The sequence below is a fragment of the Alkalicoccus chagannorensis DSM 18086 genome (genome assembly GCF_000429725.1).
Taxonomy (GTDB): Bacteria; Bacillota; Bacilli; order Bacillales; family Salisediminibacteriaceae; genus Alkalicoccus; species Alkalicoccus chagannorensis.
Map to the genome: position 1 here is coordinate 57,672 of NZ_AUCK01000013.1, position 45,113 is coordinate 102,784.

Below are 45,113 nucleotides of genomic sequence, written 5' to 3' on the forward strand. Positions count from 1 at the left end.
CTGCTGCACGTAGATAACGCCGACAACGACCGCGAGAATCGCAAGAACGATCAAGGCGACAATAACAATGTTCATAAACAGCTGATCTCCTGCATCAGCGATGTAAATGGTATACAGCTGCACAACGCCATTCGGAATACCGGCAGCGATACCGGCAAAGATCAGGATCGAAATCCCGTTCCCGACCCCTTTGGCGGTGATCTGTTCACCGAGCCAAAGCAGGAAGGCCGTACCACCGGTCAGGACAATGGCAATGATCAAATAAGTGCCGATGGATGGATTCGGCACAAGGCCCGGCATCAGGTTATTAAACCCGATCGACATGCCGAGAGCCTGAACGAAAGCAATCAGAATCGTACCGTACCGGGTGACATTGGCCAGCTTCTTCCGACCTGCATCCCCTTCACGAGCCCATTCTGAGAACTTCGGCACGACGTCCATCCGAAGCAGCTGCACGATGATGGACGCGGTGATATATGGCATAATCCCTGTCGCGAAGACGGAGAAGCGCTCCAGCGAGCCACCGCCGAACGTATTCAGAAAACCGAGCGCGGCAAATCCTTCGAAATCTATCGCATCCGCATTCACTCCCGGAGCCGGAAGATGGGATCCGATCCGGAAAACGACCAGTATAGAAAGCGTGAACAAGATTTTGTTACGCAGATCCCCGGCCTTAAACATTCCTCTTAATGCATCAAACATACTCCTATACACCTCTGTTCATATGAAAAAATCTTGGTGCCGCGCACCTGTGTGCGCGTCATGATGCCGCAGCATCGTGTATTAAAGAAAAAACGGGAAAAACGACTGCTTTACCAGTCTATCATAATCAATGGACAGGTGCGCATGCAATTTCTCATAGAAAACAAATTTTTTCGTGTTTCCGGCGATGTGCACGCCTGCTATCGATCCGATGCGGGCCGTTTCTGCCCCTTTCCGGGCATATAGTGCTTTCAGGCCGGACGGGCTGCCCGCTCCAGAATTTCGTACTTCCTTAAACTACGATGAAAAGCCTGCCCGGCGTTCCGCTGCGGGCAGGCTGTGGTTCTCTTCACTTACTCCGCGTCGGCCGCCGCTTCTTCCACGGCCTCTTCCAACACATGCTCCGGCTGGAGACCGGTAAACCAGCGGTCCCCGATTTGAAACGCGGGCACCGCGCGGATACCATGCGCGGCTGCTTCTTCCAGCGCAGCCTGACGCGCTTCTTGAAACCTTCGATGTTCCAGCGCCTGGCGGAATTCGTCCGCCGGCAGGCCGATACGGACCGCTTCTTCGGTCAGGACATCGACATGCCCGATATCCTTGCCTTCGACGTAAAAGGCTTCGAATATGCGGTGGGCATACTCGTTGTCCAGCCCGTGCTCTTTCGCCGCAAGCAGCCCTTCGTGAGCAAGATGGGTATGAGGCTGTGGATCGGTTTCATTCAAATGCATCGTTACTTGAAGCTGGTCGGCCAGCGGGAGAATCGAACCGTTCCAGGCTTTTTGTATATAGTCACTGAAAGGGCTCAGCGTTTGTGCCGGCCATGGCCGGAGTTCAAACGGCTTCCATTCGATCGTGACATCTTTCCCTTCTACTGCACGAAACAGCGGAACCTCCGCCAAATAGCAGAACGGTCAAACAAAATCGCTGTAGATCCGGATGGTGACAGAAGACATCGAAAAACCTCCTTTTCCGCTCATTATAGCAGAGAGAAGGCGTGCTGCCAGCCGGGAGGCCTCAACAAGTGGAAACAACTTCCGGAATTCGGCTCCCAAGTACAGCAAAGCAGCTGTCACCGAGCTTTCGAGCCTCGTTTTCCGGCAGATGCACGAGGACTCCTTCCCGATGTCCCTGCTGATATACCGGGCTCACGGCCGACGGAAGGCCTCTCAGCCCGGAGCCGGTAATAAACCAGTAGGGAAAGGACGAATCATCGTCTTCTTCCTGTCTTTCTTCCAGAAACGGCGGCTCCTGTTCCGCAGTATGCGTCCAGAGGTTTATCACGTCTTCCAGCACCGCGCCTGCTGTCGGGAATTTCCCGGCGCCGGCCCCCTGGAATAACAGCGGCCCGCTGATGGATCCGTGAACAGCCACCCCGTTGTTCACCCCGCTCACACCGCTCAGCGGATGATCCGGCAGGACCAAAACAGGGGCCGCAGAAGCAGCCGTGCCTTCGAGCCTGCCGACGTGTTTGATCGTGCCTCCCAGTCCGGCGGCGAGCGCCAGGTCCTCTGCTGTCACACCGCGGATGCCTGTCGGCGGTTCCTGCCACACCGGGTTCCGGCCGTGGATCCACCAGCTGAGAATCGTCACTTTGTAGTAGACGTCCCATCCATCAATGTCTTTCTCGGGGGACGCCTCTGCATAGCCAAGATCCTGCGCTTCCTGCAGCGCTGCGTTAAACGCGAGGTCGTCCTCCTTCATTCTTGTGAGAATATAGTTGGATGTTCCATTCAGAATTCCCTCGACGCGGGTCAGTTCATTCGTTTTCAGCGCATGACGAATACTGCTCAGCACCGGAATTCCGCCTCCCACGGCTGCTTCATACAAAAGGGGAGCGCGGTGGACCGCGGAGAGGTAATGAAGCTCCTCTCCGTGAGAAGCGATCAGCTCTTTATTAGCCGTGACGACAGAAATGCCGGCTTCCAGCAGCCGTTTCACTACGGGATAGGCCGTTTCGGCATCCGGTACTGCTTCTACAACCGTGTCGAGATCAGAGGCAAAGAGCGCCTCGACCGACGAGGTGACGAAGGTGGATGATGAAACGTCCCGCTGCCGTGTCTCGTCCTGCACGACGACAACGGGAATCGTATAACTGCCGGCCAGCTGCTCGATCCTCGTTCTATGGGATTCCGCTGCTTCATACACTCCGGTCCCTACGGTTCCGAATCCAAAAATGCCAAGTCTCTTTTCTTTCGTCACGTCCGCTGCTCCTCTCCTGCCTGTTTGTCCACTTCCTGCTGTTTCAGCAGTCTGCGGAGAATTTTCCCGCTGATTTTCGTTTTCGGAAGCTCATCGACTACCTCGATTTCTTTCGGTGCGGCGTGAGCAGACAGCTCTTCTTTCACGAACTGGCGGATCTCTTTCGCAAGTGCCGGGGAGCTCTCCCATCCGCTGCGCAGGGTGACAAATGCTTTGATGATTTCCCCGCGCACCGGATCCGGTTTCCCGATCACGCCGGCTTCTGCCACTGCCGGATGTTCAATCAGCTTGGATTCGACTTCAAAGGGGCCTACCCGTTCGCCGGCAGTCATGATGAGATCATCATCGCGCCCTTGAAAGAAAACATAGCCGTCTTCGTCTTTCCACGCCGTATCTCCAGAGATGTACCAGCCATTCTCCGTAAAATAGGACTGGAACTTCTCTTCATTCTTCCAGATGGTTTTCATCAGGCCGGGCCATGGAGCACGAACGGCCAGTTTTCCCGGCTCTCCGGCCGGCAGCGGTTCATTTTGTTCATCAAGAATCCCGACGTCCACCCCCGGGAAGGCCCGGCCCATCGAACCGGGTTTAATCGGTGCTGACGGAACGTTGACGATGAGGTGCCCGCCGGTTTCTGTCATCCACCATGTGTCATGGATTCGGATCCCGAATGCCTCTTTCGCCCAGTGGATCACTTCCGGGTTCAGCGGCTCCCCGACACTGAGGATGTGGCGCAGCCGGCTCAGGTCATATTGATGATGCAGACCGCCTTCGCTCATCAGCATGCGGAACGCGGTAGGGGCACTGTACCAGATGGTCACTCCGAAATGTTCCAGCAGCTGATACCAGGCTCCTGCATCAAATCTCCCGCCGTGAATCACAACCGTCGCGCGGTTCAGCCATGGCGCAAAGACCCCGTACACACTTCCTGTCACCCAGCCGGGATGGGACGTGCACCAGTAGACATCCCCCTCCTTGATATCGAGCACCCAGCGTCCGGAAATATAATGGTGCGGCAGTACTTTCTGCGCATGCAGCACCCCTTTCGGCTGACCGGTTGAACCAGAGGTGTAATGGATGAGCATGCCATCATCCTCTTCCATCCATACGACCGGCTCCTGCGGAGAAACTTCGGCCGCCTCATCTTCCAGATCCGCCAGCAGCCACGTTTTTTTCAAAGAAGGGATGTCCTGTGCCGGCACACGCTTGTTCAACGTGTCATCCGTAATCAAATACTGAGCTTCACAGTCCTGCATCCGCTCCCGGACAGCATCCTCCATAAACGCTTCGAACAGCGGACCGGCAATGGCGCCGGCTTTAATCGCAGCAAGAATACCGAAGTAGCACTCCGGAGATTTCGGGAGGAAAATGAACACCCGGTCCCCCTTCTGCACACCTTCCCGGAGGAGCACTTCGGCATAGCGGTCGGTAATCTCTTTCACTTCGGCGAACGTGAAGCGCCGCTCCTCAAGGCCATCAGTAAAGAGCAGCGCTTCTTTGCTGCCGTATCCTTCCTCGACATGGCGGTCAATGCATTCGTACGCCGCATTCCATTTATTGTTCGGCACCTGGGAGAGGCCTTGTACAGCATCGTCCCAGGTGAATTGTGCATATGTCTTCTCATAATCGACCAGGTTGGCTTCGGCCGCCGCAGCATCCGGGTACAGCATGTGCTACGCCTCCTTCTCCGCTTTCGTAATATCGAGACTTTCCAGTATATATTCTTTTACACGCGCCAGCTCCGGATCGCTTTTTCTGCGCGGCTTCGGCTGCGTCAGCTTCAGGTTATCGTGCAGCACCCCCGGCTGTCCTTTCAGGATGATGATACGGTCACAGAGGGCGAGTGCCTCATCAATGTCGTGGGTCACCATCACCATCGTCGGCAGATACTGGTTCCAGAGATCGAGCACCATGTCCTGCAGCTGCAGCTTTGTAAAAGCGTCGAGGGCACTGAACGGCTCATCCAGGAGCAGCGTGGACGGCTGCGTGACGAGCGCGCGCGCAATCGCGGTGCGCTGTGCCATCCCGCCGGAAAGCTGCTTCGGATAGTGATCCGCAAAGTCTTTCAGTCCGACGACTTCCAGCAGATCGAGTGCTTTTTTCTTCTGTTCTTCTTTCGGCCCGTCCAATCCGAACGTCACATTATCAAGAACCGTCAGCCATGGCATGAGCCGGGGCTCCTGGAAAATGATCCCGAGTTCCTTGGAGGTCCCCCGCTTCTCTTGTCCGTGCAGCCGGATGGTGCCTTCATAGCCCGTGTCCAGACCAGCCACGGCCCGAAGCAGCGTGCTTTTTCCACAGCCGCTCGTCCCGAGCAGACCGACGATTTCGCCTTCTTCTACATAAAATGACACGTTCTCCACGGCTGTCGTCCCCTCGAACCGACGGCTGACTGCTTCTACTTGAATACTCAATGCCGGGACCTCCTTTACGTTTTCACGTTATCCTGCCAGTGCAGGACGCGTGTCTGGATTTTTTTCAGGACATAATCGGTCGTTTTTCCGAGAAACGCGAACAAGACGATGCTTGCCAGAATCACGGCGGGAGCCGACGTATTCTGACCGAGCACGAGCAGGTAGCCGAGGCCCTCGCTCGCACCGAGCAGTTCCGCTGCAACGACAAACATCCAGCCGAGGCCGAGACCGCTTCGAAGGCCCGTCAGAAAGGATGGCATCGAGGCAGGCAGAATAATGCGGCGGATGATCTGCAGCTGGGAGAGGCCGTACGCTCGTCCGACTTCGACGAGCTTTCTGTCCACCGATTGAATACCGCCGACGACATTCAAATACACGGGGAAGAACACGCCGAGGGCGATGAGCGTCACTTTGGACGGTTCACCGATGCCGAACCAGAGGATAAAGAGCGGTACCCAGGCCAGAGACGGAATCGCCCGGATCGCCTGGACCGTTGGATCGAAAAGCACTTCTGCCTTCTTGGAGACCGCTACCAGCGCGCCGAGTGCAGCTGCTGCAGCTGTGCCCCAGAAAAAGCCCCAGAGAATCCGGTACATCGTGATTCCCATGTGCGTCCAGAGGGAGCCGTCCTGCGCCATTCCCCAGATGGTGCCCACGACGGCAGAGGGTGCCGGCAGCTGGTTGCCTGCTACAAGACCGAACCGTGTCGCTCCTTCCCACAACGCGAGAATCAGGAGCGGAACAATCAGGGCGAGACCAGCCGTCTTCAAAAAGGACGGCATGCCCCGGCGTGCCTCTGACTGATTCTGTTCCCGCTCGGATGAGAATACGGATTTTTTCTCTACATGCTGTCCTTGTGTGACGGCCATGTCTCAACGCCTCCTTTTATTGTTCAATCACATTCTCTGCATAACTTGGATCAATCAGTTCTTCCAGCAGGGCTTCTACATCATCGTCTTCTTCCATGTTGCCGGAAGACTGGAGTACTTCCCCTGCAGCAGCAAGGCTCTCTTCATGCTCTGTGCCTGGAAGGGGCTGATCGAAATTGTTCCGCTCCAGCTGCAGCTCTGCCGTTTCTTCGTCAATACCAGCTTCGGCTACGAGAATATCCACGACGTCATCCGGGTTATCGAGCGTCCACTCTCTTGCCAGCTCATACGCTTCAATCACCTTTTCCACAGCTTCGGGATGTTCTTCTGCAAAATCCTCCCGGACGTTCAGGAAGCCGTACGTATTAAAGTCTTCATTGCGGTAAAACAATTCTGCGTCGTTCTCGAGTTCCTGTCTGGCCATGTGCGGGTCGAGGCCGGCCCAGGCGTCGACTTCTCCGTTCGCCAGCAGGTTGGCGCCGTCATTGTGCTGGACGGGAACAATCTCGACATCGTCTTCAGAAAGGCCTGCTTCGTCGAGGGCACGTACAAGGAAAATGTATGGGTCTGTGCCGAGTGTGGCAGCGACTTGTTTTCCTTCCAGATCCTCAACAGAAGCAACGTCACTCTCCGGTCCGGTCACGAGCGCGGTCCATTCCGGCTGGGAGTAGATGTAGACGTTTTTGATCGGCGAATCATTCCCTTTTGCCATCAAGGCAGCAGCGCCTGCCGTAGAGCCGAAGTCGACGCTGCCTCCGGAGAGGAATTCCAGCGCGTTGTTGCTTCCCTGACTGAGCACGTAATCGAATTCGACATCCTCATCTTCAAATACTTCATCGAGAAATCCCTGTTCCTTCAACACGAGGCTCGTCGGCGAATAGTAGGCATAGTCTACGGTAATCGTTTCTGGCGAAGAAGCGTCCGCGCCGGAGCCGGAATCATTCCCATCTCCGCAGCCTGCGAGTACGGCAGCGCCGGCAGTCAAGGTCAGTAGATAGTTTCTCATGTCATCATCACTCCATGTATGGTTTGGTTATATTTACTCGCCGGCGAAGGTCGAGATGCTTCCTTTCAAGCGCTGGGCTTCTTTATAGGTACAGCGGTTATGAACGACTTCCAGTCCCGCATCCTTGGCCAGGTTGGCTGCCTCATCGGAAATGACGCCTTCCTGCAGCCAGAAGATTTTCGGGTTGATCTGGATGGCTTCTTCTGCGAGTTCTACGGCAACGTCCGGGCTGCGGAAAATCTGGACGATATCAATCTCGATGTCGTCCGGAATCGAAGCGAGATCCGGATACGCTTTCTCGCCGAGAACTTCGGTTTCTTTCGGATTGACTGGAATCAGCTTGTAGCCGAGCCGCTTCATCTTTCGGGCGAGACGGTAGCTCGGTCGCCCTTCTTTGCTGCTGAGTCCGACTACGGCGATAGAAATCGGCCGCGGCGGCTCCACATCCCGGTTGGTCGATCCGGCAAGTGCCCAGCGGATGACACCTTCGTCATTGATGACGGTATTGTTCACTGTTTCTTCGTCGCCCGTTGCTTTACGCAGTGCCTGATCGAGGTCTTTTTTCAAGTCCTCGACGCTTTCCAGACCGACAGAGAGACGGATCATGTCCTCGGTGACGCCCGTTTTCTTCAAGTCATCTCCCTTCAGCTGCTGGTGCGTCGTAGAAGCAGGGTGGATGATCAGGCTTTTCGCATCGCCGACGTTGGCGAGGTGCGACCAGAGGGAGACGGCATTGATCATCGCTGCACCGGTGTCGCGGCCTCCGTTAATGCCGAAGTTGACGACTGCTCCGCCGCCGTAGTCAAGCACTTTCTTCGCATTGTCGTGGGCAGGGTGGCTGGCAAGTCCAGGGTAGGAAACCCAGTCGACCGCGGGATGCTCTTCCAGGTATTCTGCGATGGCCAGGGCGTTGTCGTTATGGCGTATCATGCGCAGGTGCAGGGTTTCCATTCCCTGCAGGAGCTGGAATGCGTTGAATGGACTCAGACAAGAGCCGAAATCCCGCAGCAGCTGCACGCGAAGTTTCATGCTGAACGCCAAGGTTCCGAAATCTTTTGCATAAACAATGCCGTTATAGCTCGGATCCGGTTCGTTGAACTGCGGGAATTTCTCCGATACCCAGTTGAAGCGTCCACCATCGACAACGAGTCCGCCGATAGACGTCCCGTGGCCGCCGATCCATTTCGTTGCCGAGTGAACGACGATATCGGCTCCCTGCTCAATTGGACGGGCGGTATACGGGGTAGCAAACGTACTGTCGATCACGAGAGGAATGCCTGCTTCATGGGCCACTTCCGAGACGGCAGGAATATCCAGCACATGCAGGCTTGGATTACCGATCGTCTCTGCAAATACCGCTCTCGTCTTGTCGTTGATCGCCTGGCGGAAGTGATCAGGATCTTCCGGATCAACAAAGTGCACTTTAATACCGTATCGCGGCAGAGTCACAGCGAATAAATTATACGTACCGCCATATAAGTTCGTTGCCGCTACGATTTCGTCTCCTGCTCCTGCGAGGTTCAGTATCGTCAACGAAATGGCTGCCATGCCGGAAGAAGTAGCGACAGCGGCAACGCCGTCCTCCAGGAGCGCGATGCGCTTTTCCAGTACATCCACCGTTGGATTCCCAAGACGGCTGTAGATGTTGCCGGGTTCATCGAGCGAAAAGAGGCTTTCGGCGTGCTCCGTGTCGTGGAATAGATACGAGGTCGTCTGATAAATCGGCACAGCTCTGGATCCCGTCGTCGGGTCTGGAGACTGGCCGCCGTGGAGAATCACCGTTTCTGGATCGTAGGTATGATATCGGTTGTCTGTCATGAAAAAGCCCTCCTCAAATAGTTGAAAACCAAACGTGCGCGCAGCGGACAAGCCCGCCGTCTTTTTCCGTACAACGAACATGCAGATGAAAACTGATACATGCTTATAACCAAAAAAATCTCTATCAAAAGATGATAGAGAGATGCTGGTGCAGGCAGTCCCTCTCATCTTTCAGAGCTGTCTGCTCTGTGGAATTGGCACCTTCCCAAGCTGTGCTTGATGGTTGCCGGGCTTCATCGGGCCAGTCCCTCCGCCTCTCTGGATAAGAGATATATTTAATTCTTAGTTATTCGCTGTGTTTTGTTAGTTTTATTGATTAATTTGAATAGTAACATCATTCGATCTCCGGGTCAAACATTCACCGGAACTTTCTGAACATTCCCCCAACAAGAGCAGTGCGCGACGCTGTTTCCCTCGATGAGAACTTTACTACCACATAAAAAACCTCTCCCGGTCGATAAGCCGGAAGAGGTCTGCTGCTGATGCTGCATCTCTTATCTCCCGGATCTCGTGTCGATCCGCTGGAAGTAGCACCTTTCAAAGAGGATCGCTCTTTGAGGCTGCCGGGTTTCGTCGGGCCAGTCCCTCCACCACTCTGGATAAGATATTTGGTTGTTTGTTACAGATGACTATAGCACAGATAGAGAAAACGTGCCAAGTTCTTTTTCATGTAACCGTTTTCTTCTATTATATAGTTACTGCCTGCACGATTTTTCCGCCAAAAGCGTTCCGGTCTCCGATCAGGAGGCCGGAACGCTGACGGACGTTCGAAAAAATACCCGCTGCAGCTGCTCCATGCCCCCTGCCGGTCAGCAGGCCGGCTTACTGATCCAGATCTGCGTCTGTCACGGCGCCGCGTGCGGAGGAAGAGACGAGCTTCGCGTACTTGGCGAGAATGCCGGTTTTATAGCGCGGTTCTGGTGCCGTCCACGCCTGACGACGGCGCTCCAGCTCTTCCCCGCCGACTTCCATATTGATTTCCTGTGTTTCGGAATCCAGCGTCACGGTGTCGCCTGTCTGCAGCAGCCCGATCGGTCCGCCTGCAGCTGCTTCCGGCGCAATGTGACCGATCACAAACCCGTGGGAGCCTCCAGAGAAGCGTCCGTCTGTCAGCAGGGCGACCTTCCCGTTCAGTCCACGGCCGACAATCATCGCGGTGATGGACAGCATTTCCGGCATGCCGGGTCCGCCTTTTGGACCGACATTCCGGATGACGAGGACATCTCCCTCCACAATTTCTCCAGCTTCAATGGCCGTCGTCGCATCGGCTTCGTTGTCATATACTTTCGCAACACCTTCGAAGCGGCTGATCTTCTGGCCGGACATTTTGGCTACTGCGCCGTCCGGAGCGAGGTTCCCTTTCATAACGACGAGCGGACCGGTCTTTTTGAACGCATCTTCCATCGAACGGATGACCTGCTGGCCTTCTTTGAGTCCAGGAGCTTCGTTCAGGTTCTCGGCAAGCGTCTTTCCCGTAACGGTCAGGCAGTCGCCGTGCAGCAGACCTGCTTCGAGCAGCTCCTTCATGACGGCCGGCACACCTCCGACTTCATAGAGATCCTGCATGACGTACTTGCCGCTCGGCTTCAGATCGGCAATGTGCGGCACCTTTTCCCGGACACGCTCGAAGTCATCATAGCTCAAGTCGACACCGGCCGAGTGGGCCATTGCTGTCAGGTGAAGGAACGCATTAGTCGATCCACCAAGGGCCATGACGACGGTAATCGCGTTCTCAAATGCTTTCTTCGTCATGATGTCCCGTGGATAGATGTCTTTTCGGAGCAGCTCCACCACAAGCTCGCCAGCCTGCTCACATTCTTTTTCCTTATAGTCGTTAACGGCAGGTGTCGAGGAGGAACCCGGAATGCTCATGCCGAGCGCTTCCACGGCAGAAGCCATCGTATTCGCGGTGTACATGCCGCCGCAGGCTCCCGCTCCCGGACACGCGCTGCATTCCACACGGTGGAGCTGAGCATCGTCAATCTGACCTTCCTGGTACTGTCCAACCGCCTCAAACGAGTTGACGATATCGATGTCTTTTCCGTCCAGTTTCCCCGGCGCAATGGTACCGCCGTACACATACACGGCCGGCAGGTTCAACCTTCCCATCGAGATGATGCAGGCCGGGGTCGTCTTATCACACCCGCCGATAGCAACGACGCCGTCCATACGCTCCGCGCCGACGACCGTTTCGATGGAATCGGCAATCACTTCCCGACTCGGCAGGGAATAGTTCATGCCTTCATGTCCCATGGCAATGCCGTCTGCCACGGTAATCGTATTAAAAATCATCGGCGCACCGCCGCCGGTATCGGCTCCAGCCTTCGCCTTTCGTGCAAGGGCATCAATATGTACGTTGCACGGAGTCACCTCGGACCAGGTGCTGGCTATACCGATCATCGGCTTTTTAAAATCATCGTCCTCGAATCCGACAGCACGGAGCATGGAACGGTTTGGCACCCTGTTGGCCCCTTCGCTGATTACTTTACTGCGGATACGCAGATCTTTTTCTTCACTCATGATTGTCATCCTTTCTGGCGCTGCGTGCGATTGGTTTACAAGCTTTAACCTATATCATAACGAGTTTTCCACGGCCATGCAATGAGTTTTCAGAATTCGCCGCGTTTTCTGAAACAGCAGACTGAGCGTTGCCCTCCCTTGCCGGGGCAGGTAAACTGGAAATGGAAAGCAGACTAAAGGAGTGATTGGATGAAGGCAGTACAGCAGTATCTGGCGGATCATGAAGAGCGCCTGCTGAAGAAACTGGAAACGTTTCTTTCCCTGGAGAGCATCAGCACGGATCCGGAAAAGACACCGGAAATGGAAAAAGCCGTTCGTTTTCTGACCGACTATCTGGAGGAAATCGGATTTACGACGGTAGAACGCCGCGAGACAGGCGGCCATCCGCTCGTTTATGCGGAGTATAAGGCCCCGGAACCGGCTCAGACGGCGCTGTTCTATGGTCATTATGATGTACAGCCGGCAGACCCGTATGAACTGTGGGACAGCGCTCCATTTGACCCCGAGGTCCGCGGCGGCCGGTTGTATGCACGCGGTGCCAGCGACGACAAAGGACAGGTGTTCATGCATCTGGCTGTGTTTGAGGCGATGATGCAGACCGAAGGCAGGCTCCCGTGCAGCGTCAAGCTGCTGATTGAAGGAGAAGAAGAGATCGGCAGCAAACACCTCTATCCTTTCTTGGAGAACAACAAAGAGCTCCTGGAAGCAGACTTCTGCCTGATTTCGGATTCCGGCATGGTCGAAACCGGAACGCCGACCATCATGTACGGCCTTAAAGGCTTTACCGGCCTCGAGGTCACGCTGCACGGCCCGGACCGGGACCTGCATTCCGGCCTTTACGGCGGCGCAGTCAAGAATCCTGCGATGGCGATGGCACAGCTGCTCGCCGGCATGAAGAATGAAGACGAAGTGGTCACCGTAGAAGGGTTTTATGAGGACGTCGAAGCTCTCGAGGACGACGAGCGCAGGCTGATGAATGAAGCACCGGGAGAAGACTACCCGGTATCTACCGGTATCCCGGAAACAGCACCGGAAAAAGGCTACACGGCGCAGGAGCACACCATGGCACGTCCGACCCTTGAAGTGAACGGCCTCTTCAGCGGGTATCAGGGAGAAGGCACGAAAACCATTATCCCGTCGAAAGCAACAGCAAAACTGACGTGCCGGCTTGTCCCCGGCCAGGATCCTGCCGTGATTCAGGACCTTCTCGTTTCGCATATCGAGCAGCATACCCCGGCCGGCGTCCGGGCAGACGTTCGACGCGAAGCGCTGTCCGCAAAGGCGTATAAAGTGAATCCGGATCATCCGCTGATCAAGAAGGCGGCAGCCAGCTACACGGAAGCATTTGAAAAAGAGACTGTCTTCGTCCGGCTCGGCGGGTCCATTCCTGTCGTAGAAACGATTGACCGCCTCTTCGGCATGCCGGTCGTTCTGATGGGCTTTGGTACGCCGGAAGATAACCTCCATTCGCCGAATGAGAGTTTTCCGGTGTCCCATTTCACAAAAGGCATGCACGCCCTCGCGCACTTTTACAAGCAGATGTAAGCTTCATCAGGACGAGAGACGTTCTGTCGGAACAGCGTCAACGTCGCTTCTCTTCCAAGAAGCAAGGAACCGATGAGCCACGCCGGGACAACATCCCGGCGTGGCTTTTGTTTCTGCCTTCTGACAATAAGAAGCAGGGAGACAGCAGGCTCCGTGTATCTCCCATGCTGCATGAACAGCTCTCTGCTTCAAGCACCTCCCCCTTGCAGTATTATACCCCTTATGGTATATTGCGAGAAGCAATGAATTGAGGTGGGACATGATGAACGAAGCTTGGATGATCGGCCCTCTCCTGGTACAGCAGGCGTGGCTGTATGTCATAGCGGCTTTTGCTGCCGGCTTCCTCTATCTCCACTGGGTGTCACCCGTGGACGATAAAACGGTGAGGGAGGAAGTATTTTCTCTCTTCTTGTACGCGCTGCTCGTGCTGTTTTTCGGGAGCATCTTGACGCAGTGGAACGTAACGATGGCCGATCCACTGGCGGCGGCTGTCTATCCTCCCGGTACTGGGGAGATCATGCTTGCTGTTGGGGTCTTCGTTGTTCTCGTCTTCAACTTTCAGGGGAATACCGCCCTTCTCCTGCAGGGAACGTCTTACGTGCTGTTTGTCAGTACGGCGGTCTATGCTTTCCTGGCACCCCCTGCCGGCATTCAGACGGCAGGCTTCACGCACCCTGCTGGTCTCTACATCATGGCTGTCAGTCTCTTCTTTCTCGTCCTGCTTCACACGTATAAGCAGGGAGCGGCATTTCTTGTTCTGTGGGGCCTCAGCATGGCTGCCGCACATCAGGCAACGGTCGTAACAACCTTTTTCCTGACGCCGGCAGCAGACTACGTCTATGTTGTGATTAGCGCCGGAGCTCTCGCAGGCTACTGGCAGCAGAGGAGGAAAGCGACATGAAATTCACGGTAATTGTGATACTGGCTGCGCTGATGATGAGCTGGACCTTTTACAGCTACATCCAAGAGGAGAGTCCTGAAATGCAGACAGAAGAAGGACTCGACCAGGGAGACCTGGCACCTGATTTCGAATTGACCACCCTCGAAGGGGAAACTGTTCAGCTGTCTGACTTCCGCGGCAGTCCGGTCATGCTCAATTTCTGGGCGACGTGGTGTCCCCCCTGCCGGGCCGAGATGCCGGATATGCAGCAGGTGTATGACGACGGAGACCTGGAGGTGCTTGCCGTGAACTTAACGTCTTCTGAGTCATCAGCAGACGATGTGTCCACGTTTGTGACCGACTTCGGCCTGACGTTCCCGATTTTGATGGATGAGGAGGCGGAGATCTCGGACTTGTACGAGATTCAGCCTGTGCCGACCTCCTATTTTATTGACGAAAACGGAAGAATTCAGCAGGCTTCCTATGGACCGGTCAACGAGGAGCAGATGCGGCAGCAGGCGGAGATGCTCGGAGACTGAGGCTTTCCGCTGCATGCGGCCTTCCCGAGCAGCGGACGAAGAGGGCCGTCTTCTTTCACGAAACACTCCTTGCTCAGCTGGAAAGGAAAAAAGGCTTTGCGGCAGGAGCCGTATCGCTTATACTAGAGGAAACAGAGGATGCGGATCGAGCCGTATCCTCTTTTCTTTGGCTGTAAAGGAGCTGGCTCTATGGATGATGTGCTTCAGGATATGACCATCCGTCCGATGCAGGAAAAGGATCTGCCCGTACTGGCCCGATGGCTGCAGCAGCCGGAAGTCTTCCGCTACTACGGCGGAGAGCCGGCAGCACGAGAAGAAGTTGACAGCAAATACCTTCCGAGAATCCGAGGCGAGGAGGAGATCCCCGTCTACATCATCGATTTCCGGTCTTCCCCAGTCGGCTTCATGCAGGTATACACAGCCTCTTCCGACGTGTACAATGCTGGAGGATACCCTCCGGATACGATCCTCTTCGGGATGGACCTGCTGATCGGTGCTTCGCGGATGAATCAGGGACTCGGCACAGCCGCCGTGTCTCTGATGAGTGATCACCTGCTGGCTTCCGGTGCCGATGCGGTCGTGCTCGATCCTGAAACGGATAACTCCCGGGCCCGGCGCAGCTATGAAAAAGCCGGCTTCCGCCTCGTCGGCAGGATGGATGCCGGGCGCCTGCTGCTGATGGCAAAATCAACGCCATCTTCTGCACAGGATGAACGCTGAATAGAACCAACGAGAAAAAGGAGCGGACATACATGGTACAATCGCAGACATTCACTGCAGAGATTACAGACCTCGACCGAAAAGGATCGGGCCGGGCTGCCGTCTGGCGGGAGAATGAAAAAGGATTCATGAGCAAACTGAAACTGACACTTCCGCAGACACTCCCCGGCGAAAAAGTCGAAGCCGTCGTCGAGCGACCGGACAAAAAACGCTGGTGGACCTTTCCGGATCAGATTATCGAACCGAGTGCGGAAAGAACCAAGGCTCCGTGCCCACATTTTGACCGCTGCGGCGGCTGTGTCTGGCAGCACTGGCAGTACAGGTATCAGCTGCAGCATAAAACAGAGGAAGTACGCAGCATGCTGGCACGCCAAGGCTTCGAACCGGCCCTCGTAGAAGAGACGATCGGCATGGAAGACCCGTGGCACTACCGCAACAAAATGGAATTCACGTTCTCTCCTGAAGGCCGGCTCGGCATGCATGAGCAGGGAAACTTCCGGAGCATCGTGGAACTTCACACGTGCCTGATCGCCGGAGAGAGCATGGTCCGGGCTGCCATGACCATCGCTGCCTGGGCCGAGCGGCACGACCTGCCCGGATACGATAAAGACGCCCACGACGGACTGCTGCGCCACGTCCTCCTCCGTCAGTCATTTGATACAGGGGAAGTGATGGCCGGCATTGTTGCCACCGAAGCCCCTGATGGACGGCTTGCACCGCTGGTCGATGCATTGAAGCAGGAAATAGAGGAGCATCACCCTGAAGTGAAAAGCTTCCTCTGGCTGGAGAATACCGATTGGGCCGACCGCGTTCAGGCAGAATCGCTGCATCTCTTAGCAGGCAGGGATTTTATTTATGACACGATGGCCGGCTTTCGTTTCCGCCTCTGGCACGATACCTTTTTCCAGACGAACCCGTTTCAGGCAGAAAAGCTTGTCGAGCTCGCGCTGCATGCGGCTGAGCCGCAGCCGCATGAACGGATGATCGACCTGTTCTGCGGCGTCGGTACATTCTCGCTCCCGTTTGCCTCCAGAGTAAACCAGCTGGCCGGTATTGAGATTGTCCCGGCCTCCATCGCTTCCGCTGAACGAAACGCAGAAGAAAATGGGCTGACCAACACGACCTTTCTCGCAAAAGATGCACGAAATGGAATCGATGAGATGCTGCAGTCGTTCGGCATTCCGGAACTGCTCATGCTCGATCCGCCGCGTTCCGGGGCCGGAGGGAAAGTGATGCGACGTATCGGCCGGTCGGCGCCGCAGCGAATCGTGTATGTTTCCTGCAATCCGGAAACATTCGCCGAAGATATCGCCCAGCTCGTCCCGTATGGCTATGAACTCGACTATGTGCAGCCAGTCGACTTGTTTCCTCATACGGTCCACGTCGAGCTGGTCGCCTTACTGCGTAAGAAGCGCGGATAAATCCCCGAAGCGTTTATGCGTGGAGGTACCTATTACCCAAAAGCCGTATGCCTGACCACAGACGTGGCAGGCATACGGCTTTTTTTAGACATGGGAAGCCTGCGCAAATGCTTCTTCCTGTGGAACCTTCCGCTTTTTTATAAGGAGCGAAAGCGCGAGCCGCCTTTTGGTCGGAACGGCGTATGCCACAATCTTTTCTAAGGGAAGAAAGAGTTTTTCTGTCTTCCCGGGCAGCGCAGAGCCGCCGTCACACTATATGAAAACAGATACATTTTATACTTGCAAAAAAACCGCCCCCTGCAAAGGGAGCGGCCTGATGACTGAGGTGCTCTCAGTCTCTATGTGTCCACCAGATTCTGCGTAAGTATTGGTGGAGACGGCGGGAATCGAACCCGCGTCCAGAGATAACGTGACTTACGCTTCTACGAGCGTAGTTAGTTTATTAAATTTCGCGCATACTTCAGCCAACTAACAGGCTTCCGTATGGCTAACCTGATTGATCTCTTCTGAAACACTCCAGGTGGAAATGTTTCAGCGTATCCCACTATGAGTGAGTCCCAGGTCCTTCACATGGGCGATGAAGGTTGGAACCGCCTAACAGGGTTGTTACGCCGCTGCTAGTGCGAAATCTTCTTCTTGGTTGCCAACTATAGGCAAGGTGAGCGTTTTTACGAGGACACTCAGCTCGACTCGCCACGTAAGTCCGACCTATCCCTGTCGAATCCAGAACGTCCCCATGAATGAGAACGAAAAGGAAAGAAAGTTCCTTAACGGTATTACCATTATATCACATACGTACCTCTTGTCAATCCTCCGGCTTACCGGCCGAGGTTGGCATCTTTGAACGCACGCTGGACTTCCCGGTTTGCATCTTTGCGTTTCAAGTCTTCCCGCTTATCATATTTCTTCTTCCCTTTTCCAAGACCAACGAGCACTTTGGCTACACCATTCTTAATGTAGATTTTGAGTGGCACGACCGTATAGCCCTTCTGCTGTGTTTTGCCGATCAAGTAATTGATCTGTTTCTTGTGCATCAGAAGTTTCCTCGTACGGATCGGATCATGATTGTACCGGTTCCCCTGTTCGTAGGTGCTGATGTGCATATTGTGGATCCACACTTCTCCTCTGGATACTCTCGCAAAGGATTCCTTCAGGTTGACACGGCGGTTCCGAATTGATTTGATTTCCGTGCCGGTCAGCACGATGCCTGCTTCAAACGTTTCTTCAATATGAAAATCATGATTCGCTTTTCGATTTCTCGCTATTTCTTTTCCTTCCGTAGCCATGGCAGTTCCATCCTCCCCTTCATCTGTTCCGGCAGGCGTACCGTATGTACTGCAGCGGGAGCAGCCGCCGGTGCCGGCCGCTGCCCCAGATCAGGCTCTCCATCATTATTTTTTCTTTTTTGCTTTGTTCCGCTGCTTCTTCGGTGCACTGTCATAAAAAGGTTTCTTTTTCCCTTTTTTGTTTTTCTGTTTAAGATCGATGCCTTTTTTTCCCTCGTTTTTCTTGCCTTTTTTTCCTTTATCTTGACTGCTTTTTTGCTTCCCGTTCCGATTGTCCGTTTCGATGACGCGCGGACGATCTTTCTTCCGCTGTTTCCGCGGCTTCATGCCGATGATTTCAAAGTCAATGATACGCTCATCCACATTGACATTGGCGACACGTACCTCGATTTCATCGCCGATACGGAACGTGTTTTTCGTCCGTTCTCCCACCATCATAAACTGGGACTGATCAAAATGATAGTAGTCATCGGTCAGATAACTGACGTGTACGAGCCCTTCGATGGTGTTCGGCAGCTTAATAAACAAGCCGAAGTTCGTGACGGAACTGATAATCCCGGTGTATTCTTCGCCGATTTTATCCTCCATGAACTGTACCTTTTTCAATTCATCCGTTTCACGTTCTGCATCTTCCGCACGACGTTCCATTTCGGAGGCGTGGGTGGTGATTTCAGGGAGCTTCTCCTCCCAGTGAGAAGTTGTTTTCTTGTCTGTTTTCGCATGAATCAGATACGTACGGATCAAACGATGAACAATCAAGTCCGGGTATCGTCGGATCGGAGAGGTGAAGTGCGTATAGTAATCCGCTGCGAGACCGAAGTGCCCGGCATTGGACGGATCGTACTTCGCCTGCTTCAGGGATCGGAGCATCATCGTATTGATGACCGGCTCTTCCGCCTCTCCTTTCACACTCTCCAGCAGTTCCTGCAGAGCCCGTGGATGCACCGTGTTGTTCGTGCCTTTGACGACGTAGCCGAAGTTCGTAATGAACTCGAGGAACTGATTCAGCTTCGCTTCGTCTGGATCTTCGTGAATCCGGTAGACGAAAGGCAGTTTGAGCCAGTGAAAGTGTTCCGCTACGGTTTCGTTCGCCGCCAGCATGAATTCTTCGATCAGCTTTTCTGCAGTGCTGCGCTCACGGAGCACTACATCATACGGGCGCCCTTCCTCATTGACGAGGACCTGCGCTTCTTTAAAGTCAAAATCGATAGCCCCTCGTGCGAAACGTTTCTTCCGCAGCACTGCCGCGAGCTCTTCCATATCCTTAAAGAAAGGAACGAGCGGTTCATACCGCTTCATGACTTCTTCGTCTTCGTCCTCCAGAATCTTTTTCACGTCGGTATAAGTCATACGTTCATTCGTACGGATAACGCTCTCGAAAATCTCGTGGTTCACGACGCTGCCGTCTTTACTGATTTCCATCTCACAAGACAGCGTCAGTCGATCGACCTGCGGGTTCAGTGAACAGATTCCGTTTGAGAGACGGTGCGGAATCATTGGTATCACGCGGTCAACAAGGTAAGAACTCGTGCCGCGGTCATATGCTTCCTTATCGATGGGAGAGTCTTCCTGCACGTAGTGGGATACGTCGGCAATGTGCACCCCGAGCTTGTAATTGCCGTTATCCAGGCGCTTTACCTGCACGGCGTCATCGAGGTCTTTTGCGTCTGCCCCGTCGATGGTGACGATGGTCTCTTCGCGCAGGTCTCTGCGCCCGTCAAGATCGCCTTCTGCGATCGTATCCGGCACTTCCTCTGCCTGGCGGATCGCTTCTTCCGGGAATTCTCCCGGCAGTCCGTGCTTGTGGATGATCGACATGATGTCGACGCCCGGATCGTTTTTGTGACCAATGATTCTAGAGACGTGACCTTCTGCTGTTTTTCGTCCCTCCGGAAATTTCGTGATTTCCACGACCACTTTATGGCCGTCGACAGCGCCGAGCGTCTGATTTTTCGGGATGAAAATATCCGCCGGTATCCGCTTGTCGTCGGAGGCAACGAAGCCATAGCCGCCATCATCTGTATAGGTTCCGACCGTCGATCTCGTCCCGCGTTCGATAATTCGGATAATGGTGCCTTCCGGGCGATCCTCATCCGAATCAGCAGCAAGACGAACGAGCACCGTGTCTTTATTCATGGCATTGTTCTGCTCATTTGGAGCGATAAATACATCATGGTGGTCTTCCCCTGTTTTCACAAAGGCAAATCCTTTCGGGTGCATGATGACTTCTCCGCGGATCAGGTTCATTTTCTCCGGCAGGCCGTAGCGGTTCGTTCTCGTACGCACGAGGCTGCCTTCCTCTTCCAGTTCATTCAGCAGCTTCACGCATATTTTGTAGCGCTCTGCATCCTGAAGTTCTAATCGTTCTTCAAATTCTTTCATTCCGAGCGGCTTGTCCGCTTCTTTAATTTCGTCCATAATGAGATTTTTTGTTAAATCCTGCATTATTGGTCTCCTTTCAAATGGGCGAGACCTGCATGAGTGTAGGCATTATTCATTCCAGTCCAACTTTTCAAGAAATTGATAAACGTCCTCATGTAACTGGTCTCGTTCTTTATCTAATGTGATGACGTGGCCTGATTCTTCATACCACTTGATTTCTTTATGCTCCGCTGCAACACCGTCATAGATCATGTTGGCACTGTTGATGTCGATCATCTGATCCTTGGATCCCTGAGCGACGAACGTCGGTGCATGAACCATGTCGATACTGCCGCGTACTTCTTTGTTCAGTCCGCGCAGCCGCTGGATCACTTCGGTCTGCGTACCGTCGAAGGCGTTCATCTCTTCGACGATCTGCGCTTCTTCTTTTTGCTCCCAGCGCTTGTATTTAGCGGCGTAGTCGTATACTCCACGCTGCATTCTCTCCTCACTGTGGATTTCCAGCGGCGAGCACATGGTGAAGATGCCTTTCAACGGGACAGTATACCCAAGTTTCAGCGAAAAGACGCCGCCGAGGGATAATCCGCCGGCCGCTATCTCTTCGTATCCCTGCCCGCGCAGATCATTGTAGGCAGCCTGAACGTCTTCCCACCACTGCTCGGGTCCGGTTTTCACCAGTTCCTCCGGCGGGACCGCATGGCCGCGCATATGCGGGGCATGGGCGGTGTACCCTTTCTTGTTCAAATACCTTCCCAGCATCCGCACATCGGCTGAATTGCCGGTGAATCCATGCAGCAGCAGCACGGCACGCGGGCCGCCTTCAAAAGTGAATGGTTTCGGTTGAGCGATCTTCATCATGACTGTCTCGGTCCCTTCTGTTCTCTGATTTTTCTGTTGGCGCAGCGGTTAGAAAAGCTTCCAGTTTCTCCAGGAAGTCTTCCTTCTGTTCACCGAACCAGATATAGTGTTTCGCCTGCTCCAGATAGTAGAGCTGCTTTTCTTCTGACCTGATTTTATCAAAAATATACTGCGCGCTGCGAGCTGGTACGAGGCCGTCCTTTTCTCCCTGTACGATGAGCGTCGGGACGTCAATTTCCTCGAATGCATGGCGCAGTCTTTTTACGAGCCTTGCGAATTCCACTGTCGCTTCCACCGGTGTCCGTCGCACCTTTTCCCGGTAAAATCGGTATACGTCGTTGTCTGCAAGTTCTCCGCGGAATCCTTCAAGTGCCCAGCCTGTCACATCTTCTGCTATCTGCTTCGGGTTCAGATAAAAGACAGAAGAGGAGATCAGCACCAGTCTGTCCACCGGGTAGCGGGCCGCCAGGTAGCCGGCGATCACGCCTCCCATGGAGAAGCCGATCACGTAGACACGGCTGCAGCGCTTCAGCAGCTCTTCAAGGGCCACCTGGGCTTTGTAAATCCATTCCCGGTGGTTCGATTCTTTCAGAGCCTGCCTTGTCCCGTTATGGCCGGGAAGTTCCGGTGTATACACGAGCCACGCTTCTTTCTGGAAGTGTGACTGGATATCCTTTACTTCTTCCGGCGTACCGGTAAATCCGTGTACAATTAAGCATCCTATCATGATGATCACCTTCTCCGGAGTTATGATACAGCTATTCCCGGAAAAAGGGTTTTTCTAACCTGGCTGGCCGCCGGCGGCTTCCATCTGGAAGAAGGCTGCCGAAAGATCCTGCCGTGTGTCAGCGCCAGGTGGTGACGGCGATGTCCTTAACGCCCATCGTGCGGGGCTGCGGCAACGTTTCTCCCAAGGAGCAGGGGGTATGAAAAAAAGCCCGCAGGAAAACGATTCCGGCGGGCTTTTATCTGAACTTTATACGCTGCGTAGTTTCTACATGAAATAACCGAGCCATAGCGCAAAGACGAAAAACAGAACACCGAGAACGACAGTCGCTTTACTGAGCACTGCCTCGAGTCCACGGGCCTTCGTCTTGCCGACCATCTGTTCCGCACCGCCGGAGATTGCTCCGGACAACCCGGCACTGCGGCCGGACTGAAGCAGTACAACAGTAATAAGCAGTATAGAAACGATGACTAGCATAATAGATAAAAGTTGTTCCACCAGATACACCCCTTAATAAACGTACGTGATACCTTTTGAAAGAATAACACGTTTACCGGGTCCATGCAAGTCTCCTTCCGTGCAGGAGGGCCGGGACTTACTCTCCCGTGAAGGCAATCGACCTTCCTTCCGATGCAGAGGTATACATGGCATCAATCAGCTGCTGGATGTAGGTTCCCTGCCACGCTTCGGAGATCGGTTTCGCTTTGCCTTCCACTACATCGAGAACATGAGCAATCTGCCGTTCGTATCCGTCCCGGGGCTCCACCTTATCCAGATGCACGGGGTGGATGTCGAGCAGCGATCCATACTTTTCACCGTACATCCGGAACGGAGATGTAGAAGCGCCGCCGCGGTCGCCGAGGAACGTCACATTGAGCGTTTCTTCTTCTTCGATATTGGCCGCATAGGACGCCTCCAGGGACAAGGAGACGCCGTGTTCAAACCGAATCATGCCGGCAGCCATATCCTCGACGGAGAAGGAAGCCGGATCCCAGTCTCCGAGCAGACCCACACCAGGTTTTCTTCCGAGACGCTGGTGGGTGACGGCACTGACTTCCACCGGCCGGAGGAACCCGCCGATATACATGGCGAGGTCCAGCATATGCACGCCGATATCGATCAGCGGTCCTCCTCCCTGCAGTTCTTTATCCGTGAAGGCTCCCCATCCGGGAATGCCCCGGCGCCGCATCGCTTCCACTTTCAGATGATAAATGGACCCCAATTCACCATCATCGACAGCCCGCTTCAATACTTCCGTTTCTTTATGGAACCGATGATGGAACCCATACATCAGATGACGGTTCTGCTGGCGCGCTGCTTCTTCCATGCGGAGCGCCTCCATCGCATTCACTCCCGGCGGCTTCTCGCAGAGGACATGCGCGCCGGCCTGCAGTGCCGCATGCACCGCTCGTTCGTGGTATTTGTTCGGCGTCGCCACGATCACCAGATCAAAATCATGTGCATCGAGCATCTCCTGCTCCGATGTATATACATTAGGGACGTGGAAAGCCTGTGCTGCTTCTACAGCCGTTGCCTCTGTCCGGGAGCAGACGGCGATTATCTCTGCGCGCGGATCTGCCGCCAGTGCCCGCATATGTGCTCCTCTCGCGATCATACCTGGACCGATGATGCCTACTCGGTACGTCATCTCTGTCCACACTCCTTCCTGTCTCCTGTTCAAAGGTATTTTCTCGGAACATGCGTCTCTTCCTTCTATCTTCTTTCCCTGGAAAGCAGGGAGATAACCTTTGAAAACCTGGTTGAATTTCCCATCTCTGTATGCTATGCTAACGCTGAAAATATCCACTAGGGGAGCCGGCCGGCTGAGACGGTGCACTGCACCGGACCCTTTGAACCTGATCTGGTTGAGACCAGCGTAGGAAAGTGGCACAGCTTCTGCTGCAGGGCCCGCAGCAGGCTTGATGTGCAGCTCTTTCCATGCGGAAGAGCTTTTTTTCGTGGTGGATGTTTTCCAAATCATCTCGAGGAGGAAAATCAATGTCATTTTCAGCACAGCTGCGAAAGGAAACCGCCCCTCTGTTTCAGGCCATTCTGGAACATCCTTTTGTTGAAGGAATCGGTCGTGGCGAGGTGCCGCGGGAGGCACTCGTCCATTACGTAAAACAGGATTATGAATATTTGACGACGTTCTGCAGAATCTACGGGCTCGCCGCCTCCAAGGCAGAGACCAGGGAGGACCTTGCCTTTTTCCAGGAACAGATGGGCTTTATCCTGAACGAAGAGATTCATCCGCATCATAATTTCTGCCGTGCAGCAGGCGTCCGCTATGAGGACCTGCAGCAGGCACCGCTCGCACCGACGGCCCATCATTATACACGGCACATGCTCGGAGCAGCCCTGCAGGGAACGCTCGGCGAGACGCTTACTGCACTGGCTCCCTGCCCGTGGACGTACCGGGATATTGGATTACACTTGATGGAGACCGTTCAGCCTCAGGAAGATCACCCTTTTTACGAGTGGATCACCTTTTACGGCGCAGCTGCTTCAAGAAATGTAACGTCGATCTTCCAGGAAAAAATAGATCGCTGTGCGGCAGAAGCTGGTCCGGCTGAACGAGATCGGATGAAGCGCCACTTCATTCGAAGCACGCAGTTAGAGTATGCGTTCTGGAGTATGGCGTGGGAGCAGGAAACGTGGCCGCTGGAAGAAACTCCGGCCGGGCAGAAACTGCATCGATAGTATATCCGCGAAGATATAAGCGGGCAGCTGCACCGCTGGCACCCATGACAGGTACGCCTTCAGGAGGGAAGGGCAGCGCCTCTTGGCAAGCCTCCGCCTGAAACGGGAGAAAAGAGGCTGCGGAAAGGAACCTCTACACCAACATATATTTTAGAGCCTGAAAAAAAAGACATCCGGGGAACAAAAGCGCAAAGCGCCTTTTGGTCGGAACGGCTTGCGGAAGCGCTGCAGGTTTTGAAGGGAAGAATACGTGTTTCGTTCTTCCCGTGCAGCGCATGGAGCCGCCGTCCCCCTGTATGAAAACGTATATTTTCTTATACTTTACCTTCATGGCAGGTTCATGATCGTTATGAACAAACAAAACGCTTTCGACGATCCAAACCGGATCATCGAAAGCGTTTTTAACGTGCTGGAGAACGATGTTGCCCCAGCCTCTTCGCATCTGTGCTGAGAAGAGCCGGCTTTGTCAGCAGGCTTCCTTCCGTGCCGGGCTTTCTTTCACGGAAAGCTCCGGTCGTGGGCACGTTTTATTTGTTGTTCAAGTTGTAGAATGCGTCGCGTCCAGCGTAGCGGCCGACAATCTGCAGCTCATCTTCAATGCGGAGGAGCTGGTTGTATTTTGCTACACGGTCCGTGCGGGATGGCGCACCTGTCTTGATCTGACCGGCGTTTGTTGCTACAGCGATGTCTGCAATCGTCGCGTCCTCTGTTTCACCGGAACGGTGGGAGATGACGTTCGTGTATCCTGCACGCTTCGCCATTTCAATCGCTTCAAATGTCTCGGAAAGCGTACCGATCTGGTTCACTTTAATCAGGATGGAGTTGCCGATGCCTTCCTCAATGCCGCGGGAAAGCTTGTTGGTGTTCGTGACAAAAAGGTCGTCACCGACGAGCTGTACTTTATCTCCGAGACGATCGGTCAGCTTCTTGAAGCCTTCCCAGTCGTTCTCGTCGAGGCCGTCTTCAATGGAGATGATTGGATACTTGTCGCAGAGCTCTGCGTAGAAATCAACCATTTCGTCCGCTGTCTTTACAACGCCTTCGCCCTTCAGGTTGTACTTGCCGTCTTCGTAAATTTCAGAAGCAGCAACGTCCATAGCCAGCTGAATTTCTTCGCCCGGCTTGTAACCCGCTTTTTCCACGGCTTCAATGATCGTAGAGAGCGCTTCTTCGTTAGAGCCGAGATCCGGTGCAAAACCGCCTTCATCGCCGACCGCTGTGTTGTAGCCTTTCGAAGCGAGCACTTTCTTCAGGTTGTGGAAAATTTCCGCACCCATCTGCAGGGCTTCGGTAAAGGAATCTGCGCCGACCGGCATGATCATGAATTCCTGGATGTCGACACTGTTGTCTGCGTGCTCGCCGCCGTTCAGGATGTTCATCATTGGGGTCGGCAGGGTCTTCGCGTTGAATCCGCCGAGGTAGACATACAGCGGCAGGTCCAGTGCGTCGGCTGCTGCATGCGCTGCCGCCATGGAAACACCAAGAATTGCGTTCGCACCGAGCTTCTCTTTGTTCGGTGTACCGTCGAGGTCAATCATCAGCTGGTCAATGCCGAGCTGGTCAAGCACATCGACACCGACGAGTTCTGGTGCGATTTCGTTGTTCACGTTGTCTACTGCTTTAGAGACGCCTTTACCCATGTACGCGTCGCCGCCGTCGCGGAGTTCAACGGCTTCGTATTCACCGGTGGATGCACCGCTTGGTACGATCGCGCGGCCGAATGCGCCGCTCTCGGTGTGGACTTCTACTTCTACTGTTGGATTCCCGCGGGAGTCCAGTACTTGTCTTGCGTATACATCTGCGATCATTGTCATTATTTACACGCTCCTTCGTTTTCTTTATTTTTTCATCAAGGTTCTGCCGGTCATGTCCTCAGGCTGTTCTACGCCGAGCAGTTCCAGCAGGGTTGGTGCCAGATCTCCAAGCACCCCGTCTTCCCGTAGTGTAACATCTTTGTCCGTGACGATAACAGGGACCGGGTTGGTCGTGTGTGCTGTCATTGGAGATCCATCTTCCATCATCAGCACATCTGCGTTTCCGTGATCTGCTGTGATGATGGTTTTTCCACCTTTTTCTTCAATTCGGTCGACGATCTTCCCGAGGCACTCGTCGACGGCTTCTATTGCTTTGATCGTCGGCTCCAGCTTGCCGGAGTGACCGACCATATCCGGATTGGCGAAGTTGAGGATGATCATGTCATGCTTGTCTGCATCAATTTCCTTCAGCAGCGCATCGGTCACCTCATACGCACTCATCTCCGGCTGCAGATCATAGGTAGCCACTTTCGGCGAATCGATGAGCACCCGTTCTTCCCCAGGGTATTCGGCTTCGCGGCCACCGCTGAAGAAGAACGTAACGTGCGGAAATTTTTCGGTCTCGGCTATACGAAGCTGCTTCAAGCCGGCATCTGCGGCTACTTCGCCGAGGACGTTTTTCATGCTTTCCGGCTGAAACGCTACTTTTCCCTGAATCGAGTCGCTGAACTTCGTCAGACAGACGTAGTAGACGTTTGCTGGATGACGCTCGCCCCGCTCGAAATCGAGAAAATCGTCATTAGTGAACACTTCTGAAATCTGGATCGCACGGTCCGGACGGAAGTTGAAGAAGATGACGGCATCATCATCTTTAATCGTACCGACTGGCGTGCTGCCATCTTCCTGCGTGATGACTGTCGGCAGGACGAATTCGTCATGGACTTCTTTGCTGTAGGAAGCATCGATCGCTTCTTTCGTCGATGAATACGTCTCACCTTCACCGTAAACCATCGCACGGTAGCTTTTTTCAACGCGGTCCCACCGCTTATCGCGGTCCATCGCATAGTAGCGTCCTTGAATCGTAGCAAGCTGCCCGGTACCGAGTTCCTTCATTTTGGTTTCCAGCTGATCAAGGTACGTCTGCGCCGTCGTCGGTCCGACGTCACGACCGTCCAGAAAGGCATGCACATAGACGTTCGGAACTTCTTCCTTCTTCGCCATTTCCAGCAGTGCAAACAGGTGGCTGATGTGACTGTGGATGCCGCCGTCCGAGACGAGTCCATAGAGATGCAGGTCTGTCCCTTTCGCTTTGGCGTGCTCCATCGCGCCTTTGAACTCTTTGTTATCAAAGAACGATCCGTCTTCGATCGCGAGGTTGACCCTCGTCAGGCTCTGATACACGACACGGCCGGCCCCGATATTCAAGTGGCCTACCTCCGAGTTGCCCATCTGACCTTCCGGAAGGCCTACAGCCAGCCCGCACGCATCCAGCGTGGCGTGCGGATAGCTGTTCCAGTAGCGGTCAAAATTCGGCGTGTCCGCCTGCGCGACAGCATTGCCCTTCGTTTCTTCATTCAGGGCGAATCCATCGAGAATAATGAGCGCTTTCGGCTGTTTACTCATTGCCTGCCTCCGTGAGCTGCAGGAAGGAGTCAGCTTCCAGGCTTGCACCGCCGACGAGTGCACCGTCGATGTGTCCCTGGCCGAGCAGTTCCTTAATGTTTGCCGGCTTCACGCTGCCGCCGTACTGGATGCGCACGGCTTCCGCTGTTTCTGCGGAAAAGGCTGAAGCGAGCGCCTCGCGGATGACGCCGCACGTTTCATTCGCCTGCTCGGACGTCGCTGTCCGGCCTGTGCCGATTGCCCAGACAGGTTCATAGGCAATAACGAGCTGCTGAACCTGCTCTTCAGAGAGGCCGTCCAGTGCCCCTTTCACCTGTGTTGACACAACATCATTCGTCTTGTTGCCTTCGCGCTCTTCGAGGGTCTCTCCGACACAGACAATCGGTGTGAGACCGTGGTTAAGCGCTGCTTTCGTCTTTTTGTTCACCGATTCGTCCGTTTCGCCGAACATGTCCCGGCGCTCTGAATGACCGAGAACTACATACGTAACGCCGAGGTCTTTGAGCGCAGCCGGGCTCGTTTCCCCTGTAAATGCACCGCTGTCTTCAAAGTGCATGTTCTGCGCTGCAATGTGAACATCCGTGCCGGAAGCTTCCTGCACGAGTGCGTCGAGGAATAGATCCGGAGAGCAGACGACCGCATCAACCTGGGATGCTGCGGGTACCTTCCCTTTCACTTCCTGCAGAAATGATACAGCCTCTGCCTTCGTTTTGTTCATTTTCCAGTTTCCTGCAATGATTGGTTTACGCATGAGTGATCCTCCTTAAGATGGTTTACTTGTCGTTTAGTGCTGTCACGCCCGGCAGTTCTTTGCCTTCGATGAATTCGAGGGAAGCACCGCCGCCGGTGGAAATATGATCCATCTGGTCCGCGTAGCCGAATTTCTCTACAGCTGCCGCAGAGTCGCCGCCGCCGATGACAGAGTATCCCGCTGTCATGCCGAGCGCTTCCGCTACGCCTTTCGTTCCGGAAGCAAACGCCTGAAGTTCAAATACACCCATCGGTCCGTTCCAGATGATCAGCTTGGATTCTTTGATGACATCCGTGTACGTTTTCAACGTTTCCGGTCCGATATCCAGCGCTTCCCAATCTGCAGGGATGTCGCTGATGTTGACGATCTTCGTATTCGCATCTTCACCGAAGTCGTCTGCTACTTTCACATCGACCGGCATGTAGAAGTGGACGCCGTTCTTTTCCGCTTTCTCCATGAACTGCTTCGCGAGATCCATCTTATCTTCTTCCAGCAGGGACTTGCCGATTTCATACCCCTGCGCTTTCAGGAACGTATAGGCGAGCCCTCCGCCAATGATGAGGTTGTCCACCTTATCAAGCAGGTTGTCGATCACGCCGATTTTATCCTTTACTTTCGCACCGCCGATGATCGCGGTAAACGGGCGCTCCGGATTGAGCATCGCCTGACCGAGAACCTCGAGTTCTTTTTCCATAAGCAGCCCGGACACGGCTGGAATATGGTGGGCAATTCCTTCTGTCGACGCGTGCGCACGGTGTGCTGCGCCGAATGCATCGTTTACGTACAAATCCGCAAGTGAAGCGAACTGCTCGGCGAGCACGCCGTCGTTCTTCTCTTCACCGGCTTCGAAGCGGACGTTTTCCAGCAGGACAATGCCGCCTTCCTCGAGGCTGTCCACGGCCTGTTTCGGCTCATCGCCGTAAACCGCGTCCGTCTTTTTCACTTCTGTTTCGAGTAGTTCACTCAGACGCTCTGCTACCGGCCCGAGCCGCAGTTCCTCGCTGACCTCGCCTTTCGGACGTCCGAGGTGGCTTGCGAGAATGACTTTGGCACCACCGTGCATCAAGTGCTTGATCGTCGGCAGAGCCGCACGGATACGCGTATCATCCGTTACTTTCCCGTCCTGCATTGGTACGTTGAAATCCACGCGGCAGAAGACGCGCTTGCCTTTCACATCTACGTCCCGGATTGATTGTTTGTTCATCGGAATTCCTCCTTGGAATGAATCGGTGGGTCAGCCTGTCTTCAGCAGGCTTCCATCGGTCTGGATGCCGGGCTTTACCAGAAGCTGAACCTCACTAGTTAAGGGTATGCCGGGGCAGACAGACAGCGCGGAGCGCCCTATTAGTCGGATCGGCGCTCGGAGCGGCTGTCTGTCTGCTCCAGCATTTTACACTCCCTCATACGATAAAAAGAGGAGGCAGGACACGGGCCCGCCTCCTAAAGGGTGGTTCAGGATGGATCTTCTGCTGGACTTATAGTCCCTGCTTTGCGATATAGTCAACGAGTCGGACAACCTGAGTAGAGTAGCCTGTTTCGTTGTCGTACCAGGAAATCACTTTCACCATGTTGTCGTCCATCACCAGTGTAGACAGCGCATCGACAGAAGATGCGTACTGGTTGCCGTTGTAGTCGCGGCTGACAAGCGGCTCTTCACTGTATCCGAGAACGTCTTTCAGTTCTTTTTCGGATGCTTCCTTCAGAACAGCATTCACGTCTTCCGCCGTCACGTTCTGGTCCAGTTCTGCAACCAGGTCGACCAGGGAAACGTTCGGTGTAGGTACGCGCATCGCGCCGCCGTTCAGCTTGCCTTTGAGTTCAGGCAGAACGAGGGAAACCGCTTTGGCTGCACCAGTAGAAGTCGGGATGATGTTCTCCGCACCTGCGCGGGCACGACGATAATCCTTGTGCGGCAGATCCTGAATGTTCTGGTCCGCTGTGTAGGAGTGAACGGTTGTCATCATACCACGCTTGAGACCAAACTTTTCATGCAGTACCTTCGCAACCGGTGCGAGGCAGTTCGTTGTGCAGGAAGCGTTGGAAATAACGTTGTGCTGGGACGCATCGTACTTGTCTTCGTTGACGCCCATGACTACCGTGATGTCTTCGTCCTGCGCTGGAGCGGAAATAACAACTTTCTTCGCTCCTGCTTCCAGGTGCTTCGCAGCGCCGTCGCGCTTCGTGAAGATTCCTGTGGATTCTACGACGATGTCGACACCTTTTTCGTCCCACTTGAGGGAAGCCGGATCCTTTTCCGCTGTGACCGTGATTTCTTTTCCGTCTACAACGATGTTGTCGCCTTTCACCTCAACGTCTACGCCGAGCTGTCCGTGAACAGAGTCGTACTTCAGCAGGTGTGCGAGCATATCCGCATCCGTCAGGTCGTTGACTGCTACCACTTCGACCTCCGGATTTGTCATTGCCTGTCGGAATACACAACGACCGATACGTCCAAATCCGTTAATACCAACTTTTACTGCCATGAAAAATTCCTCCTTAGTATAGGTGAACTCATATATTTCAAAGGGGGATTCCCCCTTGAACACAATCATGCACACTTCTTATACACGATAGACGCTTCCGCCATCTCTTAAACCTCTTTCTTCAGAATGGCTTTTGCTGCCCCTTCGTCTGTAATCAGAACCCGGCTGGGCGCCTGTTTCATGTAGGCTTCCACCGCTTCTGCTTTCGAAGTGCCGCCGGCTACTGCAATAATGGAGTCCGCATTTTCCAGATCTTCCAGCTGCAGGCCGATCGTAAGTACTTTGTGTACGATACTGCCGTCTTTATCAAAGTAGTAGCCGAACGCTTCAGCCACCGCTTGACGGTCTTTCAACTTATCAATGACTTCATACGGCGTGTTGCGCCGCGCTGCCATGGTCTGCGCATCCCCGATGCCGTGGATCACCATCGTAGAAGCATGAATCAGCTTCAGAATAGACTGGATGGACGGTTCACTGATGAGAGAATCGTACGCCTCTCTGCTCAGCTGATCCGGCACATGCAGCAGCCTGTAGGATCCCATCGCTTTGCGCGCCATTGTCGCACAGATCGTGTTTGCCTGGTTTTCGACCTGTTCTCCCAGACCGCCCCTTGCGGGAACGAAAAGCGATTCTTTCAGGTCGGAGTCCGGCACGAGCATTTCTGCTACAGCAGCGATAGAGGTGCCGCCGGTGACGGCGATGATGTTGTTGTTCGGCAGCAGTCGTCGTTTCATGACGCTGACTGCCGTCCGGCCGAGCTCTTTCTTGACCCATTCAAAGGCGTCACTGTCGCCCGGGACGATGTGGACTTCTTCTACGCCGAGCTTCATCTGGAGCTCTTCTTCCATCGTCTGCGTATCAAACACTTCTTTCATCACTGCTTCGAGCTGAAGCAGGACGTGCTGTCCTTCTTCTGTCAGCACCATCCCCGTCGTGTGGAAATCGACCAGTCCCTGCTCCTTCAGAAAAGTGACTTCAGCGCGGAGAACCCGCTCTGACATATCGAGGTTTCCTGCAAGCGTCCGTCGTCCAATCGGCTCCATCAGCCGGATGTAGCGCATAATCCGATAGCGGAGTCCGAGGACGTCCACCATGTCCGGTACGAGCTTTTTCTGCAGATCCAGGAGCATGTTCATCGAGGGACCGTCTCCTTTCCTGATGCCGGGACCGTTTTTGTCCCCAGCAGACATTTTGTGTCCCACCCGGGGCGAAAAAAAGTTCCCTGCGTGACAGGGTCATTACACCCGTATTATAGCAGGGAACTTTTTAGGGCGCAACTAGGAATCCGCGAGCGCCTGTTTCAAACCGCCGTAGGTGATGATCCCTTCTTCGATGACAAGACCCGCTTCATCAGTCAGCACCGGGATGCGAAGCATATACGCTTCCATCCACTCGTCCTTCGACTCGATGTTGCGGCGCTCCCACGTAAACGGCACTTCTTCTGCCGCCATTTCCAGAGCAAGCTCTGCTTTATCACAGAGCGGGCAGTGCGGCTTTGTGTAGAAATAAAGCATCGACTTCCCTCCTCTACTTCCGCTCTTTTCGTTTGGATGACGACAGCACATGTATTTCTTCCCGGTACTTTGCTGCCGTCCGCCGGGAGATCTGGATGTCATGATCGTACGCCAGTTTCTCGGCTACCTTCTGGTCCGAAAGTGGTGCTGTTTTCTCTTCCTCGTCAAATATCCGCTGCATGAGAAACTTGATCTGCGCTGCAGCGGCATCGCTGTTTCCGGCAGCCACCCCGGATTGAAAGAATGTTTTCAACTCGAAGACACCCCCGGGTGTTTCCACGTATTTATTTCCTGCAGCCCTGGAGACTGTGGATTCATGCATGTCCAGTTCTTCCGCGACCATTTTCAATGTCAGCCTTCTGGCGCTGCCCATGCCGTGCTCCAGCATTTGTTCCTGATGACGGACAACGGCCTCGGCCACCCGCAGGATGGTGTCCTGCCGCTGGGCGATGCTCCGCTGAATCCATGCAAATTGTTCCTGCTTCTTTTTTAAGTACTGCTGTACCTCGCTGTCCTCCTGCTGAAGCAGCCGGGCATAGTTCTCATTCACTCTCAGCTGAGGGATGGCGTCCCTGCACAGATAGACCTTCCAGCTGCCGCCGGCTTTTTCCGCCCGCACGTCCGGCGTGACGTAATGCGGCAGGACCGGGTCGGCTGATTCTCCAGGAGACGGGTCCAGCGTCTGAATCAATTCCAGCGAGGCAAGGATGTCTTCCCGCTCTACTCCTTCTTCCTCAGCAATTTCCTCAAATTGACGGGCCGCAAGCATCTCCGTATACGTGTCAAGAAGCCGCTCAGCCAGCGGATCAACTTCCTCTCTGCGCTGCAGCTGCAGAAGCAGACACTCCGAGATGGAAAATGCTCCGACGCCGGCCGGTTCCATCTGCTGCACGACCGCCGCTGCCTGTTCCAACAGCCGCGGGTCTGTTTCCGTTTCCGAAGCAGCTTCTTCCAGGCTCAAGGAACACCGCCCGCTCTCATCCAGGCAGTGAATGAAGCGGACAGCCGCCTCATAAACGGCGGGGTCTGTATGCATGATGCGCAGCTGAGAAAGGAGGGAGTCATAAAGTGTTTCGCCAGCGGCTGCTGTGAAGTCCAGCGGGCCGACATCACTGCTGCCCCGGCGCATCGAATAGGCAGGCGCCTCCTGCACTTCAAGCAGCGGATTTTCCAGCTGCTGTTCATATAAGTACTCGTGCAGTTCCTGTCCGGAATATTGAAGCATGGTGATTGCCTGACGCAGCTGCTGCGTCATGACCAGCTTCATCGACTGCTCCTGCACGAGCCGGAAATCCATATTCATGAGCTTCCCTCCCTTCTCTCTCCCATCTAGTTTATCATGTGCAGCGGGCGCTCTTCTTCCTATAGGCCATCGTCGTTTTTCTACGGTCTGCCGCCGCAGCAGAAAATGCGGTCGTTCTTCCTCCCGGGTGTTTGAAACAAAGCGAAAACGGTAATGAGAGAAACTAGTGTCTTCAGGCAGGAATTCCCGCCTGTCAGATCGAAATAGGTGCACAGCGCTGCTGGTGATTTTTATTTGACCTTTATTGACCTTTAGGCGTATGATAGAGGCATACGATCAATCATCGTAAACAGATGCTGAAATCAAAGGAGGAAGTAACACATGAATTTAGTACCTACAGTAATTGAACAGACAAACCGCGGGGAACGTGCCTACGATATTTATTCAAGACTGCTGAAAGACCGCATCATCATGCTGGGATCCGGCATTGACGATAACGTAGCAAACTCGATCGTATCACAGCTGCTGTTCTTGACAGCGGATGATCCGGATAAGGACATCTCCCTTTACATTAACAGCCCGGGCGGCTCGATTACAGCCGGCATGGCCATCTATGACACCATGCAGTTCATCAAGCCGAATGTTCAGACAATCTGCATCGGCATGGCTGCTTCCATGGGAGCGTTCCTGCTCGCCGCTGGTGAAGAAGGCAAGCGCTATGCTCTGCCGAACAGTGAAGTCATGATCCATCAGCCGCTCGGCGGCACACAGGGACAGGCTTCTGATATCGAAATCCACGCCAAGCGGATCGTACAGATGCGCGAAAAGCTCAACCAGATTCTTGCTGAGCGTACAGGCCAGGATATCGAAACGATCCGCCGCGACACTGACCGTGACCACTTCCTGAGCGCGATGGAGGCGAAAAACTACGGCCTCATCGACGAAGTAATGGAAAAATCCCAGAACGTATAAACAGAACAATCGCGCACAGTGCCTCCGGAACGGACCGGCAGCTGTACGCCTCTTGAAAAATCCCGTCAGAACCTTTCTGACGGGATTTTTCTATGTGCCGTGACTTCGACAGCATCCGTTTTCTCAAGCGGCGGATCACGCGGGTCGTGCAGGTACCGGAAGGATCCGGATTATTCTTCTTTTGAAACGAAAGCAACGAGCGCTTCCATGGCCTCTTCTTCGTCCTGGCCGTCTGCCTGAAGGACGATATCCTTATCGGCACCGACAGCGATACTCATAATACCCATGATGCTTTTCGCGTTGACGTGCTTCCCTTCCTTTTCAATAAAAATATCGGAGTGGAACTTGTTTGCTTCCTGTACAAATAGTGCAGCCGGCCGCGCCTGCAGTCCGGATCTTCGTTTGACGGTTACTGTTTTTTCGATCATCTCTGTATCTCCTCCTGAGTGCTTAATAGTATAGAAGCGCTTTCACGTCCGAGGCAGAAAAAGGGGGGATTACACCGTTTCCCCCGCCCGCAGTTTTTCAGCGAACTCTTCAATTTTCCGCAGCCGGTGATTGATTCCCGACTTGCTGACTGGGCCGCCCTGCAACATCTCGCCGAGTTCTTTCAACGAAATATCCTGGTGCTCGATCCGCAGTTCTGCCACTTCCTGCAGCTTGTCCGGCAGGATGTCCAGCCCCGCTTCATCACGGATAAAGCGGATATTCTCGACTTGCCGCATCGCGGCTCCTACCGTTTTGTTCAAGTTGGCTGTTTCACAATTAACAAGTCTATTGACGGAGTTACGCATATCTTTCATGATTCGTGTGTCCTCGAACCGCAGCAGCGCCTGGTGCGCTCCGATCACGTTTAGAAAGTCACTGATTTTTTCTCCTTCTTTCAAGTAGAGAATAAATCCTTTCTTTCTTTCAATCATTTTCGCTGTTAGATCGAAACGATTCATAAGCCCGAGCAGCGACTGCCCGTGTTCCTCATAAAGCGAAAATATTTCGAGGTGATAGGAGGCCGTGTCCGGATGGTTGACCGAACCGCCTGCCAGAAACGCCCCGCGGAGATATGCTCTGCTGCAGCAGTCGCTCTCGAGAATGCTGTCTGGAATGGTCCGCTTGAACTGGAACGTTTCATCGACAATATCCAGAGATTCCAGTACCGGCCGGGCTTCTTTCGAGAGCCGCACGACATAGACGTTGTTCTTTTTCAAGCGCATTTTCTTTCGGACGAGCAGTTCCACGTGTACGTCAAAGCTCTGTTTCAGCAGCGTATATATCCGCCGCGCAATCGCCGCATTCTCCGTCTGAACGTCCAGAGAGATACTCCGGTCACGCAGGGAGACAGCGCCGTTCATGCGGGCGAGCGCTGCCAGTTCGGACTTGGCACAGCACCCTTCCGTCTCGAGCTGGGTCAGTTCTTTTTTTGTCATGGATGCGAATGACACGGCTGTCCCTCCTTCCGTCCCATGTTCATAATAAGGATACAAGCCGTTCTGATACTTTGAGCGCGTCATGCCGGAGCAGATTGCCGCGGACGATAAGAAGTTCTTCGGCCACCGGCTCTACTCCCATGCGCTCCAATCGTTCATAATCAATGCAGACCGGTTCTGCACCATCGGTTTCGTATTTGGATGCAAAAGGCTCTGGTATCTCTTGTGTATTTAATAATACCTTATCTACGATGTTTGTGCCAACATGTGCGTGGATCGCTTCGATATGGTCGGCAGCACTGTAGCCGTCGGTTTCCCCGGGCTGTGTCATCACATTGCAGATATAGAGCTTCGGTGCAGTGGATTGAATCAGCGCCTCTTTCATCCCGGGAACAAGCAGGTTCGGAATGATACTCGTATACAGGCTCCCCGGTCCGAGAATGACGAGATCTGCCTGTTCAATAGCATAGACGGCTTCTGCCATCGGGGTCGGCAGGGACGGCTCCAGATAAACCCGGTGGATCTCTCCCTCTGCGTACGGAATTTTTGATTCTCCGCGCACAATCGTCCCGTCTTTCATTTCCGCCAGCAGCGTGATGTGCTCATTAGATGCCGGAATGACTTTCCCTTTCACGTTCAGGACGCGGCTGATCTCCTGCACTCCCTGTGCAAAGTCGCCGGTGATATCACTCATGCCCGCCAGCAGCAGGTTGCCGAGCGAATGCCCTGATAACCCGCCTGCATGATCGAACCGGTGTTGAAAAAGTTCTTCCAGCAGCGGCTCCACTTCCGAAAGGGCGGCGAGTACGTTGCGCACATCCCCCGGAGGCGGTATGTTCAGTTCTTCTCTCAGTCTGCCCGAGCTGCCTCCATCGTCAGCGACGGTGACGACAGCAGAAATATCGACGGGGAAATGTTTCAAGCCCCGCAGCAGCACCGACAAGCCGGTGCCTCCACCGATCACACAAATATTCGCCCGCTTCACTTGTCCCGGCGTCCCTTCTCTACATCACGATGGGTCACACTGGCATGGTAACCCAGTTCCTGAAACCGTTTCGTGAAGTGTTCCGCCAGGGTGACCGAGCGGTGCTTCCCGCCCGTGCAGCCGATGGCAATGATCAGCTGACTCTTCCCCTCGCGTTTGTAATGCGGGAGCATATATTGAAGCAGGTCATCCAGTTTTGCTGTGAACAGCTTCGTTTCCTCCCACTTCATCACATAGTCGAACACTTCCTGGTTCAGGCCGCTCATCGGCCGCAGATGGTCAATGTAATGCGGGTTGGGCAGAAACCGCACGTCAAAGACAAGGTCGGCATCAATCGGAAGGCCGTGTTTAAAGCCGAAAGAAAGAAGGTGAACGTGGAACGTTTCCTCCTGATTTTCAGCGAACTCTTTTAAGATGCGCTCGCGCAGCTGGAGCGGCTTCAATTCACTGGTATCAATAATCACCTGCGCCTGTCCCTTCATTTCATCGAGCATGTCCCGCTCGGCATGGATGCCGCTTAATGGCGCTGATTGATCGGAAAGCGGGTGGGAACGTCGTGTTTCTTTATACCGCGATACGAGCACTTCGTCTTTCGCCTCCAGGAAGAGGATCTTCGGCGTCACTTTCGTTTCCGCTGCGATGAGGTTGACCGCGTCAAAAAGCTGATCAAAAAACTCACGCGCGCGCAGATCTATGACGAGGGCCACTTTCTGCATGCTGCCTCCCGCGTTCTCCACCATTTCGATGAATTTCGGTATGAGCGCCGGGGGAAGGTTGTCGATACAGAAATAGCCCATGTCTTCGAAACTCTGTACGGCGACTGTCTTTCCCGCGCCGGACATCCCTGTAATCACAACGAGTTCTATATGCTGATTTTGTTCTGTCATCATGGTCCTCCTTCAGCTGATGCGGCGGCCGCCGGCTTCGAGTTTTTTGGATAGTAAATTCCGGTGCTGGTCGTATACGAACGTGCCGAACATCAGCCCCTGCTCGTGCAGCAGGGCACGGGTGACCACACGGTCTGCTTCATCCATCGGGATCGTTTCGAGTTCGGCCTCCGGTATCCAGGCAAGTTCCCCCTCTTTTGAGGTGCTCCGCAGCGTCCCGTTAAACGCCTTGGCATGAAAAAGAAACATCGTCCGCTTCTCCAGATAGCTCTCGCCATCCGAGACGAGGTGGGTCACGATCGCTCTCAGCTCCGGCGACTTGATCGTCAGGCCGGTCTCTTCATAAACTTCCCGTTCTGCCGCCTCAGGCACCAGTTCATCGTGCTCCATCTTTCCTCCCGGAGCATACCACCAGCCGCGCCGGGGCTTCTTCATCAGGAGAATTCTCCCTTCAAACTCGATGATACAGTTCGTGATCCGCTGCATACCATCCCGCCTTCCCTGCTGTTTCTTCCAGTATACTACAAAACAGACAGCGGAGAAATCAAGACCGGCAGCGCCTTCCCTTTTCACCGGATGTAAGCATCCAAGAAGACGGACGGAAATAAGACGCTGTGCCTGCAGCTCCGGGCTTTCCGAAGGACTTGTCTTCAAGTCCTTCTTTCCCTCTCCCGGAGAAGAATGGATGTTCAGACGCTGCTCCTGCGATTACTCGTCGCATCGCAGCCCGTTTGCTCCTGCGATTACTCGTCGCATCACAGCCCGTTTGCTCCTGCGATTACTCGTCGCATCACAGCCCGTTTGCTCCTGCGATTACTCGTCGCATCGCAGCCCGTTTGCTCCTGCGATTACTCATCGCAAGAAAACCGCTCGCGGATCCTGTCGGAGTCGTCTCCTTCTGTTCGGGCACACCAAAACGCTGTATACCTACCTCCTTTTTCAAGAGCGGCATACGGGCGGTCAGATACCCACTACGTGTTGGCAGGCGTGGCTCAAACTGCGGAGCGGACCGTCCCAAAACGGGCGCGGGACGGCGTGTTCTCTGCGTTCAGCGGCCCAATATGAAGAAGGTGGCTACTTTTTTCTTCCGGGCGTCCCGCCTGGGTTTGGTGCCCGCCCGCTTCAGGCAGGCGGGCGTCACCTTTTTTCCGTAAAGCGACACGCTTTTCGCCGCTGCCATGCCCTTCAGGCAGCGGAAGCGTCCAAGAATACGCACGGAAACACGACGCTTTCCCTGCCGCGCCGGCCTGCTCTTCTTCGTCTATCCTCTTCCACGGTAAGAAGGGATGTTCAGACGCTGTGCCTGTGCCGCCGGTATCCTTCAAGGGCGTCTTATGATTTCTTATAAACAAAAAAAGAGCACGGGCAGCTTATGCCCGTGCCGGAATTCATAACATAAAAGGGGGTCAATTACAGGTTCATTATAACGGATCTTTGTTGCACCGTGATTACACGTGCATTAAGCATCCGTTAAATCAGACAGACTCCGGCGTCTCAGCCAGCTCTTCCATAAGGCTTTCTACATAGTGCTGGACGGCCTGTGCTGCGATACTGCCGTCACCTGTGGCTGTCACAATCTGACGGAGCATCTTATCGCGGATGTCTCCTGCGGCATAAATGCCGGGAAGATTCGTTTCCATGTCCTCGTTCGTCACGACATACCCTTCATCGTTCATGATACCGAGATTCTGTACCGGGTTGTTCAGCGGAAGCATGCCGATGTAGATGAAGACACCGTCTGTTTTGAATTCACGCTCGCTGCCATCTTCTTTATTGACCAGCGTGACACTGCCGACCTTGCCGTTTTCTTCATTGATTTCTTTCACGACGTGACTCCAGATAAATTCGATCTTGTCGTTGTTGAAGGCACGGTCCTGAATGATTTTCTGGGCACGAAGCTCATCGCGTCGGTGAACAATCGTTACTTTCTTGGCGAAACGGGTCAGATAAATCGCTTCTTCTACTGCGGAGTCACCTCCGCCGACCACGACAAGCTCCTTCTCTTTAAAGAACGCTCCATCACAGACAGCACAGTAGGATACGCCTTTCCCGCCGAGCTCTTCTTCACCGGGTACCCCGATTTTTTTATACTCTGCACCGGTAGTCACGATTACAGAACGGGTTTTTATTTCACCGCTGCCGGTAATAATCGTTTTGTATGCGTGTCCGTCGCGGATTTCTTTCACATCACCATATTTATACTTCGCACCGAACTTGGTGGCATGTTCAAACATTTTGTTGGAGAGATCCGGGCCGAGGATGTGCTCATACCCCGGGTAGTTTTCTACTTCTTCGGTATTGGCCATTTGACCACCAGGCATTCCGCGCTCAAGCATCACTGTATCCAGGTTGGCACGGGAGGTATACACGGCAGCGGTCATGCCTGCCGGTCCTGCTCCAATAATAACTACATCATGAATTGTTTCTTCTGCCATGATCGTTCACGCTCCTTCGTTTTTTATCCATGGCTCTATCGTAAAGGGTCTGTATATAACTGTCCACTTATCTGCTCACTCGTATGCGCGCCAGAGTTCGTATGGCTTTTGTTCCTCATCAGCCAGGCTGGGGATGGCGTTATATTCTTCTTTCGGGAAAAACGGCGAGCTGAAATCCCAGCAGCGGGCCGCTTGTCCATGCCGCCCGCTCAGCCAGGCTGCTGCGCCGAGCTGATGCATGTATATGTTCATTCTTCCCGGGATCGCCTTCTTCAGACGGAAGTAGGCTTCCTCGTACTGTTCTGTGAAGTAGAGGGCTTTCGCTATCGCATAGCGGTCCCACGGACGCATCGGGTACAGAGAGCGAAGGCCTTCTGCCATCGCTGCTGCCCCTTCCTGTCCCTCTTCGTACATCATTGTTGTATAAAGAGCTCTCGCCGCTGGATCGAGTTCATCCTCGTCCAGGATCTCATTTACCAGCGTGCGGGCTTCGTCCCGTTCATCAAGGTACCACTTGGCTTCTGCCAGTCGAAGAACGCCTTCGCGCGGGCGTCGGCCGTGTCTTCTCACACTGCGTTCGATGAATTCTTCCGCGTAGCTGACCGCGGTCTCGAAATTCCCTGCGTGCAGCATGATCGCAGAGCGTGCGGTGAACGGATCGTCTTCTTCTTCTGTCACGGCCTGCTCCTCTTCCAGCATGTGAAGCAGTTCCTCTGCATCTTCTTTGAATTCAGGATTCTCTGATCTGCTCAAATACAGATGGAGGGCTTTCTCCGCACTCTCTGCCTCTCCCATCTGGATGTAGTTGTTGCCCTTGAAAAAATGAACTTCGTGCATATCCGTGTCGATGCATTGAATCAGATGGGAAAGACATCGGTTCGATTCGGTGAATTCACCCATCTCGGACAGAACAATCGCCAGCTGACAGTGAAAAACCCCTTCTTCCGGTTCCATGCTGATGGCTTTCTCGATCAGTTGTTTTGATTTGACCAGGTTCTTTGCCTGGTAAGCTTCGATCCCTTTTTGATAAAAATAACTTCCATCCCGCTGAAACGGGATGATCTGCGCCTGACTTTCTCTCATGTAACAGCGCCCTCCGTTCGTCCATTGTCTTTATGAAGTATAACACGCGGTGACAGCCGTTACAACGGCGTTTTTTGCTTCTTCATTTCCCCGTTTCGGACAATGTCGATTATGCGGGAAGGGCATGCAGATCGGCTTTCTTTTATACCCCAACGGGTATATTTTTATTCTACAGGATCCGCCTCTAACTTGCAACCCCACTTCCATCAACCAAAGGCCTGAATTGCGTTTCTCATGGTTAAGTTTTGTATAAGGAGGGAATAGACTATAGGATTACATAATGATGAAGAAACGGGATGGATGCGTATGCAGATGCATGACTGGATTTTTATCTTTCTTTCTGCAGCCTGGATTGGAGAGTTCCTTCTCTTCCGGAGTAGAAAAGGAGACAAGAGCGAAGAAGACACGGGCAGCTTCCCATGGATTATGGCCGCTGTTCTGGCCGTCGTGATCGTGTCCGTCCTCTCCAGAGAGATGGCGCTTTTCACCATGCCTCTGGCAGGTATTCTTTACAGTGGCCTGGCTGTCTATGCAGCAGGGATTGCCCTTCGGTACGCAGGCAGCGCCGCACTCGGCCGGCAGTTCACGAGAGACGTGAACGTCAGCAGCAGCGATACGATTGTCAGCAGCGGTCCGTTCCGGCTGCTCCGGCATCCGCTCTATACGGGCCTCCTGTTGATCACATTCGGCTTTGCTCTTTATATGACGAGTCTGCTCGGACTGGCGGCCGCCGTCTTCGGCGTACTACCGGCACTTCTCCGGCGGATCGAATTGGAAGAGCGCATGCTGACGCAGGCATTTGGCGAGGATTATCAGACCTGGATGAAAAAGCGTTACAGACTCATTCCTTTTCTTTACTGAAAAGGGTTCACTAATCTTGGAGGTGGCTGAATATGGCAGTAAAAGAAAAGGCAGTAGTTATCGGTGGCGGACTTGGGGGTCTTTCCGCAGCAATGAGACTTGCTGGAGATGGATTCGACGTCACGGTGCTTGAGAAAAATGAGCGCATCGGCGGAAAGCTGAACCAGCGCGGCGGAAAAGGGTTCACGTTTGATACCGGCCCTTCCATTCTCACGATGCCGTGGGTGCTCGAACAGCTGTTTGACAGCGTACACCGTAACATTGACGACTATATGGACATTGTCCGGATCGAACCGCAGTGGAAAACGTTCTTTGAAGACGGAACGACGTTGAATGTGCTGTCCGACTTTCCAGATATGCTCGAGGAGATGAAGAAGGTAAAGCCGGATCCCGGGCATTCGTTCATGAAGTTTCTGTCCTATTCGCAGGACATGTATGAACTTTGCAGGAAAAGCTTTTACAGCACAAGCATTGCCGGACTGAAAGACCTCCGACAGCAGCATACCCTGAAGGAACTGATGTCGATGGATCCGTTCCATACCGTCGCCGACAGTACGAAGAAACATTTCGACAACAAATACCTCGAGCAGCTGTTCAACTTTTTCGTGATGTATGTCGGCTCCAACCCGTACCAGGCTCCTGCCATTCTCAACCAGCTCGTCTACGTGCAGCTCGGCCTCGGTATTCACTACGTCAAAGGCGGCATGTACAACATCGCCCTCGGCATGAAGCAGGTACTCGACGAGCTGCGGGTGGATGTCCGTACGGAAACACCGGTATCGCATATCCACATCGAAGACGGGAAGGCAGCCGGCGTTGTAACAGCTTCCGGTGAGCACATTCAGGCCGATGTCGTTGTCTCCAACCTGGAAGCCATCCCATGCCATGAGACGCTGCTGCCGCAGACGTCCAAGGTGAAAAAAGAAACGAAGTCCCTCTCCAAGACGTATCAGCCTACGGTGTCGGGACTCGTGCTTCTGCTCGGAACCGACCGGACCTTCCCGCAGATGGAACATCACAACTTCTTCTTCTCCGAAGATCCGGAAAAAGAATTTAAACAGATTTTTGAAAAAGGGGTGCCCGCGGATGATCCGACGATTTATATTGGAGTATCTTCTAAAACCGATGCTGGTCAAGCTCCGGAAGGGAAGGAAAACCTCTTCGTTCTCACCCACGTCCCGCCGAAGACGGCGATGAAGAAGAAAGCCGACTGGGATGCCTACCGTGACGTGGTACTCGACAAGCTCGAACGAATGGGACTGGAAGGGCTCCGCGATTCGATTGAATACGAATATGAATTCAATCCGGACACGCTGGAAGAGTTGTACGGAGCCAACGGCGGCTCTATCTACGGCATTGCTGCTGACAAGCAGACGAACGGCGGATTCAAGATTCCAGCCAAGAGCCAGCTGTTTGAGAACCTGTACTTCAGTGGCGGCTCCACCCATCCGGGAGGCGGCGTGCCAATGGTAACCCTCTCCGGACAGCTGACAGCGGATCTGATCAAGGAGGACCGAACCAGCTCCTCCAAACGCGCACAGAAAGGGTCCTGAGACTCCCCGCTCCGACGGGGGACACGATCTAAAAACGAAAAGACAGAATGAAGCCGGGACCGTAACGTTTTAACGAAGGAAAAACAGCGCGCAGCGCCGTCTACCCGGTCCAACATTTTATACGATACAAAACGCTTCCGATGATCCCACATGGATCTCGGAAGCGTTTTGTATGCAGATAGAAGCAGCGGGGCTCATGGTTACCGTCAGGAGAGCAGACCCTATTCCTGTTTCATAAGCGTCAAAGAATCCTACAGGGCGCTGATCCTGAGCCGACGCTTTCTGCCAGGACACTCCAAAAAGCCGTATGTCCGTGTTGTTTTAAAAACGACGGGCATACGAAGGATTTTACTTGTTCCTCTCTCGGTATCCGAAGGCTGCCGTCGTCTTCCAATGAGGTGGTATGCTTTCCAATCCCACGACGAAAACCTTGTCGACTCGACAGGCAGAGCTCGTCGCGCGGCCATTCAAACCTCGACGCCCCGAGACAAAAGCACGACGCCCCGGAGAAAAAGCCCGCCAAAAGACTCCCTCCCCGCCACACGAGGCGAGAGGTACGTCGAGGTATGCACGCCACGTAAGCGTCAAAGAATACGTACGGAAAGCAGGCACTGGCGTGCCTGCCGCTCCAGGCGAACGCTTTCCGCAGGGCTTGTCTTCAACTACTTCTTCCCCTCTCCCGGGGAAGAAGGGATTTTCAGACGGCGCTGATCCTGTCGGAGTCGTCGCCTTCTGCTCGGGCACGCCAAAAAGCCGTATACCTTTCTCTTTTTCAAGAACGGCATACGGCCCATCGGCCGCTGGTGACGCTTATTCCAGCTTGAAGACAAAGGCTTCCTGCATGGCCGGCGCCCACGGCAGGTACTCCTTTAGAACATCGGGCTCCAGGGAGGGCAGGTTCGGCAGGGTTTCCAACAGGTAGCGCAGGTACGCATGGATATTCAGCCTGTTCGCCT

General features: G+C 54.0%; 39 protein-coding genes, 1 other RNA gene and 3 riboswitches (1 of these 43 only partly in view). Of the genes, 9 read left to right on the forward strand and 31 right to left on the reverse strand.

All coding sequences use genetic code 11. From position 1 onward, the window contains the following. The 9 genes from secY to ilvD form a co-directional block, all read right to left on the reverse strand. Positions 1-702: the 5' portion of a preprotein translocase subunit SecY gene (secY, locus tag G477_RS0108695; RefSeq protein WP_026697626.1), read on the reverse strand. It extends 600 nt beyond the left edge of the window; the window shows 702 of its 1,302 coding nt (coding positions 1-702); its start codon is at positions 700-702; its stop codon lies off the left edge, out of view. A 353-nt stretch (positions 703-1,055) separates the two neighbouring features. After that, positions 1,056-1,604, reverse strand: a complete 549-nt coding sequence (locus tag G477_RS19140; protein WP_051287838.1) for a DsbA family oxidoreductase — start codon at positions 1,602-1,604, stop codon at positions 1,056-1,058. 115 nt (positions 1,605-1,719) lie between these two features. Next, a complete protein-coding gene (locus tag G477_RS19145) occupies positions 1,720-2,904 on the reverse strand; it encodes a homoserine dehydrogenase (RefSeq protein ID WP_051287840.1) in 1,185 nt (394 codons plus the stop codon). Further along, the gene (acsA, locus tag G477_RS0108715) at positions 2,901-4,574 is read right to left on the reverse strand and encodes an acetate--CoA ligase (protein WP_026697627.1); all 1,674 of its coding nucleotides are present in this window, start codon (positions 4,572-4,574) and stop codon (positions 2,901-2,903) included. The genes G477_RS19145 and acsA overlap by 4 nt, the downstream gene beginning before the upstream one ends. A 3-nt stretch (positions 4,575-4,577) precedes the next feature. Next, positions 4,578-5,318, reverse strand: a complete 741-nt coding sequence (locus tag G477_RS0108720; RefSeq protein ID WP_026697628.1) for an ABC transporter ATP-binding protein — start codon at positions 5,316-5,318, stop codon at positions 4,578-4,580. A 14-nt stretch (positions 5,319-5,332) separates the two neighbouring features. Beyond that, positions 5,333-6,187, reverse strand: a complete 855-nt coding sequence (locus G477_RS0108725; protein ID WP_026697629.1) for an ABC transporter permease — start codon at positions 6,185-6,187, stop codon at positions 5,333-5,335. Positions 6,188-6,203: 16 nt separating this feature from the next. Next, positions 6,204-7,193, reverse strand: coding sequence for an aliphatic sulfonate ABC transporter substrate-binding protein (locus G477_RS0108730; protein WP_026697630.1), 990 nt, complete (start codon positions 7,191-7,193; stop codon positions 6,204-6,206). A gap of 33 nt (positions 7,194-7,226) precedes the next feature. Next, positions 7,227-9,011 (reverse strand): PLP-dependent aspartate aminotransferase family protein, encoded by a 1,785-nt coding sequence (locus G477_RS0108735; RefSeq protein WP_026697631.1) that lies wholly within the window; start codon positions 9,009-9,011, stop codon positions 7,227-7,229. A 161-nt stretch (positions 9,012-9,172) separates the two neighbouring features. Beyond that, a riboswitch (SAM riboswitch) is annotated at positions 9,173-9,280 on the reverse strand. 222 nt (positions 9,281-9,502) lie between these two features. Then, a riboswitch (SAM riboswitch) is annotated at positions 9,503-9,617 on the reverse strand. A 216-nt stretch (positions 9,618-9,833) separates the two neighbouring features. Further along, positions 9,834-11,531 carry a dihydroxy-acid dehydratase gene (ilvD, locus tag G477_RS0108740; protein ID WP_026697632.1) on the reverse strand — a complete coding sequence of 566 codons (1,698 nt, stop codon included), beginning with the start codon at positions 11,529-11,531 and terminating at the stop codon, positions 9,834-9,836. Positions 11,532-11,720: 189 nt separating this feature from the next. On the opposite strand from ilvD, the gene G477_RS0108745 reads away from it, so the two are divergent. The 5 genes from G477_RS0108745 (at position 11,721) to rlmD (ending at position 16,636) form a co-directional block, all read left to right on the forward strand. Then, a complete protein-coding gene (locus G477_RS0108745) occupies positions 11,721-13,076 on the forward strand; it encodes a dipeptidase (RefSeq protein ID WP_026697633.1) in 1,356 nt (451 codons plus the stop codon). 262 nt (positions 13,077-13,338) lie between these two features. Continuing rightward, positions 13,339-13,977, forward strand: a complete 639-nt coding sequence (locus tag G477_RS0108755) for a hypothetical protein (RefSeq protein WP_026697635.1) — start codon at positions 13,339-13,341, stop codon at positions 13,975-13,977. Then, positions 13,974-14,495 carry a redoxin domain-containing protein gene (locus G477_RS0108760; RefSeq protein WP_026697636.1) on the forward strand — a complete coding sequence of 174 codons (522 nt, stop codon included), beginning with the start codon at positions 13,974-13,976 and terminating at the stop codon, positions 14,493-14,495. The genes G477_RS0108755 and G477_RS0108760 overlap by 4 nt, the downstream gene beginning before the upstream one ends. A gap of 189 nt (positions 14,496-14,684) precedes the next feature. Then, the gene (locus G477_RS0108765; RefSeq protein ID WP_026697637.1) at positions 14,685-15,215 is read left to right on the forward strand and encodes a GNAT family N-acetyltransferase; all 531 of its coding nucleotides are present in this window, start codon (positions 14,685-14,687) and stop codon (positions 15,213-15,215) included. 32 nt (positions 15,216-15,247) lie between these two features. Further along, complete coding sequence (rlmD, locus tag G477_RS0108770; protein WP_026697638.1) at positions 15,248-16,636, forward strand: 23S rRNA (uracil(1939)-C(5))-methyltransferase RlmD; 1,389 nt, start codon at positions 15,248-15,250, stop codon at positions 16,634-16,636. 368 nt (positions 16,637-17,004) lie between these two features. On the opposite strand, the gene ssrA is transcribed toward rlmD, so the two are convergent. The 7 genes from ssrA to G477_RS0108805 form a co-directional block, all read right to left on the reverse strand. Beyond that, positions 17,005-17,372, reverse strand: a transfer-messenger RNA (tmRNA) gene (gene ssrA, locus G477_RS20925). A gap of 82 nt (positions 17,373-17,454) precedes the next feature. Then, positions 17,455-17,922, reverse strand: a complete 468-nt coding sequence (gene smpB / locus G477_RS0108775; RefSeq protein WP_026697639.1) for an SsrA-binding protein SmpB — start codon at positions 17,920-17,922, stop codon at positions 17,455-17,457. A gap of 105 nt (positions 17,923-18,027) precedes the next feature. Continuing rightward, complete coding sequence (gene rnr / locus G477_RS0108780) at positions 18,028-20,367, reverse strand: ribonuclease R (protein WP_205622333.1); 2,340 nt, start codon at positions 20,365-20,367, stop codon at positions 18,028-18,030. A gap of 45 nt (positions 20,368-20,412) precedes the next feature. Beyond that, positions 20,413-21,162, reverse strand: coding sequence for an alpha/beta hydrolase (locus tag G477_RS0108785; protein ID WP_026697641.1), 750 nt, complete (start codon positions 21,160-21,162; stop codon positions 20,413-20,415). Beyond that, positions 21,125-21,889 carry an alpha/beta fold hydrolase gene (locus tag G477_RS19150; protein ID WP_084406187.1) on the reverse strand — a complete coding sequence of 255 codons (765 nt, stop codon included), beginning with the start codon at positions 21,887-21,889 and terminating at the stop codon, positions 21,125-21,127. The genes G477_RS0108785 and G477_RS19150 overlap by 38 nt, the downstream gene beginning before the upstream one ends. Positions 21,890-22,156: 267 nt before the next feature. After that, entirely contained in the window at positions 22,157-22,387 is a 231-nt protein-coding gene (gene secG, locus G477_RS0108800; protein WP_026697642.1) for a preprotein translocase subunit SecG, read from the reverse strand. A 97-nt stretch (positions 22,388-22,484) separates the two neighbouring features. Then, the gene (locus G477_RS0108805) at positions 22,485-23,537 is read right to left on the reverse strand and encodes a Gfo/Idh/MocA family protein (RefSeq protein ID WP_026697643.1); all 1,053 of its coding nucleotides are present in this window, start codon (positions 23,535-23,537) and stop codon (positions 22,485-22,487) included. Positions 23,538-23,687: 150 nt separating this feature from the next. Then, a riboswitch (TPP riboswitch) is annotated at positions 23,688-23,789 on the forward strand. Positions 23,790-23,887: 98 nt separating this feature from the next. On the opposite strand from G477_RS0108805, the gene tenA reads away from it, so the two are divergent. Then, positions 23,888-24,589, forward strand: a complete 702-nt coding sequence (gene tenA / locus G477_RS0108810; protein WP_026697644.1) for a thiaminase II — start codon at positions 23,888-23,890, stop codon at positions 24,587-24,589. A gap of 527 nt (positions 24,590-25,116) precedes the next feature. Here the strand turns inward: tenA and eno are convergent. The 8 genes from eno to rpoN form a co-directional block, all read right to left on the reverse strand. Beyond that, positions 25,117-26,403, reverse strand: a complete 1,287-nt coding sequence (gene eno / locus G477_RS0108820) for a phosphopyruvate hydratase (RefSeq protein WP_026697646.1) — start codon at positions 26,401-26,403, stop codon at positions 25,117-25,119. A 24-nt stretch (positions 26,404-26,427) separates the two neighbouring features. Beyond that, the gene (gene gpmI / locus G477_RS0108825; protein ID WP_026697647.1) at positions 26,428-27,966 is read right to left on the reverse strand and encodes a 2,3-bisphosphoglycerate-independent phosphoglycerate mutase; all 1,539 of its coding nucleotides are present in this window, start codon (positions 27,964-27,966) and stop codon (positions 26,428-26,430) included. Continuing rightward, a complete protein-coding gene (gene tpiA / locus G477_RS0108830; RefSeq protein ID WP_026697648.1) occupies positions 27,959-28,717 on the reverse strand; it encodes a triose-phosphate isomerase in 759 nt (252 codons plus the stop codon). Before tpiA ends, gpmI begins: the two co-directional genes overlap by 8 nt. Positions 28,718-28,739: 22 nt before the next feature. Then, positions 28,740-29,921 (reverse strand): phosphoglycerate kinase, encoded by a 1,182-nt coding sequence (locus tag G477_RS0108835; protein ID WP_026697649.1) that lies wholly within the window; start codon positions 29,919-29,921, stop codon positions 28,740-28,742. Positions 29,922-30,192: 271 nt separating this feature from the next. Continuing rightward, positions 30,193-31,200, reverse strand: coding sequence for a type I glyceraldehyde-3-phosphate dehydrogenase (gap, locus tag G477_RS0108840; RefSeq protein WP_026697650.1), 1,008 nt, complete (start codon positions 31,198-31,200; stop codon positions 30,193-30,195). A gap of 107 nt (positions 31,201-31,307) precedes the next feature. Next, entirely contained in the window at positions 31,308-32,336 is a 1,029-nt protein-coding gene (locus tag G477_RS0108845; RefSeq protein WP_026697651.1) for a sugar-binding transcriptional regulator, read from the reverse strand. 141 nt (positions 32,337-32,477) lie between these two features. After that, positions 32,478-32,714 carry a glutaredoxin family protein gene (locus G477_RS19155; RefSeq protein WP_035211635.1) on the reverse strand — a complete coding sequence of 79 codons (237 nt, stop codon included), beginning with the start codon at positions 32,712-32,714 and terminating at the stop codon, positions 32,478-32,480. A 13-nt stretch (positions 32,715-32,727) separates the two neighbouring features. Beyond that, the gene (rpoN, locus tag G477_RS0108855; RefSeq protein WP_051287844.1) at positions 32,728-34,017 is read right to left on the reverse strand and encodes an RNA polymerase factor sigma-54; all 1,290 of its coding nucleotides are present in this window, start codon (positions 34,015-34,017) and stop codon (positions 32,728-32,730) included. A 321-nt stretch (positions 34,018-34,338) separates the two neighbouring features. On the opposite strand from rpoN, the gene clpP reads away from it, so the two are divergent. Next, positions 34,339-34,929 (forward strand): ATP-dependent Clp endopeptidase proteolytic subunit ClpP, encoded by a 591-nt coding sequence (gene clpP, locus G477_RS0108860; protein ID WP_026697653.1) that lies wholly within the window; start codon positions 34,339-34,341, stop codon positions 34,927-34,929. 170 nt (positions 34,930-35,099) lie between these two features. Here clpP and G477_RS0108865 read toward each other — a convergent pair whose 3' ends face one another. The 7 genes from G477_RS0108865 to G477_RS0108900 all read right to left on the reverse strand — a co-directional run bounded on the left by G477_RS0108865 (position 35,100) and on the right by G477_RS0108900 (position 41,743). Beyond that, entirely contained in the window at positions 35,100-35,357 is a 258-nt protein-coding gene (locus tag G477_RS0108865) for an HPr family phosphocarrier protein (RefSeq protein WP_026697654.1), read from the reverse strand. A 69-nt stretch (positions 35,358-35,426) separates the two neighbouring features. Then, positions 35,427-36,368 carry a DNA-binding protein WhiA gene (gene whiA / locus G477_RS0108870; RefSeq protein WP_026697655.1) on the reverse strand — a complete coding sequence of 314 codons (942 nt, stop codon included), beginning with the start codon at positions 36,366-36,368 and terminating at the stop codon, positions 35,427-35,429. Positions 36,369-36,393: 25 nt separating this feature from the next. Next, positions 36,394-37,338, reverse strand: a complete 945-nt coding sequence (locus G477_RS0108875) for a gluconeogenesis factor YvcK family protein (RefSeq protein WP_026697656.1) — start codon at positions 37,336-37,338, stop codon at positions 36,394-36,396. After that, the gene (gene rapZ / locus G477_RS0108880) at positions 37,335-38,225 is read right to left on the reverse strand and encodes an RNase adapter RapZ (RefSeq protein ID WP_026697657.1); all 891 of its coding nucleotides are present in this window, start codon (positions 38,223-38,225) and stop codon (positions 37,335-37,337) included. The genes G477_RS0108875 and rapZ overlap by 4 nt, the downstream gene beginning before the upstream one ends. Before the next feature lie 12 nt (positions 38,226-38,237). Next, positions 38,238-38,711 carry an NUDIX hydrolase gene (locus tag G477_RS0108885; protein ID WP_026697658.1) on the reverse strand — a complete coding sequence of 158 codons (474 nt, stop codon included), beginning with the start codon at positions 38,709-38,711 and terminating at the stop codon, positions 38,238-38,240. Positions 38,712-39,700: 989 nt separating this feature from the next. Then, positions 39,701-40,660: a thioredoxin-disulfide reductase gene (trxB, locus tag G477_RS0108895; RefSeq protein ID WP_026697660.1), complete on the reverse strand. Its 960-nt coding sequence runs from the start codon at positions 40,658-40,660 to the stop codon at positions 39,701-39,703. A gap of 75 nt (positions 40,661-40,735) precedes the next feature. Beyond that, positions 40,736-41,743, reverse strand: a complete 1,008-nt coding sequence (locus tag G477_RS0108900) for a tetratricopeptide repeat protein (RefSeq protein ID WP_026697661.1) — start codon at positions 41,741-41,743, stop codon at positions 40,736-40,738. 312 nt (positions 41,744-42,055) lie between these two features. Here G477_RS0108900 and G477_RS0108905 point away from each other — a divergent pair, with 312 nt between their 5' ends. Together G477_RS0108905 and G477_RS19160 are read left to right on the forward strand one after the other, a co-directional pair. Beyond that, positions 42,056-42,604 carry a methyltransferase family protein gene (locus G477_RS0108905; RefSeq protein ID WP_170203864.1) on the forward strand — a complete coding sequence of 183 codons (549 nt, stop codon included), beginning with the start codon at positions 42,056-42,058 and terminating at the stop codon, positions 42,602-42,604. Positions 42,605-42,636: 32 nt separating this feature from the next. Next, on the forward strand, positions 42,637-44,157 hold the full coding sequence (locus tag G477_RS19160; RefSeq protein WP_035211642.1) for a phytoene desaturase family protein: 1,521 nt from the start codon (positions 42,637-42,639) through the stop codon (positions 44,155-44,157). Positions 44,158-45,113 lie beyond the last annotated feature (956 nt).

Bases quoted from the DNA above. Each gene is read 5' to 3' on its own strand.
- acsA (WP_026697627.1), bottom strand. From the start codon at position 4,574: ATGCTGTACCCGGATGCTGCGGCGGCCGAAGCCAACCTGGTCGATTAT.
- G477_RS0108725 (WP_026697629.1), bottom strand. From the start codon at position 6,187: ATGGCCGTCACACAAGGACAGCATGTAGAGAAAAAATCCGTATTCTCA.
- G477_RS0108730 (WP_026697630.1), bottom strand. From the start codon at position 7,193: ATGAGAAACTATCTACTGACCTTGACTGCCGGCGCTGCCGTACTCGCA.
- G477_RS0108735 (WP_026697631.1), bottom strand. From the start codon at position 9,011: ATGACAGACAACCGATATCATACCTACGATCCAGAAACGGTGATTCTC.
- ilvD (WP_026697632.1), bottom strand. From the start codon at position 11,531: ATGAGTGAAGAAAAAGATCTGCGTATCCGCAGTAAAGTAATCAGCGAA.
- G477_RS0108745 (WP_026697633.1), top strand. From the start codon at position 11,721: ATGAAGGCAGTACAGCAGTATCTGGCGGATCATGAAGAGCGCCTGCTG.
- G477_RS0108755 (WP_026697635.1), top strand. From the start codon at position 13,339: ATGAACGAAGCTTGGATGATCGGCCCTCTCCTGGTACAGCAGGCGTGG.
- G477_RS0108760 (WP_026697636.1), top strand. From the start codon at position 13,974: ATGAAATTCACGGTAATTGTGATACTGGCTGCGCTGATGATGAGCTGG.
- G477_RS0108765 (WP_026697637.1), top strand. From the start codon at position 14,685: ATGGATGATGTGCTTCAGGATATGACCATCCGTCCGATGCAGGAAAAG.
- rlmD (WP_026697638.1), top strand. From the start codon at position 15,248: ATGGTACAATCGCAGACATTCACTGCAGAGATTACAGACCTCGACCGA.
- smpB (WP_026697639.1), bottom strand. From the start codon at position 17,922: ATGGCTACGGAAGGAAAAGAAATAGCGAGAAATCGAAAAGCGAATCAT.
- rnr (WP_205622333.1), bottom strand. From the start codon at position 20,367: ATGCAGGATTTAACAAAAAATCTCATTATGGACGAAATTAAAGAAGCG.
- G477_RS0108785 (WP_026697641.1), bottom strand. From the start codon at position 21,162: ATGATGAAGATCGCTCAACCGAAACCATTCACTTTTGAAGGCGGCCCG.
- G477_RS19150 (WP_084406187.1), bottom strand. From the start codon at position 21,889: ATGATAGGATGCTTAATTGTACACGGATTTACCGGTACGCCGGAAGAA.
- G477_RS0108805 (WP_026697643.1), bottom strand. From the start codon at position 23,537: ATGACGTACCGAGTAGGCATCATCGGTCCAGGTATGATCGCGAGAGGA.
- tenA (WP_026697644.1), top strand. From the start codon at position 23,888: ATGTCATTTTCAGCACAGCTGCGAAAGGAAACCGCCCCTCTGTTTCAG.
- eno (WP_026697646.1), bottom strand. From the start codon at position 26,403: ATGACAATGATCGCAGATGTATACGCAAGACAAGTACTGGACTCCCGC.
- gpmI (WP_026697647.1), bottom strand. From the start codon at position 27,966: ATGAGTAAACAGCCGAAAGCGCTCATTATTCTCGATGGATTCGCCCTG.
- tpiA (WP_026697648.1), bottom strand. From the start codon at position 28,717: ATGCGTAAACCAATCATTGCAGGAAACTGGAAAATGAACAAAACGAAG.
- G477_RS0108835 (WP_026697649.1), bottom strand. From the start codon at position 29,921: ATGAACAAACAATCAATCCGGGACGTAGATGTGAAAGGCAAGCGCGTC.
- gap (WP_026697650.1), bottom strand. From the start codon at position 31,200: ATGGCAGTAAAAGTTGGTATTAACGGATTTGGACGTATCGGTCGTTGT.
- G477_RS0108845 (WP_026697651.1), bottom strand. From the start codon at position 32,336: ATGAACATGCTCCTGGATCTGCAGAAAAAGCTCGTACCGGACATGGTG.
- G477_RS19155 (WP_035211635.1), bottom strand. From the start codon at position 32,714: ATGCTTTATTTCTACACAAAGCCGCACTGCCCGCTCTGTGATAAAGCA.
- rpoN (WP_051287844.1), bottom strand. From the start codon at position 34,017: ATGAATATGGATTTCCGGCTCGTGCAGGAGCAGTCGATGAAGCTGGTC.
- clpP (WP_026697653.1), top strand. From the start codon at position 34,339: ATGAATTTAGTACCTACAGTAATTGAACAGACAAACCGCGGGGAACGT.
- G477_RS0108865 (WP_026697654.1), bottom strand. From the start codon at position 35,357: ATGATCGAAAAAACAGTAACCGTCAAACGAAGATCCGGACTGCAGGCG.
- rapZ (WP_026697657.1), bottom strand. From the start codon at position 38,225: ATGACAGAACAAAATCAGCATATAGAACTCGTTGTGATTACAGGGATG.
- G477_RS0108885 (WP_026697658.1), bottom strand. From the start codon at position 38,711: ATGCAGCGGATCACGAACTGTATCATCGAGTTTGAAGGGAGAATTCTC.
- trxB (WP_026697660.1), bottom strand. From the start codon at position 40,660: ATGGCAGAAGAAACAATTCATGATGTAGTTATTATTGGAGCAGGACCG.
- G477_RS0108900 (WP_026697661.1), bottom strand. From the start codon at position 41,743: ATGAGAGAAAGTCAGGCGCAGATCATCCCGTTTCAGCGGGATGGAAGT.
- G477_RS0108905 (WP_170203864.1), top strand. From the start codon at position 42,056: ATGCATGACTGGATTTTTATCTTTCTTTCTGCAGCCTGGATTGGAGAG.
- G477_RS19160 (WP_035211642.1), top strand. From the start codon at position 42,637: ATGGCAGTAAAAGAAAAGGCAGTAGTTATCGGTGGCGGACTTGGGGGT.